Source organism: Lentzea xerophila (genome assembly GCF_051094245.1).
Classification (GTDB): Bacteria; Actinomycetota; Actinomycetes; order Mycobacteriales; family Pseudonocardiaceae; genus Lentzea; species Lentzea xerophila.
Map to the genome: position 1 here is coordinate 6,256,808 of NZ_CP194934.1, position 56,545 is coordinate 6,313,352.

Annotated in this window: 53 protein-coding genes (2 of these 53 cut by a window edge); 20 read left to right on the forward strand and 33 right to left on the reverse strand. The window is 69.2% G+C overall.

Annotated elements, in window-relative coordinates; translation table 11 throughout:
• Positions 1-427: the start of a tRNA (N6-isopentenyl adenosine(37)-C2)-methylthiotransferase MiaB gene (gene miaB, locus ACRSBM_RS29595; protein ID WP_434448255.1), read on the reverse strand. It extends 1,040 nt beyond the left edge of the window; the window shows 427 of its 1,467 coding nt (coding positions 1-427); it begins with the start codon at positions 425-427; its stop codon lies off the left edge, out of view.
• A gap of 57 nt (positions 428-484) precedes the next feature.
• On the opposite strand from miaB, the gene ACRSBM_RS29600 reads away from it, so the two are divergent.
• Positions 485-1,408, forward strand: coding sequence for a TAXI family TRAP transporter solute-binding subunit (locus tag ACRSBM_RS29600; protein WP_434448257.1), 924 nt, complete (start codon positions 485-487; stop codon positions 1,406-1,408).
• Here ACRSBM_RS29600 and ACRSBM_RS29605 read toward each other — a convergent pair.
• Entirely contained in the window at positions 1,405-2,790 is a 1,386-nt protein-coding gene (locus tag ACRSBM_RS29605) for a sensor histidine kinase (protein ID WP_434448259.1), read from the reverse strand. The genes ACRSBM_RS29600 and ACRSBM_RS29605 overlap by 4 nt on opposite strands.
• Before the next feature lie 54 nt (positions 2,791-2,844).
• Positions 2,845-3,519 carry a response regulator transcription factor gene (locus ACRSBM_RS29610; RefSeq protein WP_434448261.1) on the reverse strand — a complete coding sequence of 225 codons (675 nt, stop codon included), beginning with the start codon at positions 3,517-3,519 and terminating at the stop codon, positions 2,845-2,847.
• Between the two features lie 159 nt (positions 3,520-3,678).
• On the opposite strand from ACRSBM_RS29610, the gene ACRSBM_RS29615 reads away from it, so the two are divergent.
• The 4 genes from ACRSBM_RS29615 (at position 3,679) to ACRSBM_RS29630 (ending at position 6,957) form a co-directional block, all read left to right on the forward strand.
• Positions 3,679-4,407 (forward strand): amino acid ABC transporter ATP-binding protein, encoded by a 729-nt coding sequence (locus ACRSBM_RS29615; protein ID WP_434453258.1) that lies wholly within the window; start codon positions 3,679-3,681, stop codon positions 4,405-4,407.
• A gap of 39 nt (positions 4,408-4,446) precedes the next feature.
• A complete protein-coding gene (locus ACRSBM_RS29620; RefSeq protein ID WP_434448263.1) occupies positions 4,447-5,340 on the forward strand; it encodes a glutamate ABC transporter substrate-binding protein in 894 nt (297 codons plus the stop codon).
• A 79-nt stretch (positions 5,341-5,419) separates the two neighbouring features.
• Positions 5,420-6,067 carry an amino acid ABC transporter permease gene (locus ACRSBM_RS29625; protein WP_434448265.1) on the forward strand — a complete coding sequence of 216 codons (648 nt, stop codon included), beginning with the start codon at positions 5,420-5,422 and terminating at the stop codon, positions 6,065-6,067.
• Entirely contained in the window at positions 6,064-6,957 is an 894-nt protein-coding gene (locus ACRSBM_RS29630) for an amino acid ABC transporter permease (protein ID WP_434448267.1), read from the forward strand. Before ACRSBM_RS29625 ends, ACRSBM_RS29630 begins: the two co-directional genes overlap by 4 nt.
• 54 nt (positions 6,958-7,011) lie before the next feature.
• Here ACRSBM_RS29630 and ACRSBM_RS29635 read toward each other — a convergent pair whose 3' ends face one another.
• On the reverse strand, positions 7,012-7,287 hold the full coding sequence (locus tag ACRSBM_RS29635) for a hypothetical protein (RefSeq protein ID WP_434448269.1): 276 nt from the start codon (positions 7,285-7,287) through the stop codon (positions 7,012-7,014).
• 113 nt (positions 7,288-7,400) lie between these two features.
• Here ACRSBM_RS29635 and ACRSBM_RS29640 point away from each other — a divergent pair, with 113 nt between their 5' ends.
• Positions 7,401-8,069, forward strand: coding sequence for a response regulator (locus ACRSBM_RS29640; RefSeq protein WP_434448271.1), 669 nt, complete (start codon positions 7,401-7,403; stop codon positions 8,067-8,069).
• On the opposite strand, the gene ACRSBM_RS29645 is transcribed toward ACRSBM_RS29640, so the two are convergent.
• From ACRSBM_RS29645 to ACRSBM_RS29660, 4 genes are all read right to left on the reverse strand, one after another.
• A complete protein-coding gene (locus ACRSBM_RS29645) occupies positions 8,056-8,805 on the reverse strand; it encodes a succinate dehydrogenase/fumarate reductase iron-sulfur subunit (protein WP_434448273.1) in 750 nt (249 codons plus the stop codon). The genes ACRSBM_RS29640 and ACRSBM_RS29645 overlap by 14 nt on opposite strands.
• A complete protein-coding gene (locus tag ACRSBM_RS29650; RefSeq protein ID WP_434448275.1) occupies positions 8,802-10,670 on the reverse strand; it encodes a fumarate reductase/succinate dehydrogenase flavoprotein subunit in 1,869 nt (622 codons plus the stop codon). Before ACRSBM_RS29650 ends, ACRSBM_RS29645 begins: the two co-directional genes overlap by 4 nt.
• Before the next feature lie 9 nt (positions 10,671-10,679).
• Complete coding sequence (locus ACRSBM_RS29655; protein WP_434448277.1) at positions 10,680-11,444, reverse strand: hypothetical protein; 765 nt, start codon at positions 11,442-11,444, stop codon at positions 10,680-10,682.
• An 84-nt stretch (positions 11,445-11,528) separates the two neighbouring features.
• Positions 11,529-11,819, reverse strand: a complete 291-nt coding sequence (locus ACRSBM_RS29660; protein WP_434448279.1) for a hypothetical protein — start codon at positions 11,817-11,819, stop codon at positions 11,529-11,531.
• 226 nt (positions 11,820-12,045) lie between these two features.
• Here ACRSBM_RS29660 and edd point away from each other — a divergent pair, with 226 nt between their 5' ends.
• Together edd and eda are read left to right on the forward strand one after the other, a co-directional pair.
• Positions 12,046-13,902, forward strand: a complete 1,857-nt coding sequence (gene edd, locus ACRSBM_RS29665; protein WP_434448281.1) for a phosphogluconate dehydratase — start codon at positions 12,046-12,048, stop codon at positions 13,900-13,902.
• 255 nt (positions 13,903-14,157) lie between these two features.
• Positions 14,158-14,793 carry a bifunctional 4-hydroxy-2-oxoglutarate aldolase/2-dehydro-3-deoxy-phosphogluconate aldolase gene (eda, locus tag ACRSBM_RS29670; RefSeq protein ID WP_434448282.1) on the forward strand — a complete coding sequence of 212 codons (636 nt, stop codon included), beginning with the start codon at positions 14,158-14,160 and terminating at the stop codon, positions 14,791-14,793.
• A gap of 326 nt (positions 14,794-15,119) precedes the next feature.
• On the opposite strand, the gene ACRSBM_RS29675 is transcribed toward eda, so the two are convergent.
• The 3 genes from ACRSBM_RS29675 to ACRSBM_RS29685 form a co-directional block, all read right to left on the reverse strand.
• Positions 15,120-17,660, reverse strand: a complete 2,541-nt coding sequence (locus tag ACRSBM_RS29675; RefSeq protein WP_434448284.1) for a BREX system ATP-binding domain-containing protein — start codon at positions 17,658-17,660, stop codon at positions 15,120-15,122.
• A 234-nt stretch (positions 17,661-17,894) separates the two neighbouring features.
• Positions 17,895-18,332: a zf-HC2 domain-containing protein gene (locus ACRSBM_RS29680; protein ID WP_434448286.1), complete on the reverse strand. Its 438-nt coding sequence runs from the start codon at positions 18,330-18,332 to the stop codon at positions 17,895-17,897.
• Between the two features lie 2 nt (positions 18,333-18,334).
• Entirely contained in the window at positions 18,335-18,862 is a 528-nt protein-coding gene (locus ACRSBM_RS29685; protein WP_434448287.1) for a sigma-70 family RNA polymerase sigma factor, read from the reverse strand.
• A gap of 307 nt (positions 18,863-19,169) precedes the next feature.
• Between ACRSBM_RS29685 and ACRSBM_RS29690 the strand changes: the two genes are divergently transcribed.
• Positions 19,170-20,351 (forward strand): DUF4142 domain-containing protein, encoded by a 1,182-nt coding sequence (locus ACRSBM_RS29690; RefSeq protein WP_434448289.1) that lies wholly within the window; start codon positions 19,170-19,172, stop codon positions 20,349-20,351.
• A gap of 239 nt (positions 20,352-20,590) precedes the next feature.
• Here the strand turns inward: ACRSBM_RS29690 and ACRSBM_RS29695 are convergent, their stop codons facing one another.
• The 3 genes from ACRSBM_RS29695 to ACRSBM_RS29705 are packed head-to-tail and all read right to left on the reverse strand — an operon-like array spanning position 20,591 to position 23,291.
• Positions 20,591-21,724, reverse strand: coding sequence for an AAA family ATPase (locus tag ACRSBM_RS29695; protein WP_434448291.1), 1,134 nt, complete (start codon positions 21,722-21,724; stop codon positions 20,591-20,593).
• Complete coding sequence (locus ACRSBM_RS29700; RefSeq protein ID WP_434448292.1) at positions 21,717-22,484, reverse strand: RNA ligase family protein; 768 nt, start codon at positions 22,482-22,484, stop codon at positions 21,717-21,719. Before ACRSBM_RS29700 ends, ACRSBM_RS29695 begins: the two co-directional genes overlap by 8 nt.
• A gap of 42 nt (positions 22,485-22,526) precedes the next feature.
• The gene (locus tag ACRSBM_RS29705) at positions 22,527-23,291 is read right to left on the reverse strand and encodes a hypothetical protein (RefSeq protein ID WP_434448294.1); all 765 of its coding nucleotides are present in this window, start codon (positions 23,289-23,291) and stop codon (positions 22,527-22,529) included.
• Positions 23,292-23,477: 186 nt separating this feature from the next.
• Here ACRSBM_RS29705 and ACRSBM_RS29710 point away from each other — a divergent pair, with 186 nt between their 5' ends.
• The gene (locus ACRSBM_RS29710) at positions 23,478-24,281 is read left to right on the forward strand and encodes a S1 family peptidase (RefSeq protein ID WP_434448296.1); all 804 of its coding nucleotides are present in this window, start codon (positions 23,478-23,480) and stop codon (positions 24,279-24,281) included.
• A gap of 54 nt (positions 24,282-24,335) precedes the next feature.
• On the opposite strand, the gene ACRSBM_RS29715 is transcribed toward ACRSBM_RS29710, so the two are convergent.
• The 7 genes from ACRSBM_RS29715 to ACRSBM_RS29745 form a co-directional block, all read right to left on the reverse strand.
• Positions 24,336-25,136: an alpha/beta fold hydrolase gene (locus ACRSBM_RS29715; protein WP_434448298.1), complete on the reverse strand. Its 801-nt coding sequence runs from the start codon at positions 25,134-25,136 to the stop codon at positions 24,336-24,338.
• A gap of 107 nt (positions 25,137-25,243) precedes the next feature.
• A complete protein-coding gene (locus ACRSBM_RS29720) occupies positions 25,244-25,699 on the reverse strand; it encodes a MarR family winged helix-turn-helix transcriptional regulator (protein ID WP_434448299.1) in 456 nt (151 codons plus the stop codon).
• Between the two features lie 357 nt (positions 25,700-26,056).
• Entirely contained in the window at positions 26,057-26,563 is a 507-nt protein-coding gene (locus ACRSBM_RS29725) for a regulatory protein RecX (RefSeq protein ID WP_434448301.1), read from the reverse strand.
• A gap of 13 nt (positions 26,564-26,576) precedes the next feature.
• The gene (recA, locus tag ACRSBM_RS29730) at positions 26,577-27,623 is read right to left on the reverse strand and encodes a recombinase RecA (RefSeq protein ID WP_434448303.1); all 1,047 of its coding nucleotides are present in this window, start codon (positions 27,621-27,623) and stop codon (positions 26,577-26,579) included.
• Positions 27,624-27,770: 147 nt separating this feature from the next.
• A complete protein-coding gene (locus tag ACRSBM_RS29735; protein ID WP_434448305.1) occupies positions 27,771-27,965 on the reverse strand; it encodes a DUF3046 domain-containing protein in 195 nt (64 codons plus the stop codon).
• A gap of 9 nt (positions 27,966-27,974) precedes the next feature.
• The gene (locus ACRSBM_RS29740; protein ID WP_434448307.1) at positions 27,975-29,231 is read right to left on the reverse strand and encodes an MFS transporter; all 1,257 of its coding nucleotides are present in this window, start codon (positions 29,229-29,231) and stop codon (positions 27,975-27,977) included.
• Positions 29,232-29,283: 52 nt separating this feature from the next.
• The gene (locus ACRSBM_RS29745) at positions 29,284-31,164 is read right to left on the reverse strand and encodes an Hsp70 family protein (protein WP_434448309.1); all 1,881 of its coding nucleotides are present in this window, start codon (positions 31,162-31,164) and stop codon (positions 29,284-29,286) included.
• Positions 31,165-31,274: 110 nt separating this feature from the next.
• On the opposite strand from ACRSBM_RS29745, the gene ACRSBM_RS29750 reads away from it, so the two are divergent.
• Positions 31,275-35,819, forward strand: coding sequence for an ATP-dependent helicase (locus ACRSBM_RS29750; protein WP_434448311.1), 4,545 nt, complete (start codon positions 31,275-31,277; stop codon positions 35,817-35,819).
• 4 nt (positions 35,820-35,823) lie between these two features.
• Here the strand turns inward: ACRSBM_RS29750 and ACRSBM_RS29755 are convergent, their stop codons facing one another.
• The 4 genes from ACRSBM_RS29755 to ACRSBM_RS29770 all read right to left on the reverse strand — a co-directional run bounded on the left by ACRSBM_RS29755 (position 35,824) and on the right by ACRSBM_RS29770 (position 38,592).
• Positions 35,824-36,810 carry a 1-aminocyclopropane-1-carboxylate deaminase gene (locus ACRSBM_RS29755; protein WP_434448313.1) on the reverse strand — a complete coding sequence of 329 codons (987 nt, stop codon included), beginning with the start codon at positions 36,808-36,810 and terminating at the stop codon, positions 35,824-35,826.
• Positions 36,807-37,436, reverse strand: a complete 630-nt coding sequence (locus ACRSBM_RS29760) for a GntR family transcriptional regulator (protein WP_434448315.1) — start codon at positions 37,434-37,436, stop codon at positions 36,807-36,809. Before ACRSBM_RS29760 ends, ACRSBM_RS29755 begins: the two co-directional genes overlap by 4 nt.
• A 107-nt stretch (positions 37,437-37,543) precedes the next feature.
• Positions 37,544-38,107 (reverse strand): GNAT family N-acetyltransferase, encoded by a 564-nt coding sequence (locus ACRSBM_RS29765; protein ID WP_434448317.1) that lies wholly within the window; start codon positions 38,105-38,107, stop codon positions 37,544-37,546.
• Positions 38,104-38,592: a YbaK/EbsC family protein gene (locus tag ACRSBM_RS29770; RefSeq protein WP_434448319.1), complete on the reverse strand. Its 489-nt coding sequence runs from the start codon at positions 38,590-38,592 to the stop codon at positions 38,104-38,106. The genes ACRSBM_RS29765 and ACRSBM_RS29770 overlap by 4 nt, the downstream gene beginning before the upstream one ends.
• Positions 38,593-38,795: 203 nt before the next feature.
• Here ACRSBM_RS29770 and ACRSBM_RS29775 point away from each other — a divergent pair, with 203 nt between their 5' ends.
• Both ACRSBM_RS29775 and ACRSBM_RS29780 read left to right on the forward strand, forming a co-directional pair.
• Positions 38,796-39,215: an SAV_6107 family HEPN domain-containing protein gene (locus ACRSBM_RS29775; RefSeq protein ID WP_434448320.1), complete on the forward strand. Its 420-nt coding sequence runs from the start codon at positions 38,796-38,798 to the stop codon at positions 39,213-39,215.
• The gene (locus ACRSBM_RS29780; protein WP_434448322.1) at positions 39,212-39,958 is read left to right on the forward strand and encodes a maleylpyruvate isomerase N-terminal domain-containing protein; all 747 of its coding nucleotides are present in this window, start codon (positions 39,212-39,214) and stop codon (positions 39,956-39,958) included. Before ACRSBM_RS29775 ends, ACRSBM_RS29780 begins: the two co-directional genes overlap by 4 nt.
• Here ACRSBM_RS29780 and ACRSBM_RS29785 read toward each other — a convergent pair.
• Positions 39,935-41,500: an alkaline phosphatase D family protein gene (locus ACRSBM_RS29785; RefSeq protein WP_434448324.1), complete on the reverse strand. Its 1,566-nt coding sequence runs from the start codon at positions 41,498-41,500 to the stop codon at positions 39,935-39,937. The two genes, ACRSBM_RS29780 and ACRSBM_RS29785, sit on opposite strands and share 24 nt — an antisense overlap.
• 24 nt (positions 41,501-41,524) lie before the next feature.
• Here ACRSBM_RS29785 and ACRSBM_RS29790 point away from each other — a divergent pair, with 24 nt between their 5' ends.
• A complete protein-coding gene (locus ACRSBM_RS29790; RefSeq protein WP_434448326.1) occupies positions 41,525-42,019 on the forward strand; it encodes a VOC family protein in 495 nt (164 codons plus the stop codon).
• 258 nt (positions 42,020-42,277) lie between these two features.
• Here the strand turns inward: ACRSBM_RS29790 and ACRSBM_RS29795 are convergent, their stop codons facing one another.
• Positions 42,278-43,930, reverse strand: a complete 1,653-nt coding sequence (locus tag ACRSBM_RS29795; RefSeq protein ID WP_434448328.1) for a DUF885 domain-containing protein — start codon at positions 43,928-43,930, stop codon at positions 42,278-42,280.
• 107 nt (positions 43,931-44,037) lie between these two features.
• On the opposite strand from ACRSBM_RS29795, the gene ACRSBM_RS29800 reads away from it, so the two are divergent.
• Positions 44,038-44,691, forward strand: a complete 654-nt coding sequence (locus ACRSBM_RS29800) for a DUF3153 domain-containing protein (protein ID WP_434448330.1) — start codon at positions 44,038-44,040, stop codon at positions 44,689-44,691.
• On the opposite strand, the gene ACRSBM_RS29805 is transcribed toward ACRSBM_RS29800, so the two are convergent.
• Both ACRSBM_RS29805 and metF read right to left on the reverse strand, forming a co-directional pair.
• Complete coding sequence (locus ACRSBM_RS29805; RefSeq protein WP_434448331.1) at positions 44,688-45,680, reverse strand: IS481 family transposase; 993 nt, start codon at positions 45,678-45,680, stop codon at positions 44,688-44,690. The two genes, ACRSBM_RS29800 and ACRSBM_RS29805, sit on opposite strands and share 4 nt — an antisense overlap.
• A gap of 282 nt (positions 45,681-45,962) precedes the next feature.
• Entirely contained in the window at positions 45,963-46,844 is an 882-nt protein-coding gene (metF, locus tag ACRSBM_RS29810) for a methylenetetrahydrofolate reductase [NAD(P)H] (RefSeq protein ID WP_434448333.1), read from the reverse strand.
• A gap of 68 nt (positions 46,845-46,912) precedes the next feature.
• Between metF and ACRSBM_RS29815 the strand changes: the two genes are divergently transcribed.
• The 3 genes from ACRSBM_RS29815 (at position 46,913) to ACRSBM_RS29825 (ending at position 50,518) form a co-directional block, all read left to right on the forward strand.
• The gene (locus tag ACRSBM_RS29815; RefSeq protein ID WP_434453260.1) at positions 46,913-48,016 is read left to right on the forward strand and encodes a polyprenyl synthetase family protein; all 1,104 of its coding nucleotides are present in this window, start codon (positions 46,913-46,915) and stop codon (positions 48,014-48,016) included.
• A gap of 167 nt (positions 48,017-48,183) precedes the next feature.
• The gene (gene mptB, locus ACRSBM_RS29820) at positions 48,184-49,632 is read left to right on the forward strand and encodes a polyprenol phosphomannose-dependent alpha 1,6 mannosyltransferase MptB (RefSeq protein ID WP_434448335.1); all 1,449 of its coding nucleotides are present in this window, start codon (positions 48,184-48,186) and stop codon (positions 49,630-49,632) included.
• A 10-nt stretch (positions 49,633-49,642) separates the two neighbouring features.
• Positions 49,643-50,518 carry a phytoene/squalene synthase family protein gene (locus tag ACRSBM_RS29825; RefSeq protein WP_434448336.1) on the forward strand — a complete coding sequence of 292 codons (876 nt, stop codon included), beginning with the start codon at positions 49,643-49,645 and terminating at the stop codon, positions 50,516-50,518.
• 8 nt (positions 50,519-50,526) lie between these two features.
• Here the strand turns inward: ACRSBM_RS29825 and ACRSBM_RS29830 are convergent, their stop codons facing one another.
• Positions 50,527-50,925 (reverse strand): hypothetical protein, encoded by a 399-nt coding sequence (locus tag ACRSBM_RS29830; RefSeq protein WP_434448338.1) that lies wholly within the window; start codon positions 50,923-50,925, stop codon positions 50,527-50,529.
• 69 nt (positions 50,926-50,994) lie between these two features.
• Complete coding sequence (locus ACRSBM_RS29835; RefSeq protein ID WP_434453263.1) at positions 50,995-51,360, reverse strand: Rv2175c family DNA-binding protein; 366 nt, start codon at positions 51,358-51,360, stop codon at positions 50,995-50,997.
• A gap of 77 nt (positions 51,361-51,437) precedes the next feature.
• On the opposite strand from ACRSBM_RS29835, the gene pknB reads away from it, so the two are divergent.
• Positions 51,438-53,459 carry a Stk1 family PASTA domain-containing Ser/Thr kinase gene (pknB, locus tag ACRSBM_RS29840; RefSeq protein ID WP_434448340.1) on the forward strand — a complete coding sequence of 674 codons (2,022 nt, stop codon included), beginning with the start codon at positions 51,438-51,440 and terminating at the stop codon, positions 53,457-53,459.
• A 73-nt stretch (positions 53,460-53,532) separates the two neighbouring features.
• On the opposite strand, the gene ACRSBM_RS29845 is transcribed toward pknB, so the two are convergent.
• A complete protein-coding gene (locus ACRSBM_RS29845) occupies positions 53,533-54,921 on the reverse strand; it encodes a class II 3-deoxy-7-phosphoheptulonate synthase (RefSeq protein WP_434448343.1) in 1,389 nt (462 codons plus the stop codon).
• Between the two features lie 144 nt (positions 54,922-55,065).
• Between ACRSBM_RS29845 and ACRSBM_RS29850 the strand changes: the two genes are divergently transcribed.
• A complete protein-coding gene (locus tag ACRSBM_RS29850) occupies positions 55,066-56,073 on the forward strand; it encodes a DUF2891 domain-containing protein (RefSeq protein ID WP_434448345.1) in 1,008 nt (335 codons plus the stop codon).
• 241 nt (positions 56,074-56,314) lie between these two features.
• Here the strand turns inward: ACRSBM_RS29850 and ACRSBM_RS29855 are convergent, their stop codons facing one another.
• A protein-coding gene (locus ACRSBM_RS29855) for an IclR family transcriptional regulator (RefSeq protein ID WP_434448347.1) crosses the window boundary here: on the reverse strand, positions 56,315-56,545 show its 3' portion. It continues 534 nt past the right edge of the window; only the last 231 of its 765 coding nucleotides appear in the window; its start codon lies beyond the right edge, outside the window; it ends in the stop codon at positions 56,315-56,317.

Here is a 56,545-nt window from a genome sequence, read left to right on the forward strand (position 1 = left end):
CACGCGCGGCGGGCAGCGACGACGGGAACGTCTCCAGCGCGTCGAGGATCTCGACCTGCGCCTCGGAGTTGTGGCGGGCGCGTTCGAGCAGCACCGGCAGCGAACCGATGTTGTGCGTGCCGAACACGACGTCCACCCAGGGGGCACGCCGGACGATCTCGCTGCGGTCCTTCTGCGCGAGGCAGCCGCCGACGGCGATCTGCATGCCGGGCTTCGCCGCCTTGCGCGGGGCGAGGTGGCCGAGCGTGCCGTAGAGCTTGTTGTCGGCGTTCTCGCGGACCGCGCAGGTGTTGAAGACGACGACGTCGGCCTGCTCGTCCTCGGTGGCCCGCGCGTAGCCAGCGTCTTCCAGCAGTCCGGCGAGCCGCTCGGAGTCGTGCACGTTCATTTGACAACCGAACGTACGGATCTGGTAACTGCGGGTCACTGCAACCAACCTTTCGTCGGGTGCAAGCGTAGAACGCCCCCGTGGCACGATGCGCAGGTGCTGGGACGAGTGCATGCCGCCGTGAGCCTGCTGACCGCCGCAACGGTCCTGACGGGCTGCGGCAGCACGCTGGAAGACGTCAAGATCACGATGGCCACGGGCAGCGAGGGTGGCGTCTACTACTCGCTGGGCAGGGGCCTCGCGGACATCTGGAGCGGGCGCCTCGGCATCACCCGGCCGCAGGTCGTGGCCACCGCCGGGTCCACCGACAACGTCATCCGGCTCGTCAACGACCAGGCGCAGGTCGGCTTCTCCCAGGCCGACGCACTCGAGGCCGTCCCCGGCTCCGACCGGCTGCGGGCGCTCGCCCGGATGCACGACGACTACCTGCAGGTGATCGTCCGCGCGGACCTGCCGGTGACGAAGTTCGGCCACCTTTCCGGACGGCGCGTGTCGATCGGCGGGCGGGAGTCGGGCGTCGAGATCATCGCGCGCGGGCTGCTCAGGTCGGCGGACGTCACGCCCCAGGAGGTGAACCTCAACCTCGACGACTCCGCCCAGGCGATGCAGGAGGGCAGGCTCGACGCGTTCTTCTGGTCGGGAGGCCTGCCGACCAAGACCATCACGGACCTCACCAAGGCGCTCGGCGTGCGGATGCTCGACCTGAGCGACGTGCTGCCGAAGTTCCGCCAGGAGAAGCCCGTGTACGGGTCGGCGACGCTGCCCGCGTCCGTCTACAACCTGCAGTCCGGCCCGGTCGGGCCGGTCATCACGCTCGTGGTCCGCAACTTCCTGCTCGTCAACGAGAAGATGCCCGACGACGTGGCCGAGGCGCTGGTCCGGCAGCTGTTCGAGGGCCAGCCCGAGCTCGTGAAGGCGCATTCGGCGGCGCGCACGATAGAGCAGCGGTCCGCGATCGAGACGTCACCGGTGCCGCTGCACAACGGCGCGATGCGCTACTTCCGCGAAGCCAAGGTCTAAACCGCCGGCAGCTCGATCACGACCTTCAGCCCACCGTCCTCAGGCGACTCCAGCCGGACGGTGCCGCCGACGCGTTCGACGACCAGCCGCACGATCGACAGGCCGAGCCCGGAACCGGGCACGTTCTGGTGGGCGGGACTGCGCCAGAACCTGTCGGTCGCGCGTTCGAGCTCGTCGGGCTGCAGGCCCGGCCCGTGGTCGGCGACGGAGAGCCGCACGACGCTGCCGGACTTGCGGGCGTCGACCACGATCAGCGTGCCTTCCGGGGTGAACTTCAACGCGTTGTCGAGCAGCGCGTCCAGGATCGTCTCGACACCGCGCGGCGGGGCGAGGGCCATGCCGACGCGCTGCCCGTCGAGCACGAGGTGCACCTCCTTCGCCGCCGCGGCCGCCTGCCACGCCGAAAGCCGTGCCGCCACGGACTTGTCGACGTCGACCGGCACCGGGTCGACCGAGCTCGACTCGGCGCGCGCCATCGCGAGCAGCTCGTCGAGGATGCGGTTGAGCCGGTCGGTCTCGCTCAGCGCCTCGACCTGGTGCACCTCCGCCTCGGAGTCGACGTGGCCCTCCAGGTTGGACAGACGCAGTTTCAGCGCGGTCAACGGGTTCCGCAGCTGATGTGAGGCGTCGGCGACGAACGCGCGTTGGGCGGCCAGCACATCGCTCACGTTCGCGGCCATCTGGTCGAACGACCTGCTGAGCTGCCGCAGCTCGGGCGGCCCGCTCTCCGCGCCCACCGGCGGCACGGGACGGCCCGCCACCACCGCGGCGAGGAGCTTGCCCGTCGCGTCGTCCAGGGCCTGCACCGGGCGCAACGTCCAGCGCACCACCGGCAGCGCCAGCAGCACCGCCAGTGCCAGCACCAGCAGGCTCGCCGCGAGCAGCACGCCCCACCACGCGAGCACCTCGAAGCGGGTCTTGGACGTCGGCGAGAACGTGATGACCGCGCCGCGCACCTCGCCGTCGACCAGCACCGGTTCGGCGAGCACGAGCATCGCGTCGCTCCAGGGCATGAACAGCGGCGGGGCGACCGGCAGGCGCCCGGCCAGCGCCTTGCTGACCAGGTCCTGCACGCCGCTCTCGCCGAGCGCGAGGTCGTTGCGCGACGCCACCAGCGGCACCGTCGGCGCGTCGCGGGCGACCACGGCCACGCCGATGCCGTAGACCTCGTCGTAGCGCTCCAGCTCGGGGCGCAGCAGATCGGGCTTGTCGTCGATCAGCGGCCGCGCCGCCAGCGAGGCGAACCGGCTGGTGTCGGTGAGCCGGTCGAGGAACATCTCCTGCTGCTCCGCGGACGCCACACCGCGGCCCAGCGGCACGCCCAGGCCGACGAGCACCAGCACGATCAGGGCGAGCACCACGCTCAGCAGCCGGGACCTCACGGGCGGTCACCCCACCCGGCGGCGACACGCCGCGCGAAGATCACCCAATTGAGATCACACCTGCCCCAGCCGGTACCCGACGCCGCGCACCGTCTCGAGCAACGCCGGACGGCCGAGCTTGGTCCGCAGCGTAGCGACGTGCACGTCGAGCGTCCTGTTCGCACCGGACCAGGTGCGTCCCCACACCTCGGCGAGGATCCGCTCCCGCGTGCACACCGCGCCGCCGGCCGCCATCACCAGGGCGAGGACCTGGAACTCCTTGCGCGACAACGCGACGGATTCACCCGCCACGGTGACCTCGTGGCGCCCCAGGTCGACCCGCACGTCGCCGGTCTCGAACACCTCCGTCGACACCGAGCCCACGCCGACCGGGTCGGCACCGCGACGGCGGCGGACGGCGTGCACGCGTGCGACGAGTTCACCCACGTCATAGGGCTTGACCAGGTAGTCGTCGGCCCCGGCGTGCAGGCCGAGGATCCGGTCGTCGATCTCCCCTCTCGCGGACACCACGATGATCGCGACGTCCGAGGCGGCCCTGATGGCACGGCACAGCGTCACGCCGTCCATGTCGGGCAGGCCGAGGTCGAGCAGCACCACGTCGACGCCGGTGAGGCGGTCGAGCGTGCCGCGGCCCGTGGCTTGACGGTCCACCTGGAAACCCCGTCTGGTCAGGGCTGGGACCAAGGCCTCGGCGACCCTGTCGTCGTCCTCGACGAGCAGCACGCGCACTTTCGCTACCTCCCGGGCAACCGATGTCTGCCTGTGACAGAGTTGAGACCCTAAGTCTTGCTCAATGTCCTGGACTGGTGTGGTGGCGGACACCTAGGTTTCCGCCAACGCCGACGACCCCAAATGGAGGACTGGATGACTGCCGCCTCTGCCCCGCCGATGATTCGTGTGGCGGGTGTGGACAAGTTCTTCGGCCCGTTGCACGTGCTCAAGAACGTGCAGCTGGAAGTGCCGAAGGGGCAGGTCGTGGTCGTGCTGGGGCCGTCGGGTTCCGGTAAGTCGACCCTGTGCCGGACCATCAACCGACTCGAGCCGATCGATTCCGGTGTCATCGAGGTCGACGGGCAGCCACTTCCCGCCGAAGGAAAGGAACTGGCCCGCCTGCGCGCAGATGTCGGCATGGTGTTCCAGTCCTTCAACCTTTTCGCGCACAAGACCATCGTCGAGAACGTGATGCTGGCTCCGACGAAGGTGCGCAAGACCCCGGCCGCCGATGCGCGCAAGACCGCGATGGAACTGCTGGAGCGAGTGGGCATCGCCAACCAGGCCGACAAGTTCCCCGCACAGCTCTCCGGTGGGCAGCAGCAGCGTGCGGCGATCGCCCGCGCGCTCGCCATGAAGCCCAAGGTGATGCTGTTCGACGAGCCCACGTCCGCGCTCGACCCGGAAATGGTCCAGGAGGTCCTGGACGTCATGACGGGCCTGGCCAAGGACGGCATGACGATGCTCGTCGTCACGCACGAGATGGGCTTCGCCCGCAAGGCCGCGGACCGGGTGATCTTCATGTCCGACGGCGAGGTCGTCGAGGACTCGACCCCGGAGGAGTTCTTCTCGGCCCCGAAGTCCAACCGCGCGAAGGACTTCCTTGGCAAGATCCTGACTCACTAGTAGTCAGCCCACTTTCGAACGAATGGCAGGAGAAGGACGATGAGGGTTCGCACCCTTGCGGCGGTGCTGCTGACGGGCGCACTGGCCCTGACCGCGTGTGGCAAGGAGGGCAGCCCGACCGACTCGGCGGCGCCCGCCGGCCTCTTCGAGGTCGCCAAGGACGTCACGGTCGACGGCTCGCCCACGTTCGAGAAGATCAAGGCGCGCGGCGAGCTCATCGTCGGTGTCAAGGAAGACCAGCCGGGTCTGGGCTACAAGGACCCGACGACGAACAAGTACAGCGGCTTCGACATCGACATCGCGCGCCTGGTCGCCGCGAAGCTGGGCTTCGACCCCGAGACGAAGATCCAGTTCAAGACGATCCAGTCCGCCGCCCGCGAGCAGGCGCTGATCAACGGTGACGTCGACTACTACGTCGGCACCTACACGATCAACGCCGGTCGCAAGGAGAAGGTCTCGTTCGCCGGACCGTACTTCGTCGCCGGCCAGGACCTGCTGGTGAAGAAGGACAACACCGACATCACCGGCCCGGAGACCCTCAAGGGCAAGAAGGTCTGCTCGGTCACCGGCTCGACCCCGATCAAGAAGATCCGGGACAACGGCTACACCGAGCCGGAGAACATCCTGGAGTTCCAGGGTTACTCGCAGTGCGTCACGAAGCTGCTCAACGGTGAGGTCGACGCGGTCACCACGGACGACGCGATCCTCAAGGGCTACGCGGCCGCCGAGGAGGGCAAGCTGAGGGTCGTCGGCAAGACGTTCTCCAGCGAGCCGTACGGCATCGGCCTGCCCAAGGACGACAAGGCCCTGCGCGACAAGGTGAACGACGTCCTGCAGGCCTCGCTGGACGACGGCACCTGGCAGAAGATCTACGACGGCACGCTCGGCAAGTCTGGCTCGACGGCGCAGAAGCCGGCGATCGACCGCTACTGACGGCTGATCACGTGGCCGGTGGATCCCACGTGGGTCCACCGGCCGTTCCTTTGAAGGCGGACGGACGGCAAGGAAACCGATGAGCGTCCTCACCAACAACCTAGAACTCTTCCTGCGGCTTTTTGGCCAGACCCTCCAGCTCTTCGCGGTCTCCGCGGTCCTGTCGCTGGTGCTGGGCACGCTCCTCGCCGCGCTGCGCGTCAGCCCCGTACCGGTCTTCCGGGGCATCGGGGCGACCTACGTGACGGTGCTGCGCAACACGCCGCTGACGCTGGTCTTCGTGTTCTTCCTCTTCGCGTATCCGCTCCTGGAGATCGTGAAGATCGAGCCCTACACCGCGGCCGTGACCGCGTTGTCGCTCTACACCGCGGCTTTCGTCTGCGAGGTCGTGCGTTCCGGCATCAACACGGTGCCGGTCGGGCAGGCCGAGGCGTCCCGTGCGCTCGGCCTCACGTTCACGCAGATGCTCGGCAACGTGGTGCTGCCGCAGGCGTTGCGCTCGGTGGTGCCGCCGATGACGAGCACGATGATCGCGTTGCTGAAGAACACGACGGTCGCGTCGGGCTTCGCGGTCCCCCAGGCCGGTTCGATCCGCGACGCGCTGTCGGAGCAGGGTGACAACGTCCTGTTCGGACTGCTCTGGGTGGCGATCGGGTTCGTCGTCCTGGTGATGCCGCTGACGTACGTCCAGCAGGTCTTCGAGAAGCGGTGGAGCGTGGCCCGATGAGCATGGTGCTGTTCGACGTCCCCGGCCCGAAGGCCCGCTTCCGTCACAGGATCATGGCGGTCGTCGGCATCGCGGCCGCGATCGCGGCGGTCGTGTACGTGATCATGCGTTTCATCGCCACCGACCAGTTCACCGCCCGCAGGCTCGACTGGATCAACTACAAGCAGATCCAGCTGTCGCTCGTGGAGGCGATCGGCAACACGCTGTCGGCGTTCGGCGTCGGCGCGGTGCTGGCGCTCGTGTTCGGCGCGATCTTCGCGGCGGCGCGGCTGTCCGACCACGCGTGGGTGCGCGGTCCCGCGGCGGTGATCGTGGAGATCTTCCGCGCGATCCCGCTCGTGATCATGATGTTCTTCTTCTACTACGGCCTTCCCGTGGCCGGGGTGAAGCTGAGCGCGTTCACGGCGGTCGTGGTCAGCCTGATGCTGTACAACGGCTCGGTGCTCGCGGAGATCTTCCGCGCGGGCATCAACTCGCTGCCGAAGGGGCAGAGCGAGGCCGCGTACGCGCTGGGCATGCGCAAGACGCAGGTGATGACGTTCGTGCTGCTGCCGCAGGCGTTGCGGGCGATGATGCCGACTATCATCAGCCAGCTCGTCGTGCTGCTGAAGGACACCGCGCTCGGCTTCCTCATCACGTTCGAGGAACTGCTGCGGTGGGGTACGCGCATCGGTGGTGACGCGGTGAACTTCGGCCGTCCGATGATCTCGGTGATGATCGTGGTCGCCCTCATCTACATCGGACTGTGCCTGCTGCTGACGTGGTTCGCGAACTACCTCGAGAAGCGCAACCGCCGCAACAAGAAGGTCATTCACACCGACGACGACGCCGCCGGGCAGGTCCAGCTCGGCCACGCGTCGCACACGATCGGTGGCGGGGTCACCGTCTGACACCGTTCGAACGGCAAGGGGCGTGTCCACTTCGGACACGCCCCTTTCTCTTTGTCAGACGTTCCAGTCGACGACACCGCACCAGTCCTGACCGCCCTCGCCCACGACGTCGAGGCAGAAGGTGGTGCCGGCGCGGAAGCCTGTGCCGAGCAACCGGCGTGAGCGGTCGCCCGCGGGGAACAGCACGGGGCTGCCTGCCACCCGGTGGTCGCCGTCGCGGTACCACCGGATCTCCAGGTCGACGGGACTGGACGTGACGCGGAGCCAGACGTCCGAGCCGTCGACGGTGATCGTGCGGACGGCGAGCAGGTCTGCCGATGCGGTGCGCATGTCGCGGAACGTATCGACGCCGGCGGAACCGGGTCGTCTCACGAAGAGTGGATCTCCCGTCAACTTTCGCGGTACGCTCGTGGTGGGGGAACTACCGCGGTGACGTCACATGAATGAGGGGCATTGTGGCGCGCGTGCTTGTAGTGGACGACCAGCCGTTGTTCCGGGCGGGCCTGGTCGCGTTGCTGAACTCGACACCGGGCATGACGGTCGTCGGAGAGGCCGCCGACGGCGAGACGGCGGTGTCGCTCGCCGAGTCGGTGCGTCCGGACGTGATCCTGATGGACATCCGCCTGCCGGGGCCGGCGGCGCTCAAGCGCGTCGCGGCGTCCGCGCGGGTGCTGGTGCTGACCACCGTCGACCTCGATGAGTACGTCCACGAGGCGTTGCGGCTGGGTGCGGCGGGGTTCGTGCTGAAGGAATCCGAACCGGCCCGGCTGATCGCCGCCATCGACGCCGTGGCGTCCGGGGAGATGCAGTTCAGCCCCACGGTGATGGGCAGGCTCGTGGCGGCCTACCTGAGGGGCGGCGCGGCGGCTTCGGCGTGGAGCGCGGCCGGGCTGGACGAGCTGACGGACCGGGAACGCGAGGTGCTCAGGCTCGTCGGTACCGGTCTGACGAACACGGCCATCGCGAGCAGGCTGACCGTCACCGAGGGCACGGTGAAGACGCATCTCAACCGCGTGATGACGAAGCTGCGGCTGACCAGCCGGGCTCAGGCCGTGGTGATGGCGTACGAGTCCGGGCTGGTCATACCGCAGGCCGTCGCTAGGACCGCTTGAACAGCTTGTTGCCGAGCCAGACGACCGGGTCGTACTTGCGGTCGGCGACGCGCTCCTTCATGGGGATGAGCGCGTTGTCGGTGATGTGGATGTGCTCGGGGCACACCTCGCTGCAGCACTTGGTGATGTTGCAGAGGCCGAGCCCGTGTTGTTCCTGGGCCTGGTCGACGCGGTCCGCGGTGTCGAGCGGGTGCATCTCCAGTTCGGCGACCCGCATGAGGAACCTCGGGCCCGAGAACGCCTCCTTGTTCTCCTCGTGGTCACGCACCACGTGGCAGGTGTTCTGGCACAGGAAGCACTCGATGCACTTGCGGAACTCCTGCGAGCGCTCCACGTCGACCTGCTGCATCCGGTACTCGCCCGGCGCCAGGTCCTTCGGCGGCGCGAACGACGGGACCTCGCGCGCCTTGGTGTAGTTGAAGGACACGTCGGTCACGAGGTCGCGGATGATCGAGAACGTCCGCATCGGCGTGACCGTGATCGTCTCCGACTCCTCGAAGATCGACATGCGGGTCATGCACAGCAGGCGCGGGCGTCCGTTGATCTCGGCCGAGCACGAGCCGCACTTGCCCGCCTTGCAGTTCCACCGCACCGCGAGGTCCGGTGCCTGCGTGGCCTGTAGCCGGTGGATGATGTCGAGGACGACCTCACCCTCGTTGACCTCGACGGTGAAGTCCTCCAGCCCGCCGCCGGAGTCGTCACCGCGCCACACCCGGAACTTGCCCTGGTAGCTCATGCCAACTCCTCGGCGGTGAGGTACTTCTCCAGCTCGGTGCGGTCGAACAGGTCCAGCAGGTCGGACCGGATCGGGATCTGCGGCTTCTCCCCGACGGAGACACCATCCCCTTCCGTCTTGCACACCAGCAGTTTTCGCCGCCACTCGGCGTCCATCGACGGGTGGTCGTCGCGGGTGTGGCCGCCGCGGGACTCGGTGCGCAGCAGTGCCGCCTTCGCCACGCATTCCGAGACCAGCAGCATGTTGCGCAGGTCGAGGGCGAGGTGCCAGCCGGGGTTGAACTGCTGGTGGCCCTCGACGGTCAGCGACCGGGCGCGTTCCTTGAGCTTCTCGAGGCGCTGCAACGCCTCTTCCATCTCACCGGCGCGGCGGATGATGCCGACGAGGTCGTTCATCGACTGCTGCAGCTCCATGTGCAGCGTGTACGGGTTCTCGCCGCCCTCGTGCTGGAACGGCTTGAGCGCGGTGGCCCGTGCTTCGGTGATGGTCTCCTCGGCGACCACCGGCCGTTCGGTGAGAGCCCGCACGTACTCCGAGGCACCCGCACCCGCACGCCGGCCGAACACGAGCAGGTCCGACAACGAGTTGCCGCCCAGCCGGTTCGAGCCGTGCATGCCACCGGAGACCTCACCCGCGGCGTAAAGCCCTGGCACGGACGAGGATCCGGTGTCCGGGTCGACCTCGACGCCGCCCATCACGTAGTGGCAGGTCGGTCCGACCTCCATCGGCTGGGCGGTGATGTCCACGTCGGCCAGTTCCTTGAACTGGTGGTGCATGGACGGCAGCCGGCGGCGGATCTCCTCCGCAGGCAGACGCGTCGACACGTCGAGGAAGACGCCACCGTGCGGTGATCCACGACCGGCCTTGACCTCGGAGTTGATCGCACGGGCGACCTCGTCGCGCGGCAGCAGTTCCGGTGGGCGCCGGTTGTTCGCCTGGTCGGTGTACCAGCGGTCGGCTTCTTCCTCGTTGTCGGCGTACTTGTCCTTGAACACCTCGGGGATGTAGTCGAACATGAACCGCTTGCCGTCGGAGTTGCGCAGCACGCCACCGTCACCGCGGACGGACTCGGTGACGAGGATGCCCTTGACGGACGGCGGCCAGACCATCCCGGTGGGGTGGAACTGGATGAACTCCATGTTGATCAGCGAGGCGCCCGCGCGCATCGCGAGCGCGTGGCCGTCGCCGGTGTACTCCCAGGAGTTCGAGGTGACCTTGAACGACTTGCCGATGCCGCCGGTCGCGAGGATCACCGCCGGTGCCTCGAACAGCACGAACCTGCCGGACTCGCGCCAGTAGCCGAACGCGCCGGCGATCTTGTCGCCGTCCTTCGCGAGCTCGGTGACGGTGAACTCCTGGAACACCCGCAGGCGTGCCTCGTAGTCGCCGAACTCCTTGAAGTCCTCCTGCTGCAACGACACGATCTTCTGCTGCAGCGTGCGGATCAGTTCGAGGCCGGTGCGGTCGCCGACGTGCGCGAGGCGCGGGTACTCGTGGCCACCGAAGTTGCGCTGCGAGATGCGGCCATCCTTGGTGCGGTCGAACAGCGCGCCGTAGGTCTCGAGCTCCCAGACCCGTTGCGGTGCCTCCTGTGCGTGCAGTTCGGCCATCCGCCAGTTGTTGAGGAACTTGCCCCCGCGCATGGTGTCGCGGAAGTGCACCTGCCAGTTGTCGCTCTCGTTCGCGTTGCCCATGGCGGCGGCGATCCCGCCCTCGGCCATGACGGTGTGGGCCTTGCCGAACAACGACTTGCAGAGAACGGCGGTGCGCAGGCCGTGCTCACGGGCCTCGATCGCGGCACGCAGACCGGCACCACCCGCGCCGATCACGAGAACGTCGAACGAATGCCTTTCCAGCTCGGGCAAAACCACTCCTTAGTTGATGAAGCGGAGGTCGGAGATCGTTCCCGAGGCGACCAGCGCGACGTACAGGTCCGTGAGGCAGACGAAGATCAGCGAGGCCCAGGCGAGCTGCATGTGCCGGTTGTTGAGCTTCGAGATCTGCGTCCACATCCAGTAGCGGACCGGGTGCTTGGAGAAGTGCTTGAGCCGCCCGCCCGCGATGTGGCGGCACGAGTGGCACGACAACGTGTACGCGGCGAGCAGGCTCACGTTGACCAGCAGGACGATGTTGCCGAGGCCCACTCCGGTGCCGAACGCGAGCAGCGCGTCGTAGATGTTGATCAGCAGCAGGAGCGAGGCGGCGTAGAAGAAGTAGCGGTGCAGGTTCTGCGCGATGAGCGGGAACCTGGTCTCGCCGGTGTACTTGCTGTGCGGCTCGGCCACGGCGCACGCGGGCGGTGACGCCCAGGCAGCGCGGTAGTAGGCCTTGCGGTAGTAGTAGCAGGTGATCCGGAACCCCAGCAGGAACGGGATGATCAGCAGCGGCGGGGTCAGGAAGCCCGGTAGCGCCGGGAACCACTGACCGAAGTGCGATGCCGCCGGGATGCACTCCTCCGTGAGGCACGGCGAGTACATCGGTGTGAGGTAGTGGTACTGGTCGACCCAGTAGTAGTCCCCCTGGAACGTGCGGAACGCCGCGTAGATCGAGATGAGCAGCAGGCCGACGAAGGTCGTCAGCGGTGGCAGCCACCATCGGTCCGTGCGCAGAGTCCTGGCGGCGATCTCTGCCCTCGCCATTACTCACCTTTCTGGGGGTCCACGTCGTTGTGGAGGAACGACTACGGCCCCCGCGTCAGGCGGGGGCCGTGTGATCAGCTCGGCTCAGGTCCGGTTGCGGTAGCCACCGAGTCCTTCGTCGTCTGCGTCCTTCCAGAGCGACTCGTCGTAGGGCGTGTCGGGCACGACCACGACCTCGCGTTCCACTTGAGGCGCTTCGCGCTGCCTCGGGGTGCTGAGGTCGACGAGTTCGGTGGCGTCGATGTCCATGCGCTCTACGTCGTTGGCCAGGCGTTGAACGGGCGCCACGTCGCCATACCTGGCGCGCAGCGCGCTGACGGCGTGCCGCATCTGCCCGATGACCCGGCGCAGCTCGACGATCTCCGTGGAGTTCATGGGACACCTCCGTTCCAAGGTCGTGCCCCGCACTCTGCCCAATCTCAAGCCATGTGACAAGCACCACACGCCAAGATTCAAAACTGGTTCGGTCTCAGCTACTGAATCGTTTTTGTGTCTACGACCAGCCATGACTTACTGTGTGTGGCGTCACGCCCGTCCGTGGGACGCCACCGTTGTCGTCTCGTAAGGGCCCACCACGGCCCGTGATGACCCGGAGACCCCCATGACCGAACTGCATCCTGTTCTGACCGAGGTGACACGCCGGATCGCCGCCCGGAGCGCCGATTCCCGCCGTGTGTACCTCGAACGTGTGGCCGCCGCCGCGCAGGACGGAACGTCCCGGTCCGGCTTCGCCTGCAGCAACCTCGCGCACGGCTTCGCCGGAATCACCGGCGGCGACAAGGCGGCCCTGCGGGCGCTGCGCAAGTCCAATGTCGCGATCGTCTCGTCCTACAACGACATGCTCTCGGCGCACCAGCCGCTCCAGGAGTACCCGGCCTGGATCAAGGACGCGGTCCGCGCCGTCGGCGGCGTGTCCCAGTTCGCGGGCGGCGTGCCCGCGATGTGCGACGGCATCACGCAGGGTCGTGACGGCATGGAGCTGTCCCTGTTCAGCCGTGACGTCATCGCGATGTCGACCGGCGTGGCCCTGTCCCACGAGATGTTCGACGCCGCGGTGCTGCTGGGCGTCTGCGACAAGATCGTGCCCGGCCTGCTGATCGGCGCGCTGTCGTTCGGCCACCTGCCGTCGATCCTGGTGCCCGCGGGCCCGATGGCGTCCGGCCTGTCGAACAAGGAGAAGGCCCGCGTCCGGCAGCTCTACGCGGAGGGCAAAGCCTCGCGCGAGGACCTGCTGGAGGCCGAGGCCGCCTCGTACCACTCCCCCGGCACCTGCACGTTCTACGGCACCGCGAACTCGAACCAGATGGTCGTCGAGGTCATGGGCCTGCACCTGCCGGGCGCCTCGTTCGTGCCGCCCGGGACCTCGTTGCGCCGCGCGCTGACCGAGCACGCCGGCCGCCGCGCCGTCGAGATGGCTCGCGGTGAGGGCTACACGCCGATCGCGCACATCGTCGACGAGAAGGCCGTGGTCAACGGCGTCGTGGCCCTGCTGGCCACCGGTGGCTCGACGAACCACACGATGCACCTGGTCGCCATCGCCGCCGCCGCGGGCATCGAGCTGAGCTGGGACGACTTCTCGGACCTGTCCTCCGTCGTGCCGCTGATCGCGCGGGTCTACCCGAACGGCAGCGCCGACATCAACCACTTCCAGGCCGCGGGCGGCGTCCAGTTCGTCGTCGGCACCCTGCTCGACTCCGGCCTGCTGCACGCCGACGTCAACACCGTCGTCGGCCACGGCCTCGACCGCTACCGCCAGGAGCCGATGCTGGTCGACGGCGAGCTGATCTGGGTCGACGGTCCGGGCCGCTCGCTCGACACCGACGTCCTGCGGCCGGCTTCGGACCCGTTCGCCTCCGACGGCGGCCTGCGCATGCTGTCCGGCAACCTCGGCCGCGCGGTCATCAAGGTGTCGGCGGTGGCGTCGGAGAACCACGTCGTCGAGGCGCCGGCCCGCGTGTTCACCACGCAGGAGGCGTTCCAGGAGGCCTTCAAGGCGGGCGAGCTCGACCGAGACGTGGTCGTCGTCGTCCGCCAGCAGGGCCCCCAGGCCAACGGCATGCCCGAACTGCACAAGCTGACGCCCCCGCTGGGCGTCCTGATGGACCGCGGCCACAAGGTGGCCCTGGTGACGGACGGCCGCATGTCCGGCGCCTCGGGCAAGATCCCGGCGGCGATCCAGCTGACCCCGGAAGCCGCCGTCGGAGGCCCGCTCGGCCGCGTCCGCGACGGCGACATGGTGAGGCTGGACGCCACCGCGGGAACCCTGGAGGTCCGCGTCTCCGCCGACGAACTGGCGTCGCGCCCGCTCGTCGACTTCCCGCCGGCCGGCCACGAGTGGGCGGGCACCGGCCGCGAGCTGTTCGCCGCCCTGCGCCGTACCGTCGGACCTGCCGACCGCGGCGCGACGGTGTTCGGCCCGATCACCGCCGACCACTTCGCTCCGGTCACGCACCACTGACCCGACCACGCACCACCAATATATTGGCCCCGACACCACAGCTGACCTGCTCCTTAGCAATGAGTCTTTGGACTTCGTCCGCAAAAGACCCGTTGCAAAGGGGCGGTGACGCCCGACCAGACCGCCCACGCGGACCTTGCCTACCGCCTTTGCAATGAGTCTTTTGCGGACGTCCGCAAACGTTTTTTGCATCCGGACGGTGGTCAACCAGCGGGTGGTATGCGATATATCGGTTTTCGATCAAGGAGTGACACCGTGACCACCGGAGCGACCACCGGAGCCGACCTGCTCGCGCTCTCGCCCATCATCCCCGTCGTCGTGGTCGACGACGCCGACCACGCGGTGCCGCTCGCCCAGGCGCTGCTGCGCGGTGGCGTTCGCGTCATCGAACTCACGCTCCGCACTCCGGCCGCTCTCGCCGCGATCGAGAACGTCGCGCGCGAGGTGCCGGAGATCGTGATCGGCGCCGGCACCGTCACGGCGCCGGAGCACGCGGAGCAGGCCGCGAAGGCGGGAGCGGCGTTCCTCGTCACCCCCGGCACAACGGACCGGGTGCTCGACGCCGCCGACGCGACGGGGCTGCCGTACCTGCCGGGCGCGGCGACGGTGTCGGAGGTGATGCGGCTGGCCGAGCGCGGACTGAACGCGCTCAAGTTCTTCCCGGCCGAGGCCGCGGGCGGGGTCGACTACCTCAAGTCGATCGGCGGCCCGATCCCGCACATCAAGTTCTGCCCGACCGGCGGCATCACCCCGCAGTCGGCGCCGAACTACCTCGCGCTGTCCAACGTCGGCTGCGTGGGCGGTTCGTGGCTGGCCCCTAAGGACGCGTTGAAGGCCGGCGACTGGGACCGCATCGAGACCCTCGCCCGCGAGGCTTCACAGCTCGGGTAACTCACGAACCGGATGGCTCGCCCACGAGACCGGCGTCCCACCACGTTGGATAGTTCACTCCAACGGGACGCCGGTCTCGTATCGAGAGTTCCAGCCTGTGCTGTCATCGAAGGACGTCTCGATCAGCTGGTACGGCTCGGTGCCGCCGCGATGACGATCTTCGAGGCCGCAGGATCGTGACGACCGTGTCGCTGTGGTGGCTCTCCGTGGCGGGTATGAGGTTCCCAACCAGAAGAAGATGATCAACGACGCGCGCCCCGGATTCCCCTTACCGCGCAACGCTTCCACCCGAGAGTCCATCATGGACCGAGCCGAGTGCCGCTGGGTCAGGACCACAAGGCGGCGACGAGCTCGGCTCGTCCCGTGATGCCGAGCTTGCGGTAGGCGCTCGACAGGTGCAGCTCCACCGTGCGGCGGGTCAGGTGCAGGGTCTCGGCGATCTGCCGGTTCGTCTGGCCCTGCGCCGCCATCCGCGCGACCCGGTTCTCCTGCTTCGTCAGGCCCTGCACCTGGTCGTCCTCGTCGCGAACCTCGTCTCCGGCGAGCTTGGCCAGCGGGTGCGCGCTGAGGCGGCGAGCCAGGTCGAACGCCTGCCGCAGGTGAGGCGCCGCCGCGTCGGTGCGGCCCTTGCGGCGCAGGTGGTGGCCGAGCCAGTACGACGACTGGGCGTGCAGCAACCGGTGCGGCGTTGAGGCGAGAAGTTGTTCCGCCTCAACGAGGACGTCGATGTCGTCGGTGCTCACGCCGACGCTCATCAGCGCGGTGCCGACCACCCTCGGAGAGCCCCACCGCTTGGCCAGGTCGAACTCCTCGTGCGCGAGCCGGGCGGCGTCGTCGCGGTTGCCCAGCGCCAGGTACGCCCGCACGGCGTGGTGACGCCACGCGACCAGAGCCGGGTTGGGCATCTCGCGTGCGGCGAGCCGCCGGCCCGCTTCCAGCAGGTCCTCCAGTGCGCCCTCCGCGTGGCAGGACGCCAGCTTGAGCCGGCCGCGGGCGTAGCAGATGTTGATGTGCTGCAACAGGTCGCCGTCCTCGGCGACGAGCGGGGCGGCCTCGTCGAACTGCCCCATCTCGATGCACACCTCGGCGAGCTTCGCGGTCGCGAGCACGACGGCGGGGCAGTCGCGGTTGCCGGTCGAGACCGGTGGCGTCAGGAACGTGTAGGCGCGCGCGAGGTCGCCGCTGTTGTGGAAGGAGGAGGCGCGGGCGATCATGCTGAGCATTCCGCGGCGCAGGTGCGGGTCGTGCGAGACCGGCGCGGTGCTGTGGGAGAGCCAGAGCTTGTTGATGTTCTCCGGGTTGTCGCCGAGTACCGGTACCAGGAACGTGAACAGGTAGGACGAACCGAAGACGTCGACCCAGTCGCCTTCGAGCGCCTCCAGCGCGTACTCGACGGCTTCGGCGTACGAGTCGCCGCTGCGGGCGTTGCCGACCGCGAGCAACGCCGACCGCGCGCGCTTGAGGTTCGGGTCCTGCGGGACGTCACCGATGAGGTCTTCGAAGTACTTGCCGGCGCAGTTCGCCATGGGCGCGTCGCGGTTCGCGGCCAGCAGGTACGTCGTACAGACGAGATTCCAGACCAGGTCACGGTCTTCCGGTAGCAGCCGCGCAACGACCATGATCGCCAGCGAGACCGCGAAGTGCGGGTCCGAACCCGTGCACATGCGCTGGATCAACGACAACGCGACGTTCGCGGCGAGATGCGGGTCCTCGCACCGGACCAGCGCGTCGCGTACGCGGTCGCGCCCCAGTGCGTTGTCCCGCAGGTGTTCCGTGTGGCCGAGCTCGGCCTCGATCGCCAGCCGGTCGGGTTCGGACAGGTGTTCCTCGAGCGCCCGTTCCAGGTGCTCGACGCCGCCGACCTCCCGCAACAGGTCGACGGACCAGGGTAAGCGGACGGACCTGGCTTTCAGCACGTGCTCGGCGACGCGTTCGTCGGGGGCGTCCGCCTCGAACAGCAGCCAGGCGGCGCGGGCGTGCGCGGCGGACCGGACGGCGAGCGGCATGTCGGCGAGGATGCTGTTGCGTACGAACGGATACCGGAAAGTCAGTGGGTCGGTGTCGGCGAGCACACCGAGGCGGACGAGCGTGTCGACGGCGGGCAGCGCGTCGAAGCCGGTGAGCGCGGACAGCAGGTCGAGGCCGGCGTCGGCATCCAGCACGGCGGCGGATCGGGCGACTTCGGCGGCGCCGGTGTACTCGCGCAGCCGCATGCCGATCATCTCGCCGACGGCCGCCGAGCCGTCGCCTTCCTCGCGTAGCAACGCCTGGAGCAGATACGGGTTGCCGCCGGTGAGCTCGTGACAGCGCTGCGGGTCCCGGTCCGGGAGGTTCTCGGTGAGGCTGGCGATCGCGGCGACGTCGAGGCCGTCGAGGTCGATCCGGTGCGGATGGGCGCCGGCGATCTCGGGCAGCGTGACCTCGTCCGTGGCGAGATAGCCCTGTGACGCGCCGAGTGCGATGACGACCGGCATGTGCCGCAGCCGCGGGCGCAGGTACGCGAGTGCGCGCTTGGAGAAGGTGTCGGCGACGTGCACGTCGTCAACCACGATGAGGATCGGTGCCTTGCGCGCGGAGTTCGCGGCGCGCGCATACAGCTCTTCGAGGTCGTGCTCGTTGGCGAGACAAGGCGCGAGCTGCCGCACGACCGCGCCGGGAAGGTGGCTCTCGAGGCGTGCGCTCTTGGCCAGGCGGACGCTGAAACCGCGCTCGCGGGCGTCGGCGGTGAACGCGTCGAGCAGCGCGGTCTTGCCGATGCCGAAGCCACCGGTGACGACCACGCACGAGCCCGTGCCTTCGAGCGCGTCGTCCAGCAAGCGTCCGAGCGCGGCGAGTTCCGCGTCCCGGCCGAGTAGTGGAGATGTCACCTCTGTCTACTCCTGCCTTCGGTACCGAGAGACCGCAGGGTGAAGGTTGCGGTGGTTCCTTCGGTGTCGACCGTAGAGACGCGCGCTTCGGCGTCGGGCAAACTTACCCACAGGTAACGGCCAACGGAACTGCGAGCTGTTCGCAGTGGTGAGCGGGAGCGAGCGATGATCTTCGCCACGCTGGTGCGCGGGTGGTTGCGCCTCGCCTGCCTGCTCTCCGGCTCCCGCCAGGACCTACACGCGTCGCAGCGGCGCGAACTGCTCGTCGTGAGCGGGTGCCGCGCGCGTGAGGGTGCCGACGTCGACGGGATCGCCGACGTGCGAGGACAGGGACTCCACGACCGACAGCACCGCGGCGACGGCCACCACGAAGCCGGCCGCCACCAGCACGATGCCGCGGGTGATGCGACACGGAAGGCGCGGCACGCCCGGTGGACCGGCGCTCTCGCCGAGCACCGGCCGCAGCACCGGCGCGACCATGCCGAAGTCGGCCGCATCGAGCCGGCAGGTCTCGCACCCGGCTAGGTGGCGGGAGAACAGCACGTGCTCGGCCGGGTCGAGCACGCCCAGCGCATACGCCGCAACGTCACCGCACGGCCCCTCCTGGTCCGTGCGGTCTTCGTCGTCTTCGCCTGCTACGGCCTGCTCGTGATGTGGTTGACGGATCACCATCACTAGCTCCTGTCCTGCAGCGCCCGGCGGATCGTGTGCATCGCCTTGTACAGCCGGGACTTGACGGTTCCTTCCGGTACTCCGAGAACGATCGCGGCCTCCTTCACCGTTCGTCCCATGACATACGTCTCGTAAATAGCTGAACGGTGTTCATCACTCAATTGGCGTACTACCTCGGTAATAACCATCACCGAAAGTGTCTGTTCCGTGTCGTCCGGAGATTCGGCGATGTCCGGACGCAACAATTCCACTTCCTGCGGACGGGCCTGACGGCTGCGCCATCCGTCGATCACAATGCGACGAGCCACAGTACAAAGCCAGCCGCGCAACATGCCCGGCTCACGAACGAGATGCGCGGAGTTCTGCCAAGCCCTGATCAACGTCTCCTGCACGACGTCTTCCGTCCACTGGCGGTCATAGTTGGTCAAGCACAGGACCTGCGAGAACAACATCCGCTGGAACTGCCCGTAGAGCAACACGAGCAATTCTTCGTCCCGGCGGGCTTGCGCGACCTTGCCCGGATCACCCATGAAGCTGACGACCTCCCCAGATATCGGCGACGGGTTCGCTTCGGGCGGCAGACCTAGCGACTCGGTGGCCGAGCGTGGAATCCACCGAATCCTACATCGCGAACACGAAAAGCTCTCGGGTACGTAAATTCACCCTCAATGGTTCGCCAGTCACCATGTGATCCACATCACATAGCAGCCTGGTGGTATTCGTGAACCATGACCCCACCTGCGCGTATCTCTTTCGAAGGCAGCTCGATCACGGGAGGGAACGAGCACTATGCGTCACCAGTTGGGCACGCTGGGACAGCGCGCAGCGTTATTCACCATGCTGTCCGTCGTATTTCTGGGGGTTGTGATCGGAGCCGTTCCAGCGAATGCGCAGTCGACCGAGGTGCAACCATCGGACCGCTCATTCATCGTCTCTCTACGGCAAGCGAACTCCTGGCTCATACCGGTGAGCAAAGAAGCTCCGGCGAGGACGACCAACCCAGCGATCAGCAACGCGGGAAGGGGCGTCTTCGAAGGACACTCACGACTCGACATCGATCTGCTCAAATCCGCCGAAGAACTCGGCGTGGTGTTGCCGAACGACGTGAGCAGTGAACACCAGTCACTCATCGACGAGATGGCAGAACGCACCGGCGACAACCATGATCGCGCCTACGCGACGATCGTCCGCCAGGCCCAGGGCGGCCTTCTGGTAATGGCCGCACAGACGCGAGCCACGACGCAGAACACGGCAGTCCGCACGCTCGCTCACCAAACCCTGCAAATGCTGATCCGCACGATGACGACCCTGGAGAACACCGGACTCGCCGACCCGTCCGCACTCGAATTGGTGACGGCGAAGGCTCAGGTGAACTCGGTACGAGTCATCGGCCAGAACGTCGAACCGCCTGACCGCGAATTGCTCGTGATGCTCGCCCAGCATTCGCTCTGGCAGAAACCGGTCAGCCGCGAGAGCTCCGACCGCGCACGCGACGCGAAGGTCCGCAAGGTCGCGGGCCAGCTCGCCGCCGAGCACGCCCAGCTGACGCAGGCGGTCACCGAGGCCGCCCGGCAGATCGGCGTGGACCTGCCCGCCGAGCCGACGACGGAACAGAAGTCGTGGGCGAACGCGATCTCGTCCAGCTCCGGCGAGGAGCTCGACCGCATGTACGCGAACCTGTCACGGGCAGCCGACGGCTCGCTCATCATCCAGGTCGCTCACGCCCGTGCGACGACCAAGAACGTCCCCGCGCGGATCGCCGCCCAGACCGGCCTGACCCTCCTGCTCAAACACATGCTCCTGCTGGAGAGCACCGGTCTGGTGAGGTCGAACTCGCTGACGATGACGGACATCCCGGCCATCGCCCAGACGAAGCCCAACAGCAGCCCGCCACCCCAGCCCGACGACTCGTCCACGAGCATCGGCTTCCTCACCGGCATCGTCGTTCTCGTCGTCGCCAGCGCGGGCACCCTGTGGCTCGTCCGTGCCATCGGCCACCACGGCGAACATCGTCGCTAGCCCCCGATATATCGGCTGTCGCCCTCGCCAACCGATATATCACCGCCCATCGAACACGCGCCGCCAGCCCTTAGCAACGACTTGTTTGCGGACGAAGTCCAAAAAGTCATTGCTAAGGGCCAGGTCAGGCGCTTTCTGGGTTGACATAACGGGCGTGCGCGCGTGATCCGGCCGCGTCGGAGTGGAACGGTGTGAGAAGCGCGAGAACTGATATATGGATCTTGGGGGCGTCCGCAGACCTACGTGCGGGGCGCGGCCGGTGCGGTGTCCACCAGTTCCACGACGTGCGCCTCGGTCGGGTCGACCGCCTCCCACTTGCCGACGAGCCGGTCGATCACGGCGGCCGGCACCGGTTCCGGGCGGGCGCGGTTGCGAGCGTGGATGACGTTCTTCGGCGCTTCGAGTCCAATCAGGGTGACGCGTGCGCGGTAGTCCGCGGCGAGTCCGATGCAACGCTCGCGCATCTGCTGGGAGATGTTGGTCGCGTTCCAGACGAACCGCTCCCCCGCGCGCAGCAGCGTCCGGGCCTCGTCGAACGCGGCGGCGGCCACCGCGCGTTGATCGCCGTCGGGCGCCATGCCGAGGCGGGAGCGCACGGCGTCGAGGCTCACCACCTTCCAGCCCGGCCGGTGCGTGGCGATCCAGTGGTCCTTGCCGACGCCGGGCAGGCCGGACAGCACCGTCACCTCGACGCGTGTGTCGTCGTAGGCGGCGTAGTCCGGGTCGCGGCCTGGCGTGCGGAAGTACTGGAACCTCGCGTGATCGGACGGGAAGGAGCGTGGCCGGTCCAGGCAGTCGCGTTCGCGGCAGTACTCCTCGAACAGCGCGATGTTCTCCAGCACCTGCCCGGCGTCGCCGCAGATCCGGCCGAGGATGTCGGCGCGGGCGAGTGTCGCCAGGTCGTCGTTGCGGGCGAGCAGGCTCACCCGGAACGCGATGCGGTCGAGATCAGGCCGCTCCAGTGCCCAGAACGGCACCTGGTGATGGCGCACCAGCGCGGCGACGTGCTCGCGCCAGGCGATCGGGCGGCCCATCTCCCACAGCACCTTGCGCGCCAGCAGGTCTCCGGCGCGTGAGTGGCCGTGTGCGGTGATGCGGCCGTCTTCGATCTGCGTGCGGAACGGCTTCGCGGAGTCATGCAGCAGCACGGTCGCGAACAACTGCACTCGGTCCGGCTCTGGACGCGCGCGCCACTCGGGCAACGAGACAAGAGCCTCGCACGCCATCCGGGTGTGCGTGGCGACATCGCCTTCCGCGTGGTGCACCGGGTCCTGTCGCACGCCCTCCATGGCGCGCACCCACGGGAACGCCGAGCGCACGGCGTCCCAGTCGAGAGTCCACTCCGGACCGGTCGGGCAGAGTCGCTCAAACACGGGCCACCACCCGGTTCGGCAGGATCGGGCGGTCCTGCCAGTGGCTGCCCGAGTCGAGCACGGCCGTGAGGAACGTCGGCCGTACCCACTTGTAGCGTTCGACCGTGCGCCCGTCCTCCTCCACCTTGATGTAGAGGCCCTCCATGTCGTCGTCCGAATCTGTTTCCGCGACAACGACTTCCGGGTCCTGGCCGGCCGCACGTGCCGCGTCGACGAGCGCGTCGCGCCATCTCGGAGTGCGGCACGTGGACGGGCCGAGCAGCGCGGTCAGGTCCTTCAGCCTCCGCAACGGTCCCTCGTGCAGCACGGGCACGGACACCACCGGTGTACCGGCGAGCACCCGGCGGCGTTCCGGTGTGGACAGGAACTCCCCTGACGAGCGGTCGAGCAGGTCGAACTCGCAGAAGTGGTGCGGCAGCGCGTCGTAGAACACGGTGTGCTTGGCATAAAGCCATTCCCCGTAGAGCACGTACCGCGTGCCGAGCCTGTCCCACAGCACGCCCAGGTGCGTCGCGGCCCACGCTTTCAGCGGCGCGAACTGCCGTTCACGCGGCCCGCCCGCCAGGAAATGGCCGCGTGACTGCAACTTCACCGCACCGGCGGAGTCGAAGCTGATGCCCGCGTTGGCGCCGTCGAGCTTCTCCTCGACGACGAGGTGCCGCCCCGCGATCGCGCGGAACGGCACCTGGTCGAGGTCCTCGTCGCCCGGTTGCAGGCGCGAGCCCTCCAGGTGGGGCGTTCGCGGGTACTTGCGCAACATGCCCCGATTTGTATCCCGTCCGCGCGCCCGCAGGCGAACGGTTTACACCTGGCCGATGAACGCCGCCTTGTCGGAGTTGAAGGTCGGCTCGAACACGAGCTGCATCTCGCCGGGCTGCGCGGCGACCGAGTACACGACGTGGAACGTGTAGGCCTTGCCCGGCAGCACCGTCGCCGAGTCGAACGTGCTGTCGCATCCGCCGCTGCTGTCGAACACCATGTCGGCCTTCTGCCCGTTGAACTGCGCGTCGGCGCCGACCGACAACAGCGCGGTCTCGAACGCGGCACTGGTCCCGTTGGTGATGGTGATCTCGAACTTCACCGCGCGGGCGATGTTCGGCGGCAGCGCGTACTGGCCGGGCGTGCAGGCGACCGGCGCGGCGACGTCGACCGAGAGGCCGTTCGCCCACGTGTGCCGCTTGCCCCAGGTCGGAGTCTCGGTGACCGCGGCCTGTCCGGCGGTCTCACCGGCGACGCCGGCCTGGCCCTGGTTCACGCCGCCGTCGAGGATCTTGTCGAGTTCCTCGACCGCGGCCTGCTGCGCCACCACGGTGAAGACGATCGCGAGGACACAAAGGACGATGCCCACGCTCGCCAGGATCTTGCGGGTGCCGAACAGCGCGATGAAGCCGAGCACGACACCGACGAACGCGGCGATGGCGGTGAGGTTGTTGAGGAAGATCACCCACGAGCAGACGACACCGACGATCCCGAGGATCACCGCGGTCCACGCCAGCGCACCGAATCTTGCGGGCTTGTGCGGCGCGACCTGAGGCTGGGCGTAGACGGGCGGCGTCGGGTAGGTCATGAAGGCTCCTGGCGGTTGCGATGTGTGACCACGACGTCGATCGGTCCGCTTAACCCGTTAGCCCGCCTCCGGCAGCGCCACTCGATCGAGTTATCAACGGCCTGTCAGCCGACTTCCGTCGGTAGCGAACCGGATACGATCCGTACAGGCTTGGCTTGGATGCCATCCTCGAAAGGAACCCTGTACATGGCACGACGACTCGTCGGAACCCTGCTCGCGGCGATCGCCGCACTCGGCGTGACGACGGCACCCGCGCAGGCCGCCGTCGACTTCACCGGGATCGTGGCACTCAGCAACTGCTCCGGCTCGCTGGTCCGCCTGCCCGGGTCAGGCCCTGCGGACAAGGCTCTCGTGCTCACGAACGGGCACTGCGTCGAACTCATGAAGCCCGGCCAGGTGATCGTCGACCGGTCGGTGTCGCGCAGTTTCAGCCTGCTCGACGGCGCCGGGGCCAAGATCGCGTCCCTGACGGGCACGAAGCTCGTCTACGCGACGATGACCGGCACCGACGCCGCGCTCTACCAGCTCAGCAAGACGTACCAGGAGATCCAGCAGCAGTACGGCAGCCGGGCGCTGGAGCTGTCGGCTTCACGCCCCGCCGCCAAGACGGAGATCCGGGTCGTCTCCGGCTACTGGAAGCGGATCTACTCCTGCCAGATCGACGACTTCGTCCACCAGGTCAGGGAAGCCGACTGGACCTGGAGCGACTCGCTGCGCTACACGCCGTCCTGCAACACCATCGGCGGCACCTCGGGCTCGCCGATCATCGACAACGCGAGCGGCAAGGTCGTCGGCGTCAACAACACCGGCAACGAGAGCGGCGGCCGCTGCACGATGAACAACCCGTGCGAGGTCGACGCCACCGGCAAGATCACCGTGCGCAAGGGCACCAACTACGGCCAGCAGACGTTCGGCTTCGTCTCCTGTTTCGGCCCCGGCACGACGCTCGACCTGTCGCTGCCCGGCTGCAACGTCGCGAAACCCCAGTAGGACGCGAGCAAGCCGGGACGCCCCTGCCCGCGTCCCGGCTTGCTCGTTCCCCGTTTACCGTGCGGCGCGCACGATCAGGTCGGCCACGGTCTCCGGCTGCGACACCGCCACCGAGTGCGAGGCGCCACGAACCTCGACGACCGCACGGGCGTGGGCGCGCTCGGCCATCCACTTCTGCGCGGCGATCGGGATGTTCTTGTCCTTGCTCGCCACCACGAAGTACGACGGGATGGTGTGCCACGCGGGGTCGCCGGCCTTCTCGGTCAGCGCCGTGTCGTTGACCGGCCGCTGCGTCGCCGCCGCCAGGGTGGCGTCCTTGCGGGACACGTCGGCCGCGAACTGCTGCCAGTACTTGTCCTGCTGGATCACCAGGTCCTTGCTGCCGTCACCGATGTCGATGGTCGACAGCGTGTCGCCGAGGGTGCTGCCGGGGAACTTGTTCGACAGCTCAAGGGCGCTCTCGCCCTTCTCCGGCGCGAACGCCGCGACGTAGACGAGCGACTTCACGTTCGGATTGCCGAGCGCCGCCTGAGACTGGACCATGCCGCCGTAGGAGTGTCCGGCGAGGACGATCGGCCCCTCGATCGAGGCGAGCACCTTGCGCAGGTACTCCGCGTCACCGGTGAGCGACCGCAGCGGGTTCGCCACCGCCACGACCGGGAACCCCTTGCGCTGCAGGCGTTCCACGACGCCGTTCCAACTGGACGCGTCCGCGAACGCACCGTGCACCAGCACGACCGTCGGCTTCTTCGTGCCCTGCTTCTCGGCGGTCTCCGAGGCACCGGCACCGGACGGAACAACGGCAGCCAGCGCCAGCAGGGTCCCAAGAACGGCGAACACCTTACGAACTCGCATTGCTCTCTCACTCTCGTCAGGCACCGGATGGTGGTGCATCGCGCTCGATTAGATCGAACACGATGTAAGTTACCCGACGAGTTACCTCGTGCGCGATGTGTTTCAGCTCACTGGCGTTCGGCGCCGAGCTTCACTCGCTGCAGTGCCTTGCGGAGGATGGCGATCTCCTCGGCGGTCATGCCGAGCGCGTTGCCGAGCTGGCTGAACATCTCGGCGCCGATCCACCGCAGTTCACGGCCCTTGTCGGTGAGCTGGACGAGCACCGAACGCTCATCGTCGGGGTGCGTGACGCGAACCAGCAGTCCGCTCTTCTCCAGCCGCTTGATCAACGGCGAGAGCGTGCTGTACTCCAGGTCGAGTTCTTTCACGAGCTCCCGGATCGGCCGCGAGTCCCGCTCCCACAGCAGCAGCATCACCAGGAACTGCGGGTAGGTGATGCCCGCCTTGTCCAGGATCGGGCGGTAGAAGCCGGTGACCGCTCGCGACGTCGTGTAGAGGTCGAAGCAGAGCAGGTCGGAGACCGTGGGAGTCACGGCGGACGGCGCTTCGGGAGTAGTGCTCACGCTTTCAGGCTACTCGGGACCAACCGGACGAGCGGCGAGGTTGGCGGTGGAACAGGGGTGAAGCGGCAGCGAGAGGCTGCCGGGCAAGCAACCAGACTCGCCACAGAACAGCGGTGAAACGGCAGCAAGGGCTGTCGGGCGAGGACATGCGAGCCGGTGCGGTGAAGCAGGCGACGGGAGCGGTGCTGCGACAGATCACCGGCACAACGCCATCGCGAAGCCCTCCGCCGTCAGACACGATCACGAGGGCGTTCGCATGAGCTGCATGGCACTCCGCTGTGCCGCAGCCCATCACGACTGCCGCCACGCCGTGACCGCACCGGGGCGGTCAGGCCCCGATGGCACAGCTCAAGCTCGCTACCACGGCTCGTCCAGGGCCGAGGCCTCGTCGCCTGCGTTGCGCAGTTCGTCGCGCACCACCCGGTAGGCGAGGCCTTCCGCGTAACCCTTGCGCGCCAACGCACCCACGAGACGGCGGATCTTCGTCGTCTCGTCCACTCCGGACAGGGTGCGCAGCCGTTTGCGGACGAGTTCGCGGGCGCGCTCTTCCTCGGCCTCGCTGTCGACCGCGGCGACGGCCTCGGCCACCACCTCGTCGGCCACGCCCTTGCGGCGCAGTTCCATGGCCAGGGCACGGCGGCCCAGGCCGTTGTACGTGTGACGGGAACGCACCCACATCTCGGCGAACTGCGTGTCGTCGATCAGGCCGGCGCGGTCGAACTTGCCGAGGACGACCTCGGCGACGCCGGCGCTGATCCCCTTGCGCAGCAGGGCATCGTGCAGCTCCTGCCGGGAGCGGGCTCGAGCGGTGAGCAGCGCGTAGCAGATGTCCCGCGCTTTGCGCTGCTCCTCAGCCTCGTCCAAACCTCACTACCTCTTAGAACTCGACCGGCGCGGCGGGAGCCGCCTCTTCGGCGTCGAGGGTGGCACCGATGCCGAGCTTGTCCTTGATGCGCTTCTCGATCTCGTTCGCGATGTCCGGGTTGTCCAGCAGGAACTTGCGGGCGTTCTCCTTGCCCTGGCCCAGCTGGTCGCCCTCGTAGGTGTACCAGGCACCGGACTTGCGCAGGATGCCCTGGTCGACGCCCATGTCGATGAGCGAGCCCTCGCGGCTGATGCCCTTGCCGTAGAGGATGTCGAACTCGGCCTGCTTGAACGGCGGCGCGACCTTGTTCTTCACGACCTTGACCCTGGTGCGGTTGCCGACGGGCTCGCCGCCGTCCTTCAGGGTCTCGATGCGGCGCACGTCGAGACGCACGGAGGCGTAGAACTTCAGCGCCTTACCACCGGTCGTGGTCTCCGGGGAGCCGAACATCACGCCGATCTTCTCGCGCAGCTGGTTGATGAAGATCGCGGTCGTGTTGGACGCGCTGAGCGCACCCGTGATCTTGCGCAGCGCCTGGCTCATCAGGCGGGCCTGCAGACCGACGTGGTTGTCGCCCATCTCGCCCTCGATCTCGGCGCGCGGCACGAGGGCGGCGACCGAGTCGATGACCAGGATGTCGAGCGCGCCGGAGCGGACCAGCATGTCCGCGATCTCGAGCGCCTGCTCGCCGGTGTCGGGCTGCGACACCAGCAGCGCGTCGGTGTCGACGCCCAGCTTCTTCGCGTACTCCGGGTCGAGGGCGTGCTCCGCGTCGATGAACGCGGCGATGCCGCCGGCCTTCTGGGCGTTCGCGACGGCGTGCAGGGCGACGGTGGTCTTACCGGAGGACTCAGGACCGTAGATCTCGACGACGCGACCCCTCGGCAGACCACCGATGCCGAGCGCCACGTCCAGCGCGATCGCGCCGGTCGGGATCACCTCGATCGGGGCACGGCCCTCCTCGCCGAGGCGCATCACGGAGCCCTTGCCGAACTGCTTGTCGATCTGCGCCAGGGCCAGCTCGAGCGCTTTGTCCCGGTCGGGTGCTGCGGGTGCCATCTTGGGTCCACCTTTTGTCGTCTGCCGTTGCTTCGTCATGTTGGACCTGACGCTACTGGCGGGGTCTGACAATTCTGCGAAGCCGGGGGTCGGGGCCACTGTAGCCGAACACGTGTTCGAGCACACGTGACACTCCGAAGCACCTGCTCACCGGCGATTCGAAGGAACTTCGAAGGCCTCGCAGACCGCGATCCAGACCTCTTTGGCGCCGATTCCCGCCTCCAGCGCCTGGTCGGCGGTGCGGCCTCCCAGCGACGACAGCACGTGGTCGCGGGCGATCATCTCGGCCCTGACCTGGCCGAACTCCCCGGACATGAGCTTGCGGAACATGGTGATGCGCACCGGGAGACCCTAACGAACGGGCCTGCGCAGCGATGCGAAGAGGCACACGACGAGCAGCGGCAGCGCGGTGAACCCGACGATCAGTCCGAGCGCCGCGTACGACCAGGCCGTCACGACGATTCCGGACACCGCTCCCCCGATCGCGCCACCGACGTTCATCACCAGATCGGACAGCCCCTGCGCCGCGGGCCGGTCCTGCACCCGCACGGACTCCGTCAGCAACGCGGATCCCGCCACCAGGCCGGCCGACCAGCCGAACCCGAGCAGCGCCAGTCCCGCGGCGAGCTGCGGGGCGTCGTGCGAGGGCGCCATTCCGGCGACCGCGGACGCCGCGACCACCAGTGACGCGCCGATCGCGAGCACCGGCACGCGGCCCAGCCGGTCCGCCATCCACCCGAACAGCGGGCTCGCGGCGTACATCGCGGCGACGTGCAGGCTGATCACGACACCGACCACGCGCAACGACGACCCGGCATGGTTCATGTGCACCGGTGTCATCGACATCAGCCCGACCATCGCGGTGTGGCACAACATCACACCAACGAGTGCAAGTCGCGCCATAGGTCCGAGTGATCCCCAGATCTTCAACCCACCGGGAGTCGCGCTGGAACCACCTGCGCAGTGCGGAGATTCAACCGGTCGTGTGCTCTTCACGACGACCAGCGGGTCCGGCCGCAGCCCGAACTGGATCACCAGCACCGCGGCACCGAGCACGACGGCAGCCAGCAGGAACGGCCCCGCACCCACCGGCAGGCCCAGGAACGCGGCCGCCCGTCCGGCGGGATCGGCGAGGTTCGGGCCGATGATCGCGCCGATCATGGCCGCCCACACCACGCGGGAGAGCTCCCGCGCACGGCGGTGCGGGTGCGCCAGGTCCGTTGCGGCATAACGAGCCGCGTAGTTCGCGCTGGAAGCCCCTCCGAACAGGAGCAGGCCCACCAGCAGCAGCTGCCACAGACCGAGGCCCACGGCGACAGCGGCGATCAACGCGCCGAGCCCGCCCACGCCGTAGCCGAGGATCAGCGCGGGACGGCGCCCACTGCGCTGCGCGAGCCGGGCTCCTGGCAGGGCGAGCACCGCGGCACCGGCGACGGCCGCGGTCTGCGCGAGCCCGCCGACGGCCTCCGACCCGGACAGGGACGCGGCGATCAACGTGCTGAACGCGAGGCCGATCGTCACCGCCGCCGACCCGAGGACCTGGGTGCCGGTCAGCACGCGAACGACCTTGCGCTGCACGCGTTCGACCTGCGGCGCGGCGGTCACCATGATCACGATCGTGGCATGCCCCGGCGCGCGCCGACAGGTCCATCAGTGGCGGTTACTCACCCGGTTGCACGGACTTCTCGAAGAAGTCGGCCATCTCGTCCGGCTTGAGCTCGTCGGCGTTCTCCTCGGCGTTCTTGGTGAGGATGCCGAACATGGGACGGCCCTTGGCGGTGAACACCAGCACGCCGGTGCCGCTCGACGTGGCCACGCGGTAGTCGCCCTCCAGGCCGTTGCCGGTCCAGTCAGCCTCGACGCGGTCGGTCTGGAACGACTGCGCGATGGCGTCGGCGTTGTTCTCCGCGCCGGTGACGCTGTCGGTGAGGATGTACTGCACCGCGTAGCCGTCGCGGATCGTGCAGCTCACGACCGTGCCCTTGATCTCCTCCATGCCGGTGATCTGCGCGGAGTCGGCCTTCTCGCAGCCACCGCCGTCCGGCACCGTGCCCGCGAGCTGGCGCAGGCACTTCGTGAAGCCCTGGCCGTCCTGCGAGGTGTCGTCCTTGCACTCGTCCGCGCTGGGCAGGCTCGGGCCGGACAACGCGAAGACCGTGCCGATCACGCCCGCCACCACGAGGACCGCCGCGCCGGCGGCGATGAGGACCTTCTTGTTGTCCTTCTTCTTCGGGGCCTGCTGCTGCGGGAAGTTCATCGGGTAGTTGCCGCTGACGTTCGGGTTCACCTGATAGGTGCCGCTCGCCGAGTACGCGCCGCTCGGGTACGACCCGCTGGGGTACGACCCGCTGGGGTAGGAACCGCTCGGATACGACCCGCTCGGGTACGAGCCGCTGATCACCGGGTTCGGGCCGCTGACGTTCGGGTTCACCGGGTGCGGACCGGTCACGGCGGGGCTGACCGGCGCCGTCACGACCGTGGGCGGTTCGACGAACTTGGGCTTGTCGTCCTCGGCCTTGAGCGTGATCGTCGCCCGGTCCACGACCTGCGCTCCGGAGGCGACGATCGTCTCCGGGTGGTCGGGGTTGGTCGGGACGATGCCGACCTTCTCCGCGATGGTCTGCGCGACCAGCGGCATCCGGCAGGAGCCGCCGACGAGGTAGACGTGCTCGGGCGTGACGCCCGCCTTGCGGACCGTGGAGATGAGGACCTCGGTGCTGCGGATCAGGCTCGACCTGACCAGTGCCTCCAGCTCGGCGCGCGTGATGACGACCTTCTCGAACGGCTCCGGCATCAGCACCTCGACCTGCTGCAGCTCGGAGAGGTCCTCCTTCGCCAGGCGGAGCTCCTCGCGCAGGCCGAGGCGGGCGCGGTGGTCGTCCACGGTGGTGGGGCGCAGCAGCCGCTGCCAGCCGGCCGGATCCTTGTGCGAGACCATGCGGCCGATGTGCTCCAGCAGCGCCTGGTCGATGTCGAGGCCACCGACGTCGCTGAGGCTGCCGTCGGCGAGGATGCGGTGCTCGGAGTCGAGCACGGAGACGTCGAAGGTGTCGGCGCCGAAGTCATAGACCGCCAGTGGGCGGCCGCCGCCGAGCGCGGCCACCGCGATGGCCTCCGGTACCGGCACGAGCTCACCGGTCATGCCCGCGAGCCTGGCGGAGGACAGCAGCCTGTTGCGCCTGCTCGGGCCCCATTCGGCCGGGTGCGTCAGGCGGATCTCGTCGAGCTCCGCGCCCATGAGCAGGGGCCCTACGGCCTCCATGACGCGCGCGTAGATGGCCGCGAGAGCGTCGTTGACCGGCAGGTTCTGCTCGCCGAGCTTGATCGTCGCCTTGTCGATGTGGCGCTTGGGGTTCGGCTCGTAGCGCGACGGGTCCTGGCGCGACCGCCGCTCCGCTTCTCTGCCGACGCGCAGGGTGCCGTCCTCGTCGAGGTAGACGGACGAGGGCATCGTTGGGCCCCCGTCCACATCCACGACACCATGGCCGGACAGCACCGCAACCGTGTTGGCGGTGCCCAGGTCGACGGACAGGACGCGCACCGTGCTCCCCTCGAAGGACGTACTCCGGTGATCGTGCCACAGGGGCCTTCGCCGGGTGCTCGGACCTGCGTAATCAGAAATTGTCAGACCCCGGCGCCATGATGTTCTCCATGGACGTGATGGAGGCATTCTCACCGGCGACCAGGCAGTGGTTCGCCGGCGCCTTCGCCGCGCCTACCCAGGCGCAGACGGGTGCGTGGGCGGCCGCGGCGGCGGGCGAGCACGCGCTGGTCATCGCCCCGACGGGCTCGGGCAAGACGCTGGCCGCCTTCCTGTGGGCACTGGACCGGCTGGCTTCCTCTCCCGTGCCCGCGGAGCCGAAACGGCGCTGCCGGGTGCTGTACGTGTCGCCGTTGAAGGCGCTGGCGGTCGACGTCGAACGAAACCTGCGCGCTCCCTTGGCCGGTATCCGGCAGGCCGCGCACCGGCTGGGTGTGACCGAGCCGTCGATCACGGTCGGCATGAGGACCGGTGACACGTCCGCCGAGGAGCGGCGCCTGTTCGGCCGCACCCCGCCGGACGTGCTGGTGACGACGCCGGAGTCGTTGTTCCTGCTGCTCACGTCGTCGGCGCGCGAGTCGCTGCGCGGCGTGGAGACGGTGATCGTCGACGAGGTGCACGCCGTGGCGGGCACCAAACGCGGCGGGCACCTGGCGTTGTCACTCGAACGGCTGGACGCGCTGCTCGAACGGCCTGCGCAGCGGATCGGGCTGTCGGCGACGGTGCGGCCGGTCGAGGAGATCAGCGCGTTCCTCGCGGGCGGGCGGCCGGTGTCGGTGGTGCAGCCGAAGACCCCCAAGACCATCCAGGTCGAGGTGGAGGTGCCGGTCGAGGACATGTCGGTGCTCGGCCAGCCGACGGGTGAGGTGTCGGGGTCGGCCGCCGGAGCCGAGCAGCGCACCTCCATCTGGCCCTCGGTCGAGGCACGGGTGCTCGAACTGGTGCGGGCGCACCGGTCGACGATCGTCTTCGCGAACTCGCGGCGGCTCGCGGAACGGCTGACCGCGCGCCTCAACGAGCTCGCGGACGAGGCGGCCGAGCTGGAGTCCTTCCCTGCCGAGGCGATCGGTCAGTCGGGTCTGACGGTGCAGAAGACCGCGTCCGTGGCCCGTGCGCACCACGGGTCGATGTCGCGTGAGCAGCGCACGACCGTGGAAGAGGACCTGAAGTCGGGGCGGCTGCCGTGCGTGGTGGCGACGTCGTCGCTGGAGCTCGGCATCGACATGGGCGCGGTCGACCTGGTGGTGCAGGTGGAGGCGCCGCCGTCGGTCGCGTCCGGGCTGCAGCGCGTCGGCCGCGCGGGGCACCAGGTGGGCGCGGTGTCGCGGGGCGTGATGTTCCCGAAGTTCCGCGGCGACCTGGTGTCGTGCGCGGTGGTGGCGGAACGGATGCAGAACGGCTCGATCGAGGCGGTGAGGTTCCCGCGCAACCCGCTGGACGTCCTGGCGCAGCACATCGTCGCGATGGTGGCGATGGAGACGTGGACGGTCGAGGACATGACGGCGCTGGTGCGGCGGGCGGCGCCGTTCGCCGGGCTGCCGGACTCGGCGCTGCACGCGGTGCTGGACATGCTGTCCGGCCGGTACCCGTCCGAGGAGTTCGGCGAGCTGCGGCCGCGGATCACGTGGGACCGGGTGAACTCCGAGCTGCGCGGCAGGCCGGGTTCCCAGCGGCTGGCGGTCACGTCCGGCGGCACGATCCCCGACCGCGGGCTGTTCGCGGTCATGACACCGCCGTCCGAGAACGGTCCTGGCTCCCGCGTCGGCGAGCTCGACGAGGAGATGGTCTACGAGTCGCGGGTCGGCGACACGTTCCTGCTGGGCACCTCGTCGTGGCGGGTCGAGGACATCACGCACGACCGGGTGATCGTGGTGCCCGCGCCGGGGCAGCCCGCGCGGATGCCGTTCTGGAAGGGCGACGCTCCGGGCCGTCCGCTGGAACTCGGCCGCGCGATGGGCAGGTTCCTGCGCGAGATGTCCACAATGGAGGATTCGGCCGCTCGCGAGCGGGCCGCGTCCGCCGGGCTGGACGCGTGGGCGACGGACAACCTGCTCGCGTACCTGGGCGAGCAGCGGGAGGCCACTCGGCACGTCCCGAACGACAGGACCGTTCTGGTGGAACGGTTCCGCGACGAGCTGGGCGACTGGCGGCTCGTCGTGCACTCCCCGTTCGGCGCCCAGGTCAACGCGCCGTGGGCGTTGGCGATCGCCGCGCGGCTGCGCGAACGCCGCGGCGTCGAGGTGCAGGCCGCGCACTCCGACGACGGCATCGTGCTACGCCTGCCGGACGCGCTCGACCACGAGGGCCTCGAGGTGACGGCGAGCGCCGAGGACGTGCTGCTCGATCCGGACGAGGTCGAGCAGATCGTGGTCGCGGAGGTGGGCGGCTCGGCCTTGTTCGCGGCCCGGTTCCGCGAGTGCGCCGCCCGTTCCCTGCTGCTTCCCCGCCGTGACCCGAAACGCCGCACCCCGTTGTGGCAGCAGCGCCAGCGTTCGGCGCAGCTGCTGTCGGTGGCGGCGAAGTACGAGAGCTTCCCGGTGGTCCTGGAAGCGATGCGCGAGTGCCTGCAGGACGTCTACGACGTGCCGGGTCTGCGGGAGCTGATGTCGGACGTCCGCGCGCGCAAGGTGCGCGTGGTCGAGGTCGAGACCCCGTCACCGTCGCCGTTCGCCCGCAGCCTGCTCTTCGGCTACGTGGGCATGTTCCTCTACGAGGCGGACACCCCGCTGGCGGAACGCCGTGCGGCGGCACTGTCGCTCGACTCGACGCTGCTCGCGGAGCTGCTCGGTTCGGAGGCGATCCGCGAGCTGCTCGACCCGGAGGTCATGGCCGAGGTCGAGCGCAGCCTGCAACGCCTGTCGGAGGACCGCCGGCCGCGGCACGCGGAGGACACCGCGGACCTGTTGCGGTTCCTGGGAGATCTCTCCGACGCGGAGGCCCTCGAACGGGGCGTGCCGCGCGAGTGGCTGGACGAGCTGGTGGCGCAGCGCCGGGCGATCCGGGTGCGCATCGCCGGTGAGGAACGCACGATCGCGATCGAGGACGCGGGCAGGGTCCGCGACGCGCTCGGTGTCGCGCTTCCGGTCGGCGTGCCGGAGGCCTTCACCGAACCGGTGGCGGATCCGCTGGGCGACCTGCTGAGCCGCTACGCCCGCACCCACGGGCCGTTCCCCGCGGCGGAACCGGCCACCCGGTTCGGCCTCGGTGTGGCCGTGGTGACGGGTGTGCTGGAACGCATGGCCGCCACGGGCCGGCTGGTCCGCGGTGAGCTCCGCCCCGGTGGCACGCACACCGAGTACTGCGACGCGGACGTGCTGCGCCGCCTGCGCCGGGCCTCGCTGGCCCGGTTGCGGTCGGAGGTGGAGCCGGTCGAACCCGCGGCGCTGGGCCGGTTCCTGCCGCAGTGGCACGGCCTCGGTCGCCGGCTGCGTTCGGCGCCCACGGTCGACGACGTGTTCTCGGTGGTGGAACAGCTCGCCGGGGCGCCACTTCCCGCCAGCGCCCTGGAATCCCTGCTGTTGCCGTCCCGGCTTCCTGGCTACTACCCGGCGTTGCTGGACGAGCTGACCGCGTCCGGCGAGGTGACGTGGACCGGGTGCGGCGCGCTGGCCGGTGGCGACGGCTGGATCGCGCTCGCCCCCGCCGACGTGGCCGATCTGCTGCTGCCCGACCTGGTGCCGGAGTCGATCCCGGAGTCACCGCTGCACACCGCGGTGCTGGAGGCGCTGTCCGGCGGGGCGCTGTTCTTCCGCCAGGTGGCCGACCGGGCCTCGCTGTCCGTGACGTGCACGGATGCCGAGGTCGTCGGCACGCTGTGGGACCTGGTGTGGGCGGGCCTGATCACGAACGACACGTTGTCGCCACTGCGCGCACTGGTGTCCGGTGGCGGCGCGGCGCACAAACCCCGCCGGGCCGCGCCGCGAGGCCGGTACGCCCGGTTGCGCGCGGCTCGTCCCGACCTGCCGTCCCGCACGGGGCCGCCGACCGCCGCCGGTCGCTGGTCGCTGGCGGTACGGCCGGCCGAGGACCCGACCCGCCGGGCGCACGCTCGCGCCGAGGCCTTCCTGGAGCGCCACGGCGTGCTGACCCGCGGCGCCCTGGACACCGAGCGCGTGACGGGTGGGTTCAGCGGCGTCTACAAGGTGCTGCGGGCGATGGAGGAGTCGGGCCAGGTCATCCGCGGTTACGTCGTCGAGGGGCTGGGCGCCGCCCAGTTCGCGGCGCGAGGTGCGGTGGACCGGCTGAGGGCGTTGTCGCGTCCTCCCGGCCAGCCCTCGCAGGCCGACCAGGCCGCGGTGGTGCTCGCCGCGGCGGATCCAGCCCAGCCGTACGGGGCCGCTCTGGCGTGGCCGGACCCGTTGGGCGAGGGCAAACACCGGCCGGCCCGCAAAGCCGGTGCGCTGGCGGTGCTGGTCGACGGCACCCCGGCGCTCTACGTCGAGAGAGGAGGTAGATCGCTGCTGTCGTTCACCGACGACGACCCGACCCTGCGCACCGCCGCGAACGCCCTGAGCAGGGCTGTCCGCGACGGTTGGCTGGGCCAGCTGGCGGTGCAGCGAGCCGATGGCGAGGTCGCGCTGACCTCGCACCTGGCGACGGTCCTGCAGGAAGCCGGTTTCCGTGCCACTCCGAAGGGTCTGCGCCTGCGGGCGTGACCCGCTATTCGGCGAACAGGGAGCTGTAGGCGTTCAGCGCCGGCTGGCCGCCGAGGTGGGCGTAGAGGACGGTGGAGTCGCGGGCGATCTCGCCGGACGACACCAGGTGGATGAGGCCTGCCAGGGACTTCCCCTCGTAGACCGGGTCGGTGATCATGCCTTCCAGGCTCGCGCCCAGGCGCATGGCGTCCACTGTGGCCTCGTCGGCGATGCCGTAGGTGCCGGCGTGGAAGCGGTCGTCGAGGAGGATGTCCTCTTCGGACACCGTGACCTCGCGGAGCTTCGCGGTGTTGTGCGCGATGCGGGTGATCTGGTCGAGGGTCTCGGCCGGCTTGGCGGAGGCGTCGATGCCCAGCACGCGGCGGCGGGTGTCGTTCGCGAACCCGGCGACCATGCCGGCCTGGGTGCTGCCGGTGACCGAGCAGACGACGATGGTGTCGAAGAAGACGCCGAGCTGGGCTTCCTGCTCGCGTACCTCGTCGGCCCAGTTCGCGAAGCCCATGCCGCCCAGCGGGTGGTCGGAGGCTCCGGCGGGGATCGGGTACGGCTTGCCGCCGGACGCGCGGACATCCTCGATGGCCTGTTCCCAGGCGGGTTTGACGCCGATGCCGAACTCGGCGTTCACCAGGCGGACGTCGGCTCCCATCATGCGGCTGAGCAGGATGTTGCCCACCCGGTCGCTGCCCACGTCCGACCAGTCGACCCAGCTCTCCTGCACCAGCACGGCCTTCAGGCCCGCGCGCGCCGCCGCCGCGGCGACCTGGCGGGTGTGGTTGGACTGGATGCCGCCGATCGACACGAGGGTGTCGCAGCCGGTGGCCAGCGCGTCGGCGACGAGGTACTCGAGCTTGCGGGTCTTGTTGCCGCCGTAGGCGAGACCGGAGTTGCAGTCCTCGCGCTTCGCCCAGACCTCGGCGCCGCCGAGGTGGGTCGTGAGGCGGTCCAGGCGGTGGACCGGCGAGGGACCGAAGAGCAGCGGGAATCTGTTCACAGTTCGTCCTTCAGCGTGTTCCAGTTCTCGTCGACCAGGGTCGTGGCCGCCCGGTGGTCGCCCTGCTCGCACGCCTCGATGATCTGCTGGTGCTGCGTCACGGAATGACGTGCGTTCGGCGAGGAGAAGCGGCTGTGCTCGATCCTGCGGACCAGCGGGGTGTAGCGGGCGATGGTCGCGGTGATCGCGAAGTTGTCGCAGCGGCGGACGGCCACGTCGTGGAACTCGTCGTCGGCGGCCAGTGCCGCGACGGCGTCGTTGGCGTCGAGCGCCTTCTTGAAGGCCTTGTTCGCGGCGCGCATGGCGGCGATGTCGTCGGCCGTCATCCTCGGCACCGCCAAGCCGATGGCGAGGGCGTGCATCGACTGCACGACGATGAGGGCGTCGAGCACCGGTTCGGCTTCCAGCGCGGTGACACGGGTGTACGCGTGCGGCTTGGTCTCGACCAGGCCCTCGTCGGTCAGCGTGGCGAGCGCCTCGCGCACCGGGGTGCGGGACAGGCCGAGCCTCTCCGCCAGCTCGATGTCCTTGATGGCCGTGCCCGGTTCCAGGTCGCCGCGCACGATCGCCGATCGGATCTCGGCCGCCGCCCGCTCCTTCAGTGACCCATATCCAATATATTGCATATTGGCGAGCGTAGGGCCGAGGTCCGGTGATCGCAACAGCAAGAACCCCGGGTCTTCGTGCGACTCGGGGTTCGGTGTTCTGGGCTTCTGTTCGGTGTTCTGCGCTTCTAGGCGAGGGGCAGCACACGGCCGAGGACCGCGAACGGGCGCGGGTCGCCGGTGAACTGGTAGCGCCGCAGCACGTCGACGAAGCCGACACGGCGGTAGAGATTCCACGCCTTGCTCGGGCCTTCGGGTGTCGACAGCAGCACGCGGGAGGACGGCACGCCGTCCAGGAGCCGGCGCAACAGGTCCTGACCGAGGCCACGGCCCTGCGCACGCGGCAGGACGTGCAGCTCGGTCAGCTCGAAGTAGTCGGCGAGCCACTCGTCGACGACGGAGGGCGGCGAGACGGCCATCAGCCCGCGCCGCACCTGCTCGTGCCACCACTGGCCGGCCGCGCCGCGGTAGCCGTAGCCGATGCCGACGAGCTCGTCCTGCTCCCCCAGCGCGACGACGCACCGCCAGTCTTCGCGCATCATGTGCGCGAGCCACATCGGGGCGCGCTGCTCGACGGTGCCGGGCGGGTAGTTCATCGCGGTCACGTACAGCGCGAGCGCTTCGCCCAGCCGCACGTTCAGCTCCGCGGCCGTCATCTCGACGATGCGCTCCAGGCGCGGCGCGGCCGTCATGCCGACACCACCGCCACGCGTCCGCCGGTGAGTGCCACCAGCTCCGCGAAGGTCGTGGGGTAGACGGCGTGCGGATGACCGGCGGCCGCCCAGATCTCCTCGTAGCCGGACAGCGACTCGTCCACCAGGGTCTCGATCGGCGCCGGGTGCCCGACCGGCGAGACGCCGCCGATCACCTGGCCCGTGTGCTCGCGGACGAACTCCGGGTCGGCGCGCTTGACCGCGTCCGCCCCCACCAGTTCGGCCACGAGTGACGTGTCCGCGCGGTGTGCGCCCGAGGTCAGCACCAGCAGCGGGGCCGCCTCGCCGCCACGCACCGCGGCGAACACCAGGCTGTTCGCGATCGCGCCGACCTGCACACCCACTGCCTGCGCCGCGGCCGCCGCGGTCCGTACCGCGTCCGGCAGCACGACGATGCGTTCGGCGGTGGCGGGAGGCAGGGCTTCCGCCACCTTGCGGATTCCGGGGTGTTCGAGCGCACTCACGTCACCATCAGACCACGACTCGGGCCCACGTGGTGGGGCGGGTTGAGGAATCCATCGGCCGGGAGCTACGCTGAAGCGGGCTCGAACATGTGTTCGAGTCGCACCATGCCTCGGAGGTGGGGTGGGGGAAGCACCCCACCTCCGAGAGCCGCCGGCTTCCCCTCGGCGGAGACGTCGTTCACCGACGCCACGAGGAGGCCGAGATGACAGCTGAGATTTCGAGTCCGGCAGCCTTCCCCATCCCGTTGCCACCCGCTTCTGCGCTCGCACTGCTGCGGCAGGCCCGCGAGTCACTCGCCGAATCGGAACGCACACCGGAGCCACCTGAGCGGTTCGCGACCGCCTACCTCGCCGCGTTGCGCGCCGCCGCCGCGGTGCTCGCGTTACGCGGACGACCCCATCGAGGACGGTCGAAACCGACCAGCGCCTGGGTGCTGCTCGCCGCGATCGCGCCGGAGATGAGCGAGTGGGCCACCTTCTTCGCTTCGTGGTCGTCCACCCGGGCCGCTGTGCTCGCGGGCATCACCAGGCACGTCAACGCACGCACGGCCGACGACCTGGTACGCCAGACCGATCAGTTCGTGACGCTCGTCGACCGTGTGATGAACGAGGCGAAGCGGTGAACCCTCTCGACATCCTGCGTCGTGAGGCGGAACTGCTCGCCATGTCCGCGATCGGCCAGCCACCGCACAAGGGCGTGCCCGCCTGTCCCGGACTCAACCTCGGGGAGACCGTGCGGCACGTCGGCAGCGGCTACCGCAGGACCCTGGAGTGGATCAGGCTCGGCCGCGAACCCGGGACCGGCGAGTGGCAGGACTACCCCGAGGCCGGGGAGAGCTCGCTCGACTTCATGCGGTCGGGCGCGGAGGCCGTCCTCGCGGAGCTTGGCGCACATGAGGAGAACGAGCCGTGCGCGACGTGGTGGCCCGATCAGCAGAACTACGGGTTCTGGCGGCGACGGCTCGCGCACGAGACCACGGTGCACCGCATGGACGTCCAGGGTGCCGCGGGCATGGAGGTCGGCGCCGTCACCGACGAGGTCGCGCTCGACGGCGTCGACGAGGTGCTCACGTTGTGGCTGGGGCACAAGCTGGACGTGCTCGGGGTGCGGGGGTCGCGCGAGAGCCTCGTCACCGTCGAGGTCGAGGACCACCTATGGCTCACGCGCTGCGGCCCGCGCGGCTCGTCGGCGTGGCGCGTGGTCGACCCGGAGGACGCCCACGTCGCCGACGCGCAGGTGTCGGCGAGCCCGATGACGATGTACCGCTGGCTGTGGGGACGGCTGCCCGACCGGATGGTCACGACGGTCGGCGACGACGACGCGATCGCCCAGCTGTGGGCGCTACTGCGGCTCGCCACCAAGTAGCACCGACGCGGTCTCCGCGCCCGTTGCCGAGAACAACCGGTAACGGGCGCTGCGACCGTCGAAGTCCAGCAGCGCCACGGAGTTCCCGAAGTGCGGGCCGCTGGTCTTGCGCCAGCGCATCAGGTCATCCGGCACGCCGACGAACGTCGCGATCCGGCGGAACAGCCACCCGGCGGCTCGCGACCACGCGAGCCGGAACATGGGCTCGAGCGCCTTCGGCGGCTCGTTGTGCACCGGCGAGCACACGAGCTGCGCGACCACGGCCTTGGTGGGCCGGGGGAAGTCGGCCACGGCGACGTAGCTGTGGTGGACGTCGCCGGAGAGCACGCACACCGTCGCGGAACCGCTGTTCGCGGCCTTCTCGATCATGCGGGAGAGCCGGTCGAACGACTCGCGGAACGCCGGCCAGTGCTCCAGGTCGAGCACCTGGCGGATGCTCTCCGCCGCCCTGCCCTGCCAGCCGGGCTTGCGCGCGCCGACCTCGTTGATGGACTGGAAGTGGCTGAGCCCGTGCGGCATCAGCCACGGCAGCGACGAGCCGATCAGCAGGTGGTCGACGTCGCCGTCGGTGTTGCGCTCGATCCAGTCGAACTCCGCGTCGTTGATCATCTGCCGCCTGTCCTCCGCGAGGATGCGGCCGCCGCGCGTGTCGACCATCAGCAGCCGGGCACGGCCGAAGTCGCGGCGGTAGCTCCAGAACGTGGACTTGCGGCCCCCGGTCTCCTTGTCCGCCTCCTCGGCGAACTCCTCCAGCAACGGCAGCACGTCGGTGCCCTGGGCCTTCACCTTGGCGTACAGGGGATTCCCGGCGAGCTCGGCCGGGCCGAGGTTGCCGAGGTGCTGGTAGACCCAGTAGGAGGAGATGGCGCCGCGGATCCTGTCGCGCCACCAAGGCTTCTCGGCCATCTGCTCGCGCCACACGGCGGACGTGTTCCAGTCGTCGCGCACGTCGTGGTCGTCGAAGATCATCGAGGTGGGCAGGACCGACAGCAGCCAGCGGATCTCGGGGTCGCCCCAGGTCTCGTGGTAGAGCCGGGCGTACTCGCCGAAGTGCACCACCTCGCCGTCCGGCTCCTTCGTGCCGTGCCGGCGGTCGCGCAGCCACTGCTTGGTGGCCTCGGTGGGTTCGTCGGCGTAGACCTGGTCTCCCAGCAGGATCAGCGCCTGCGGCCAGTCGGCTTCCGGTGTCTTCATGAGCCGTTGCGCGAACGCGTCGAGTGCGTCGTCACCGACCGGCTGGCCGGGAGCGGCCCGGCACGACCCGAAGGCGATCCGGCGGACCTCGCCGGTGCGGATGACCGGCTGGGGGAAGTCGCTGCCGGGTTCCGGCCAGACCACCTCGGCGTCCAGCCTGACGTCGTACTCGGTGCGCGGGCCGAGGTTCTCGAGCTTGACGAGGGCGAAATGCTGTTCGGCCACCTGGAATGTTCGCTCGGTGTGGCCGGCGATCGTGACGGCGCACGAGGCGTCCGTCTCGACCCACACCGTCGCGGACTTGTCGTCGACATACCTGAGGAGCGGTCCGAGCACCAGCTTCGCCACGCGCGAGACAGTACCCTCGCACGCGTGGAAATCACGTTCGAGGCAGCGGATCCGCCCGCGCTGGCCGCGTTCTGGTCCGAGTTCGCCGGCGACGAGATCGAGCTGACGTTCGTGTGGAGCGACGTTCCGAAAATCGAGAAGAACCAGGTGCACATCGACCTGGCCTCGGCTTCGCTCGAACACCAGGCGGACATCGTGGCGCGTGCGCTGAAGCTCGGCGCGGAGCATGCCGACGTCGGTCAGGCCGACGTGCCGTGGGTGGTGCTGCGCGATCCGCAGGGCAACGAGTTCTGCGTCCTGGAGCCGCGGCCCGAGTACCCCGGGGTGATCGCGGCCGTCGTCATCGACTCGCGTGACCCGCTGGCGTCGGCTCGGGCGACCGGGCATCCGGTGGTCCGCAGCGGCGACGGGTTCGCCTCGGTGCGACCGGAGCCGGGCCCGTGGCTCGAGTTCGTGCGGACCGACGACCCGGAGCCGATCACCAGCCGCGTGCGCGTGCGGTGGGCCGATCCGGCGTGACGAGCGCCGACGATTTCGAGCGCGCCGCCGGCCCAGGACGACGCACCGCTTGAGCATTCTGGAGGCCGCGCGCTCAGGGCTGAGATGCGCGGGACCGGACGGCGAACCGTTCGGCGACAGCCGCGCAGCCGGCACCTGATATCCGATATATCAGCGCACCGATATATCAGTTATGCAAAAGACGTTTGCGGACGTCCGCAAACGTCTTTTGCATAAGGGGCCATCAGGGCAGGTCAGAGCGTTGCAACGAGGTTGGTGTCAGAGAGCGGCGAGACGCTCTCGCAACGTGTCGAGGCCCATCGCACCCATCTCCAGCGCCTCCTTGTGGAACCGCTTGAGGTCGAAGTCGGCGCCCTTGCGGGCCTTCGCGTCCTCGCGCGCGGCGAGCCACAGGCGCTCGCCGATCTTGTAGGCCGGGGCCTGGCCCGGCCAGCCCAGGTAGCGGTCGATCTCGTCGTGGACGTGCGCGGGCTCCGAGAGCGTCCTGGTGAGCATGAACTCCAGGCCGAGCTCGGGCGTCCAGCGCTCGCCGGGGTGGAAGCCGGTGCCGGCCGGGATCTCGAGCTCCAGGTGCATGCCGATGTCGATGATCACGCGGGCCGCGCGGAACAGGTGCGCGTCGAGCATGCCGAGCAGGTCGCCGTCGTCGTCGAGGTAGCCGAGCTCGCGCATGAGGCGTTCCGCGTACAGCGCCCAGCCCTCGCCGTGGCCCGACACCCAGCACATCAGGCGCTGGAAGTCGTTCAGCGTCTCCGACTGGTACACCGCCGTCGCGCACTGGAGGTGGTGGCCCGGCACGCCCTCGTGGTAGACCGTCGAGGTCTCGCGCCAGGTCGGGAACACCGTCTTGCCCTCGGCGATCGACCACCACATGCGGCCGGGGCGGGAGAAGTCGGCGGTCGGCTGCGTGTAGTAGGCGCCGACGGCACCGCCGGGCGGGGCGATCTTGCACTCGAGGTTCATCAGCGCGTCCGGCAGGTCGAAGTGCACGTCGCGCAGGTCGAGCAGGGCCTTGTCGGACAGTTCCTGCATCCACGCCTGCAGGCCGTCCTGGCCGTGGACCTGGTAGCGCGGGTGCTCGTCGAGGTAGGCCGCGGTCTCCGCCAGCGTCGCGCCGGGCTTGAGCCGGGCCGCGACCTTCTTCATCTCGGCCTCGATGCCGAGGAACTCCTCCCAGCCCCACGCGTAGGCCTCGGCCAGGTCGAGCCGCGAACCGGTGAAGTAGCGCGAGCCGAGGCGGTAGCGCTCCTCGCCGACGGCGTCCTTCGCGGGCGCCTGCGGGGCCAGCGTGGTGCGCAGGAAGGTGGCGAAGTCCGCGTAGGCGGCGGCAGCGGCGGTGGCGCCGGCGTCGAGGGTGGAGCGCACCGAGCCGTCGACGTCGGCCGAGGCGGCGAACGGGCCGAAGAACGTCGAGGCGAAGGTGTCGCACTGCTCGGCCACCCTGGTGACCTGGCGCAGCGCGGAGACGCGGCCGCGGGAGGCGGCGTGCGAGAGCGACGCGCGCAGACCGTCCAGTGCGGCGGGCACGGCGGAGAGACGGCGGCCGATCGTGGCCCACTGCTCCGGGGTGTCCGTCGGCATCTGGTCGAAGATGTCGCGCACCGACTGGATCGGGCTCGCGATGACGTTCAGCGAGGACTCGGTCTCACCGGACTCGTACAGCTCGTGCTCGAGGCCCGTCCGTTCCTGGAAGACGGCGCGTGCCGCCTCCTCGGAGGCATCCGCGGGCTGCGCGGCGGTGATGGCGGCGAGAGCGCGGACGGCGAGTTCGTCGCGCGCCGCGTGCCCTTCCGGTGAGAGATCGGTCAGCTGGTCGTCGGCTCCCGCGAAGCCCAGGCTGGTGGCGGTGATGGGGTCCAGCGCCACGTAGTCGCTGACGTATTTGTTGCTGATTTCGTGCACGGATGCCATGCGCCGAGACGCTACCTCGCACCCCTCCACACCAAAAGGTAGTTAGTCAAGCTCACGACCTTCGGAGGGATCCTGCGTCGTCCGGGCCGTGCTGGCAGGATGTCCGGGTGCGTCGATCCCGGGCACTGCTGGTGCCGGTCTTCTTGCTGCTCACCCTGTTTTCGTTGAGTGGCTGCGTTCGCGTGTACGCGGCCATGGCCGTGTCGGACGACGACCGCATCTCGGGTGAGATCGTCGCGGCCACGCCGCCCACGCAGGACAACGACCCCGGCCCGCAGCTCAAGGTGCCGCCGGAGCTCGCGAGCCGCGTCACCACCAAGCCGTACCGGGTGGAGGCGTACGCCGGCACGCAGCTGTTCTTCAACGGCCTGTCGTTCGACGAGATGCGGACGCTCGCGACGTCGACCAGCTCGTCGAACAGCCGCTACAGCCTCAACTTCCGCCGGTCGGGTGATCTCGTCACCCTCTCGGGGTCGGTCGACCTGACCCAGGTGCCCGTGGAACGCGCGGACATCCAGGTGAAGGTCAGCTTCCCTGGCAAGATCGTGAACACCAACGGCCGCGAGGAGGAGAACAACACGATCGCGTGGTCTCCGAAACCCGGTCAGGCGTCGATGCTGCAGGCGACCGTGCAGTACGCGGGGCAGAACTCCAACTCGTTCTTCGGCTGGGCGCTGCTGGTCGCCGGGCTCACCGGCGGTGCCGCGCTGATCGTCGTCGTTCTCGCGCTCATCGCGCACAAGCGCAGCACCGTCGTCTAGTTGTGATGTCCAGGGAGGTTGGTCAGCCGGGTGATGGGTGGCTGGCCTCCGAGGGCGGAGTGGGCTCGGTGGTGATTGTAGAAATGGATCCAGCCGGGCAGGGCGGTTCGGCGCTCGGTTTCTGACTGGTAGTGGCGGGCGTAGGCCCAGCCGTCAGCCAGGGTGCGGTGGAAGCGTTCGACCTTGCCGTTGGTCTGAGGCCGGTAGGGCCTGGTGCGTTTGTGCCGGATGCCAAGTTCTGCGCAGGCGTCGCGCCAGGCGAAGGAGCGGTAGGCGGAGCCGTTGTCGGACAGGACTCGTTCGACAACGACTCCGTGCTCGCGGAACCAGGCGGTCGCGCGGCGCAGGACGGCGGTAGCGGTGTCGCCTCGTTCGTCGGTGTGGATTTCGGCGTAGGCGATGCGGGAATGGTCATCGACGACCGTGTGCAGGAAGGCTTTGCCGGTCAAGGGTTTGTAGTCTTTGCCTTTGGGCAGGCCTGGCATGGCTCGCTTGTTGCGGTCGCCTTGCTGGCGTCCGACGAAGCGGTGTCCGCCGCCGTCGGGAATGTTGCCGAACTTGGTGACGTCGACGTGGATCAGCGAACCGGGGTGGGGGTGTTCGTAGCGGCGCAGGGGTTCGCCGGTGACGCGGTCGATGCGGGAGAGCCGGTTGATCCGGCAGCGCACCAGCACGGCGTGCACGGTGGAGGCGGCCAGGCCCAGCCGGCCCGCGATCTGGACCGGGCCCAGCCGGTGCCGCCAGCGCAGGAGCACGATCTGCCGCACGAGCGGTTCGGGTGTGCGGTTCGGGCTGTGACGCGGACGCGAGCTGCGGTCGAGCATCCCGGCCCCGCCCTCGTCGCGATAGCGGGCGGCCCACTTGCGTGCGGTTCGCTCCGCGACCATGAACATCTTCGCCGCTTCGGCGGGCCGCCAGTCCTGTTCCACGATCAGGCGAGCCAAGCGCAGTCGAGTCCGTGGGGTCAGCGTGGCGTTAGGGTGGGACACGAAGGCCTCCGGTGTGTGAAGCGGTTCCTAGACAGCTCCACTTCACATCCAGAGGCCTTCACCTGTCTTCACGACAGGCCATCACGTCCGGAACAACGTCCCTGGACATCACATCTAGTGCTGCGTCAGTCAGCCTTTGCCCCGTATTCGGTGTTCAGACGGCCGTATCGTGGTGCCGGCCCCGCGTCCCTGTACTGGTTGTACCGGGGCGCGGGGCCGGTGCCGCGAGGCGGCCTGCTGAGCGCCGAAGACGCGGCGGAGGTTGGCTGACGCGGCACTAGCTCAGGCGCGCGTGACCAAACCCAGGCGCCCCAGCACTTCCCGCGTCGCCTTCGCCCTGTTCATCGTGTAGAAGTGCAGCGCGGGCACGCCCTCGTCGAGCAGCCGCTGGCACATCTCGGTCGCGATGTCGATGCCGGTGGCGCGGAACCCCGCCACGTCGTCGGCGTACGGCTCCAGCCTGCGCGAGATGTCCAGCGGCAGGTCGGCGCCCGACAGCTCGACGATCTTGGCCAGGCCGCGCGGCGAGAGCATCGGCATGATGCCGGGCAGGATCGCGGCGGAGCAGCCCGCGTCCGCCACCCGGTCGCGCAGCCGCAGGAACGGCTCCGGCGCGTGGAACAGCTGGGCCACCGCGTAGTCCGCGCCCGCGTCGAGCTTGCGCAGCAGGAACTTCAGGTCGGTGTCGAGGTCGGCCGAGCGCGGGTGCCCGTACGGGAACGCCGCCACGCCCACGCAGAAGTCGCCGAGCTCGCGGACGAGCTTCACCAGCTCGTCGGCGTAGTTGAGGCCTTCGGGGTGCGCGACCCACTCGCCCATCGGGTCACCGGGAGGGTCGCCGCGCAGCGCGAGGACGTTGCGCACGCCGATCGCCGCGTACCAGCCGATGACGTTGCGCAGCTCGGCCACCGAGTGGTCGACGGCGGTGAGGTGCGCGACCGGCAGCAGTGTCGTCTCCTGCGCGATGCGGCCGGTGGCCCGGATCGTGCGGTCCCGGCGTGACCCGCCGGCGCCATAGGTGATCGACACGAAGGCCGGGTCGAGGCCCTCCAGCTCGCGAACGGCCCTCCAGAGGACCTTCTCGTCCTCGGCGTCCCGCGGTGGCAGGAACTCCACCGAGAACTTGGGTGGCTCGCCCTGGAGCCGCTCGACCACCGATGTCATGCGACCAACCCTAGTGGTACTTCCGGTAGCTGAGACACCCGCTCACGATGTGGTACGCAGGCCCCGGCATGCGGGTGGCACCGGACACAGCGGACCATGGACCTGTGTCCCACCACCCAATCGACGCTGCCCTGCCCCAGCACGTCGACGAAGCGCTGACCACGTACCTGGCCTCCCGGCGCGCGTCCGGCGAGGCGATGGACCCGAGCTTCGCGAGCGCGGTGGACGCGCTCTCCGGCTTCGTGCTGGGCGGCGGCAAGCGCGTCCGACCGACCTACGCGTGGTGGGGCTGGCGCGCGGCGGGCGGTGACCCGGACGGCGAGCTCGCGGGCGAGGTGCTCACGGCGGTCAGCTCGCTCGAGCTGATCCAGGCGTGCGCGCTGATCCACGACGACCTGATGGACGCCTCCTCGGTGCGCCGGGGCAAGCCGACGGTGCACATCGCGTTCGGCGCGCGGCACCGCGAGCAGGGCTGGCTCGGTTCGCCGGAGCGGTTCGGCATGTCGGCGGCCGTCCTGATCGGCGACATCGCGCTGGCGTGGGCGGACGACATGCTCTTCGCCGCCGGGCTGCCGTCGGAGGTGCTGCGCCGGATGAGCGAGCCGTGGCGGGACATGCGCACCGAGATGCTCGCCGGCCAGTACCTCGACGTGCTGACGCAGGCGCGGGGCGACTCGTCCCCGGACGCCGCGCTGCGCATCGACCGGCTCAAGACCGCCGCGTACACCGTCGAACGGCCGCTGCACATGGGCGCGGCGATGGCGGGCGGCTCACCCGAGCTGATCGCCGGCCTGCGGACGTTCGGCGCCGACATCGGCGTCGCGTTCCAGCTGCGCGACGACCTGCTCGGCGTGTTCGGCGACCCGGAGGTCACCGGCAAGCCCGCGGGCGACGACCTCGCCGAGGGCAAGCGGACGCTGCTCGTGGCGCTCGGCATGCAGTTCGGCGCCGACATCCTCGATCGCGCTCTCGGCAAGCCCGACCTCGACCTCGACACCGTCGAGGAGGTCCGCCGGGCGCTGGTGAAGGTCGGCGCCGTCGACGCCGTCGAGGAGCGCATCGAGGACCTGACGAAGAGCGCGCTGGCCGCACTCGACGCGGCTCCCGTGGCCGAACCGGCCGCCGCCAGGCTCGCCGGCCTCGCGATCAGCTCGACGAAGCGGGCCTTCTGAAGTCGATCATGAGCCTCTCCCTGAGAGTTGATTAACTCCTTGTGACCGTGTGGCCTGTTGCCTGCGGACGCTTCCGCGCGTTGTGCAACGATGTTCGGGCGATGGCAGCAACTCCGTCCCTTCCCCGCACGAGCTCCGAGGCGTCTCCACAGGAGCTTCAACCAGTCGTGCGCACGAACACCTATGCCATCCCCATCCGCACGACCATGCTCGGCCTGCTGGGCGTGGCGCTGATCGCGCTCGGGGGCATGGGCGCCGGCGCGATCCTCGATCGCGACCCGCTGCTCGCCCAGGTCGGGCTGAGCTGGCTGCGCTACGGCCACGGCCGCGACCTCGCGAGCATGGTCCTGTACCTGGGGCTGGGCCTCGTCATCTGGGCGTGGATCAGGCTCGGCCGCCTCGTGCGGTGGGGCGAGATCGGCGACTTCGCGGTGCTGGTCGCCGTGACGGTGTGGACGTTGCCGCTGCTCTTCGCGCCGCCGCTGTTCAGCAAGGACATCTACAGCTACCTGGCGCAGGGCCAGCTCGCGCTGAGCGGGTACGACCCGTACACCGTCGGGCCCGCCGTGCTGCAGAGCACGCTCAGCGAGAACGTCAGCTGGGTGTGGCAGCACACGCCGGCGCCGTACGGGCCGTTGTTCATCCTGATCGCCAAGGCGATCGTGTGGGCCACCGACGCGAGCGTCATCCTCGGCGTCGTCGCCATGCGCCTCTCGCTCGCGGGCGGGCTGGTGCTGCTGTGCTGGGCGCTGCCGGGCCTGAGCAGGCACCTGGGCGGCAAGTCGGCGGTCGCGCTGTGGCTGGTCGCGGCGAACCCGCTGGTGCTGATCCACCTGGTCGGCGGCGCGCACAACGACCTGCTGATGATCGGGCTGATGGCCGCGGGCGTGCTGCTGGTGCTCGACCGCAGGCACGTGCTCGGCTTCGTGCTGCTCGCCCTCGCGTTCTCGGTGAAGGCGACGGCGGTCGTGATCGTGCCGTTCCTCGTCTGGATCTGGGCGGCGCGGCTCGACGGCGACAAGCGCGCGCAGTTCCGCAAGGCGCTGCTGCCGGGTCTCGTGGCGTTCCTCGGGACGTTCGCAGTGTGCACGGTGATCGCCGGGGTGACCCTCGGCTGGATCCCGGCGCTGCGCAGCTCGTCGATGATCATCAACTGGCTGTCGCTGCCGAGCGCGGTCGGCGACTTCGCCCGCATGGTCGTGAACTGGTTCGTCTACGTCGACGGCGGCATCTTCATCGGCGTCGCGCGGACGCTCGGCTCCCTCGTGCTGGTCTGGATCGCGTACACGCAGTGGTGGGCGGCCCGCGACGGCGACGTGCGCGACGGCATCCGGCGCGGCGCGCTGACGATGCTGGCGGTCGCGCTGCTGTCCCCGGCGACGCTGCCCTGGTACTTCACCTGGCCGCTCGCCATGGCCGCCGGGTTCGCGTGGAGCACGGGCGCGCTCGTCACGGTGACGCTGGCGTCGCTGTTCCTGCTGCTGGTGACGTTCCCGAACGGCGACACGGCGCTGTACTCGTGGGGCTACCTGTTCTTCGCGCTGGCGGTGTCGGGCCTCGCGGCGTGGTCGCTGGTGAAGCCGGACCCGTTCGGCCTGTCCACCCGCTACGAGTGAGGCGCGACCCGTGGACTTGGGCGCCGCCTACGCCGCCTGCCGCCGGGTGAACGCGCGGTACGGCAAAACGTTCTTCCTGGCCACGACGCTGCTGCGGCCTGAGCAGCGGCCCGCGGTGCACGCGCTGTACGCGTTCGCGCGCTGGGCCGACGAGATCGTCGACGCGGCAGGGGTCACCGACCGCGAGGGCGAGCTCGACCGGCTGGAACGGCTCCTGGAGAAGGCCCCGTCGAACCTGCTGCTGCACGCGCTGGCGGACACAGTTCGCCGTTACGACATCGACAGGTCGCTGTTCGCGGACTTCCTCGCGTCGATGCGGATGGACCTCCACGTGACCGAGTACGCGGACCTCGACGCGCTCGGCGTCTACATGCGCGGCTCGGCGGAGGTCATCGGGCTGCAGATGCTGCCGGTGCTCGGCACCGTCGTGCCGCGTGCGGAGGCCGAACCGTACGCGGCGCGGCTGGGGGTGGCGTTCCAGCTGACGAACTTCCTGCGCGACGTCGGCGAGGACCTCGACCGCGGCCGGGTCTACCTGCCGCAGGACGTCCTCGGCGCGCACGGCGTCGACCGCGACCTTTTGCAATGGTGTCGTCGCCATCGTCGCGCAAACGTCCGAGTGCAACGGGCGCTCGACGACCTCGTCGCGCACTCATATGCGGTATATCAGTCGGCCGAGCCGGGCATCGCGATGCTGTCCGCGTCGTCGCGGCCCTGCATGCGGACGGCGTTCACGTTGTACCGCGACATCCTCGGGCTCGTCGGCTGCGAGGTGCTGTGGCGACGGGTGTCGGTGCCGGGCGCACGACGGCTCGCGGTGGCAGTGCCCGGAACCTGCCGGGCACTGCTCGCCCACGCCCTGCCCGTGCGCACGGCGACGAGATGATCTCCGCTTTAGATCACGATCACTCCGACGATGTTCGACGTCGCGGAGGCGTAGACGTTCGTGCCGGGGAAGTAGAGCCGCAGGTCGGCGGAGGCATCGATGGTGAGCTTCGCGGTGAACGTCGCGTTCGGCTGGCAGTTCTTGGTGTAGATGCTGGTCCAGGCCGAGGCGCCGACCCTGACCTGGGCGAACACGTCGAGGCCGAGCGTCAGCTGCCGCTCGCCCCGGACACCGAGCTTGCCCTTGATCTGGAGCTTGTCGCCCTTCTTGAGCTTGACCTTGGCGCCACCGGCGTCGAGTTCCAGCGTGGTCGGCTTGGCCTGCGTGGCCGGGGCGGCGGTCGCGGCGACCGGCGAGAGGAGCAGCCCGAAGGCGGCGAGGCCGGCGACGAGAGTTTTGGTGATCATGTGCACCAGCTCAGGGGTTCCAGGCGCCTCTCGCTCGCTGAGACGCCTGGAACCGCTGCAACGGGTGAACTAGAAGCCCATCGACTGGGCGCGTCGCTTTACCTCACGCCCACGGTCTCCGCGCAATGCTTCGATCGGAGTGCCAGGGAGGCTTTCGTCCTCCGTGAAGAGCCAGCGCAGGATCTCGTCCGTGGAGAAGCCCTGGTCGCGCAGCACCGTGATGGTGCCGGGCAGACCCTTCACCACGCCTCCGGCGGCGAGGAACGCCTCCGGGATGACGAGAACGCCGGCCCGCCGCTCGGCGAGCAGTTGCCCGTCGCGCAGCAGTTGGTGGACCCGGGTAACCGGAAGTCCCATTCGGTCGGCCACCTCGGGGAGGCCGAGAACCTCCAGGTCGGCAGCCAGTACATCCGCAGCGGCAGGAATCGCACTCACGGGGGTCACGATGCCATAACCGAACTGGGAACGCCCTTCCGCCAACCGGGTCATCCTGAGCTTTACCATCTCGCACTGTGGAGAGGTCGGTTTCGAACGTGATGGGTGGACTGCTGGAGCAGCGCTACCGGGTGGACTCCGTGCTGGCGCGCGGTGGCATGTCCACCGTCTATCGAGGTCGGGACACCCGTCTCGATCGCGATGTCGCCATCAAGGTGATGGATCCTCACCTGACCGCTGACCCCGCGTTCGTGGCGCGCTTCGAGCGAGAGGCGCGCGCGGCCGCGCAGTTGCATCACCCTGCCGTGGTGTCCGTGCACGACCAGGGCGTCGATGGTGACCAGGTGTACCTGGTGATGGAGCTGATCGACGGTGGCAACCTCCGTGACCTGCTCAACCAGCGCGGCAAGCTCGCTCCGGCCGTGGCGTTGAGCATCCTCGGACCGGTGTTGTCGGCGTTGGGCGCGGCGCACCGCGCCGGGCTCGTGCACCGCGACGTAAAGCCGGAGAACGTGCTGATCGGACCCGGTGGCCAGGTCAAGGTGGCGGACTTCGGGCTGGCCCGCGCGATCGCCGAGAACGGCGTCACGAGCGACAGTGAGATCCTGGGCACTGTCGCCTACCTTTCACCCGAACAGGTGGAGACGGGCGTCGCGGACGCGCGCAGTGACGTCTACTCGGCCGGAATCGTGCTCTACGAGATGCTGGCGGGTCAGGCGCCCTATCGCGGCGACACGGCCATCTCGGTGGCCTACCAGCACGTGAACTCGGACGTCCCGTCGGTTCCGGAGATCCCGCTGGCGCTCGACACGCTGGTGCGCAAGGCGACGCGGCGCGACCCGGCGCTGCGACCGGTGAACGCGGACGCGTTCCTCGCGGAACTCGAGCGCGTGGGTTCGGAGCTCGGCCTCTCGCCGCAGCCGGTGCCCGTTCCCGGCACGGCGCCCGAGAACGACAGGACGGTCATCATGCGACCGGTGCCCGTCGCGGTCGGTGCCACTCCCCCGACGGCCGCCGAGGCGACGAGGCCCGTGGTGCCGAACCCGCCGATGAACGCGGCTGTGACCACGGTCACCACCGGTCCGCCGACGCCGCCTCCCGGCATCTCCGCCACGCGCACGATGCAGCGGCCGGAGCCACCGCGGCGCCGGCCCCCGCAGAAGAAGCGGCCGAAGGTCGACCCGGTCGAGGAAGAGCGCAAGCGCCGCAAGAAGCTCTTCATCATCTGGGGTTCCGTGGTCGCCGTGCTGGCGCTGATCGTCGGCCTGTTCTCCTGGTACGTCGGCGCGGGTCGCTGGACGGTGATGCCGGCGGTCGCCGGCCAGTCCGAGCAGAACGCGGCGTTGCTGGTCCAGCAGGCCGACCTGATCGCGCTGGTCGAGAAGGTGCCGTCCAACGACGTGCCGATCGGCACCGTCATCAGTTCCGATCCCGCCGCGAACACGGAGTTGCGCAAGAACGGGTCCGTCAAGCTCGTCGTGTCGCGCGGCAAGCCCGTCGTGCCGTTCATCAACGTCGGCGCCGAGGTGGACGCCGCGACCAAGGAGATCGAGGCCGCGGGCCTCAAGGCGGTCAAGGACGCCGCGAAGGACGCGTTCCACGACACCGTGCCGATCGGCAAGGTCGTCGGGCTCGACCCGCGCCCCGGCACGGCGCTCAACCTCGACAGCCCGGTGACCCTCGTGCTGAGCAAGGGTCCGCCGCCGCGCCTGCCGGTGCCGAACGTCACGGGCAAGACCAAGGACGAGGCGTTCGCCGAACTGCAGCGCGCCGGTCTGGAGCCGGTCGACGCGGGCGGCGAGGACGGCCCCGAAGACGAGAAGTCGCGCGTGGTGCGGACGGATCCGCCCGCGGGCACGGTCCTGGACCCGACGCGGGCCAAGCGGGTGACCGTCTTCTACGAGAACAAGGACCGTGAGGTCGAGGTTCCCGACGTGACCCGGAAGAAGGTCCGCGACGCCAAGGAAGAGCTCGAAAAGGCCGGCCTGAAGGTGAAGGTCGAGTTCAACAGGAGCGGCAACGCGACCGTCGTGAACCAGTCGATCCCGCCACGCACGCGGGTCGAGCGAGGCACCGAGATCACCATCTTCGGCCTCTGACCAGCACAAAGCGAAGGGCCCCGCGTTCTCGACGCGGGGCCCTTCGTTCTTCAGCTCGTCTTCAGCAAACCCCTCAGGAGCGCAGCATCTCGGCGACGAGGAACGCGAGTTCGAGCGACTGCTGCGTGTTCAGGCGCGGGTCGCACGCCGTCTCGTAGCGGCCGGCCAGGTCGTCGTCGGAGATCTCCTGCGCACCGCCGAGGCACTCGGTGACGTCCTCACCCGTGAGCTCGATGTGGATGCCGCCGGGGTGCGTGCCCAGGCGCCGGTGCACCTCGAAGAAGCCCTGGACCTCGTCGACGATGCGGTCGAAGTGACGGGTCTTGTAGCCGGTGCTCGACTCGTGCGTGTTGCCGTGCATCGGGTCGCACTGCCAGATGACCTTGTGGCCGCTGGCCTCGACCTTCTCCACGATCCCGGGGAGCACGTCGCGCACCTTCTGGTTGCCCATGCGCGAGATGAGCGTCAGGCGGCCCGGCTGGTTGCGCGGGTCGAGGCGCTCGACGTACTCGACGGCCATCTCCGGCGACGTCGTCGGGCCGATCTTGAGACCGATCGGGTTCGCCAGCATCTCGGCGAACGCGATGTGCGCGCCGTCGAGCTGCCGGGTGCGCTCGCCGACCCACAGGAAGTGCGACGACAGGTCGTACAGCCGGGGCTCGTCGCCCGTCGTGTCGAGGCGGAGCAGCGCGCGCTCGTAGTCGAGGAGCAGCGCCTCGTGCGAGGCGAAGATCTCCGTGCCGTGCAGCGACTGGTCGTTCACGCCGCACGCCGACATGAACTTCAGGCCGCGGTCGATCTCGCCGGCCAGGGCCTCGTAGCGCTCGCCCGCGGGCGAGGTGCGCACGAAGTCGCGGTTCCAGTCGTGCACGCGGTGCAGGTCGGCCAGACCCGCGCCGGTCAGCGCCCGCAGCAGGTTCATGGCCGCGCCGGCGTTCGCGTAGGCGCGGATCATGCGGCCGGGGTCGGCCACGCGGGCCTCGGGGGTCGCGACCAGGGAGTTGATGATGTCGCCGCGGTAGGACGGCAGGCCGAGCGCGTCGATGCCCGACGAACGCGGCTTGGCGTACTGGCCGGCGATGCGGCCGACCTTCACCACCGGCAGGCTCGCGCCGTAGGTCAGCACCACGGCCATCTGCAGCAGGGTCCGGATGTTCGCGCGGATGTGCGGCTCGGTGTTGTCCGCGAACGTCTCCGCGCAGTCACCACCCTGCAGGAGAAACGCCTCACCGTTCGCGACCTGCGCCAGTTGCGTGTGCAGCCGGTCGATCTCGGCGGGCACGGTGATCGGCGGCACGCTCTCGAGCACCGTCCGCACGCGACGCACCTGTTCGGCGTCGGGCCACTCCGGCTGCTGGGCAGCCGGGCGCGACAGGGCGTCGTCCAGGCGCTTGCGCATCTCGGGAGGCAGCGGCGGAAGCTCGGGAAGCGTGTCGATGGGCACGTCCACGGTCCAGTTCACGCTGCTCATCCTAGTTGTCCCACACTGAGAGAACGGGCCGGGCCTTGTCAGCTGCTCGCCCGCGGTCCCGCGCCACCCGAAGTCTGTTACCAGTCAACTATCCGCCCCTGCCCTGTTGAGACGCCGCACTGCATGATGTGGGCCATGGACGCCACCCGATTGGATGACAGCACCGCCACCCGGCTGCTGGGCATCGCGATCGACAACATCCAACGCGACCACCCGGTGCACTGGACGCACGTGATCGACGGCGATCACCGGCTCGTGCCGCAACGGGTGCTGCACCCCGTGTTCGCCGGATCGTTCGACTGGCACTCGTGCGTGCACCAGACGTGGCTGGCCGTGCGGCTGCTACGCCTGCGCCCCTCTCTCGCGGGTGCCGACGCCGCACGTGACGCGTTGGACAAGCTGATCACGCCCGACAACTGCGCCGTCGAGGCCTCGTTCTTCGCCTCACCGGCCGGACGGCACTGGGAGCGGCCGTACGGGTGGGCGTGGCTGCTGCTGCTCGACGCCGAACTGCGCACCTCCGGGCTGCCGTGGTCGGTGGCGCCGATCGCGGACGTGCTGCGCGACCGGTGGCTCGAGTGGATCTCGGCGGCGCGGCTGCCGATCCGCACCGGCACGCACAGCAACACCGCGTTCGCGACGGGCCTGGTGTTCGACGCCGCCCAGGCGAACGGCGACACCGAACTGGTCTCCGCCTGCGCCGACGCGGCGCTGCGGTGGCACCGGGACGAGGTCGCTTACGGCGGCTTCGAGCCGGACGCCGCCGACTTCCTGTCGCCCGCGCTGACGACGGCCGACCTGATGCGGCGCGCGCTGAACCCCGCGGACTTCGCCAGCTGGTTCGACGCCTACCTGCCGGAGCTCGACTCCGAGCGGTGGCGCGTGCTGCGTGAGCCATACCCGGTCGACGACCCCAGCGACCCCTACGGCTCACACCTGGCCGGGCTCGCGTTGTCGCGCGCCTGGAACTGGGAGGCGATCGCGGAGGCCCTGCCGGACGGGCACCGTTATGCCTCACTGGCCCGCGCCGCTTCGGCCGTGCACCGCGAGGCCGGGTGGACCTACGTGTTCGGCGGGCACGGCTACATGGCCGACCACTGGCTCGGGACGTTCGCTGCCTACCTCGACGTGAAAGCCTTCTGACCTGCGCTTATCCAACCTTATGCAAAAGACGTTTGCGGTCGTCCGCAAACGTCTTTTGCATAACTGATATATCGGTGAGTGGTGCAACGGCGTGGGGGACGACGAGTTGGCGCGCTGATATATCGGATATCGCGGGGCGGTGCGCATGGGCTTGGACCTAGGAGCTCGCGACCGATATATCGGATATCGCGCACGGACGACACGGACTCGACCCCGAAGGAGGCGAGCGATATATCGGATATCAGGTGCCGGACGACAGCGTCGCGCGCCGGATCAGCGTGAGCGCGATACCGGTGGCCGCGGCATGCACCGAAGCCGCGTGCGCGCGAGGATCGAAGCGGGTGGCCGGGCCGGCGACGCTGACCGCGGCCACGACGTTGCCCTCGTGGTCCAGCACCGGCGAGGCCACGCACGCCAGGCCGATCCTGGACTCCTCGAACTCGTAGGCGACGCCCGTCTGCCGGATCGCGGC

What these genes read in the sequence shown, in the direction of transcription:
- ACRSBM_RS29615 (WP_434453258.1), top strand. Translation starts at nt 3,679, where the DNA reads ATGATTCGTGTGGCGGGTGTGGACAAGTTCTTCGGCCCGTTGCACGTG.
- ACRSBM_RS29620 (WP_434448263.1), top strand. Translation starts at nt 4,447, where the DNA reads ATGAGGGTTCGCACCCTTGCGGCGGTGCTGCTGACGGGCGCACTGGCC.
- ACRSBM_RS29625 (WP_434448265.1), top strand. Translation starts at nt 5,420, where the DNA reads ATGAGCGTCCTCACCAACAACCTAGAACTCTTCCTGCGGCTTTTTGGC.
- ACRSBM_RS29630 (WP_434448267.1), top strand. Translation starts at nt 6,064, where the DNA reads ATGAGCATGGTGCTGTTCGACGTCCCCGGCCCGAAGGCCCGCTTCCGT.
- ACRSBM_RS29635 (WP_434448269.1), bottom strand. Translation starts at nt 7,287, where the DNA reads ATGCGCACCGCATCGGCAGACCTGCTCGCCGTCCGCACGATCACCGTC.
- ACRSBM_RS29640 (WP_434448271.1), top strand. Translation starts at nt 7,401, where the DNA reads ATGAGGGGCATTGTGGCGCGCGTGCTTGTAGTGGACGACCAGCCGTTG.
- ACRSBM_RS29645 (WP_434448273.1), bottom strand. Translation starts at nt 8,805, where the DNA reads ATGAGCTACCAGGGCAAGTTCCGGGTGTGGCGCGGTGACGACTCCGGC.
- ACRSBM_RS29655 (WP_434448277.1), bottom strand. Translation starts at nt 11,444, where the DNA reads ATGGCGAGGGCAGAGATCGCCGCCAGGACTCTGCGCACGGACCGATGG.
- ACRSBM_RS29660 (WP_434448279.1), bottom strand. Translation starts at nt 11,819, where the DNA reads ATGAACTCCACGGAGATCGTCGAGCTGCGCCGGGTCATCGGGCAGATG.
- edd (WP_434448281.1), top strand. Translation starts at nt 12,046, where the DNA reads ATGACCGAACTGCATCCTGTTCTGACCGAGGTGACACGCCGGATCGCC.
- ACRSBM_RS29680 (WP_434448286.1), bottom strand. Translation starts at nt 18,332, where the DNA reads ATGGTGATCCGTCAACCACATCACGAGCAGGCCGTAGCAGGCGAAGAC.
- ACRSBM_RS29685 (WP_434448287.1), bottom strand. Translation starts at nt 18,862, where the DNA reads ATGGGTGATCCGGGCAAGGTCGCGCAAGCCCGCCGGGACGAAGAATTG.
- ACRSBM_RS29690 (WP_434448289.1), top strand. Translation starts at nt 19,170, where the DNA reads ATGCTGTCCGTCGTATTTCTGGGGGTTGTGATCGGAGCCGTTCCAGCG.
- ACRSBM_RS29700 (WP_434448292.1), bottom strand. Translation starts at nt 22,484, where the DNA reads ATGTTGCGCAAGTACCCGCGAACGCCCCACCTGGAGGGCTCGCGCCTG.
- ACRSBM_RS29705 (WP_434448294.1), bottom strand. Translation starts at nt 23,291, where the DNA reads ATGACCTACCCGACGCCGCCCGTCTACGCCCAGCCTCAGGTCGCGCCG.
- ACRSBM_RS29710 (WP_434448296.1), top strand. Translation starts at nt 23,478, where the DNA reads ATGGCACGACGACTCGTCGGAACCCTGCTCGCGGCGATCGCCGCACTC.
- ACRSBM_RS29715 (WP_434448298.1), bottom strand. Translation starts at nt 25,136, where the DNA reads ATGCGAGTTCGTAAGGTGTTCGCCGTTCTTGGGACCCTGCTGGCGCTG.
- recA (WP_434448303.1), bottom strand. Translation starts at nt 27,623, where the DNA reads ATGGCACCCGCAGCACCCGACCGGGACAAAGCGCTCGAGCTGGCCCTG.
- ACRSBM_RS29740 (WP_434448307.1), bottom strand. Translation starts at nt 29,231, where the DNA reads ATGGTGACCGCCGCGCCGCAGGTCGAACGCGTGCAGCGCAAGGTCGTT.
- ACRSBM_RS29750 (WP_434448311.1), top strand. Translation starts at nt 31,275, where the DNA reads ATGGACGTGATGGAGGCATTCTCACCGGCGACCAGGCAGTGGTTCGCC.
- ACRSBM_RS29760 (WP_434448315.1), bottom strand. Translation starts at nt 37,436, where the DNA reads ATGCAATATATTGGATATGGGTCACTGAAGGAGCGGGCGGCGGCCGAG.
- ACRSBM_RS29765 (WP_434448317.1), bottom strand. Translation starts at nt 38,107, where the DNA reads ATGACGGCCGCGCCGCGCCTGGAGCGCATCGTCGAGATGACGGCCGCG.
- ACRSBM_RS29775 (WP_434448320.1), top strand. Translation starts at nt 38,796, where the DNA reads ATGACAGCTGAGATTTCGAGTCCGGCAGCCTTCCCCATCCCGTTGCCA.
- ACRSBM_RS29795 (WP_434448328.1), bottom strand. Translation starts at nt 43,930, where the DNA reads ATGGCATCCGTGCACGAAATCAGCAACAAATACGTCAGCGACTACGTG.
- metF (WP_434448333.1), bottom strand. Translation starts at nt 46,844, where the DNA reads ATGACATCGGTGGTCGAGCGGCTCCAGGGCGAGCCACCCAAGTTCTCG.
- ACRSBM_RS29815 (WP_434453260.1), top strand. Translation starts at nt 46,913, where the DNA reads ATGCGGGTGGCACCGGACACAGCGGACCATGGACCTGTGTCCCACCAC.
- ACRSBM_RS29830 (WP_434448338.1), bottom strand. Translation starts at nt 50,925, where the DNA reads ATGATCACCAAAACTCTCGTCGCCGGCCTCGCCGCCTTCGGGCTGCTC.
- ACRSBM_RS29850 (WP_434448345.1), top strand. Translation starts at nt 55,066, where the DNA reads ATGGACGCCACCCGATTGGATGACAGCACCGCCACCCGGCTGCTGGGC.